This is a genomic window from Paenibacillus sp. NPDC058367, from assembly GCF_042723305.1.
GTDB lineage: Bacteria > Bacillota > Bacilli > Paenibacillales > Paenibacillaceae > Paenibacillus_AQ.
In genome coordinates, this window is record NZ_JBHXIZ010000004.1 from 403,700 (window position 1) to 461,370 (window position 57,671).

Below are 57,671 nucleotides of genomic sequence, written 5' to 3' on the forward strand. Positions count from 1 at the left end.
GATAATATTTCTTTCTTATCTTGTGGAATTGCTTTATACGTAGGTGGAGTGGTCAAGGACCCGCACGGGCTGTTCTATTCTTCCCCTGAGAAGCTTGCTGAGCTTGGCGTAAAGACCAACATGCGTCATGAAGTGACCGTTGTGGATACGAAGTCCAAAACATTGCGTGTTCGCAATTTGGTAACCGGACAGGAGTTTGACGATACCTACGATAAGCTGATTATGACTACGGGATCATGGCCGATTGTACCGAAGCTCGAAGGGATTGAGCTGGAAGGCGTCTTGCTTTGCAAGAACTATGATCATTCCAATACCATTATAGAAAAAGCTAAACAAGCGAATAAAATCACAGTCGTAGGCGCTGGATATATCGGCGTTGAGTTGGTGGAAGCCTTCCAAATGAACGGAAAGCAAGTTACGCTGATTGATGGTGAAGATCGTATTTTGAATAAATATTTGGACCCAGAGTTTACTGCGCCGATCGAACAATCCTTTAAGGATCATGGTATTAAATTAGCGCTGAATGAGAAGGTAAGTTCTTTTGCTGGTGAAGGTGGTAAAGTTACCAAGGTTATCACAAGCGAAGGGGAGCATGAGGCGGATCTTGTAATTCTCTGCATCGGCTTCCGTCCGAATACTGAGCTGTTAAAAGGTCAAGTGGATATGCTGCCAAATGGCGCAATTCTGGTCAATGATTATATGCAGACTAGTTGCCCAGATGTGTATGCCGCTGGTGACAGCTGCGCGATTCATTACAACCCTACAGGTAAGCACGCTTATATTCCACTGGCAACCAATGCCGTACGGATGGGCACTTTGGTCGCACGTAACTTAGTGAAAGAGACGATTCCTTATATGGGTACTCAAGGGACTTCGGGCATTAAGATTTATGAAGATAATATCGCTGCTACCGGTCTTACTGAAGAAGGGGCTAAGGCTGAAGGAATGGACGTAGAAACTACCATGATTATTGACAACTACCGTCCAGAATTTATGCCAACCTTCGAGCAGGTGCAATTAAAAGTGGTATTTGATCGCGCCACACGCCGCATTCTCGGAGCGCAAATCTTGTCCAAGACGGATTTGACGCAATCGATCAACACAGTATCTGTATGTATTCAAAATAAAATGACAATCGATCAGCTTGCCTTTATCGATTTCTTCTTCCAACCTCATTACAACAAGCCTTGGAACTTCCTGAATACAGTAGGACTCGAATCGCTACCGACATCAGTACCAAGCGAAGAGGCAGTAACCGTATAATTTAATTGCCTGTGAACAATAAAGTTGGGTAAACCGGAGCCATATATGGCTCCGGTTTTTTGTGATTGATGCTGGTACTATTTACCTTTAAAATAATATGGAGCCTGTTCTTACAAATGTAATTATGGATGCGCTTCGTTAAATTTGACATGTCAGTGAAAAGTTTCACTTAGTTTTTCATTAAGTGATAATTATCACGTTAATGTGTTTTATGACACGCTACAATGGTCGTAAAGGAACAAATTTTAAGTAAATAGATGAAGGGGATAGGAATCATGGCTTATAATAAACCGCAGCAGATTGCCGCAGTCACGGTCGAGAACGGCATAAAAAAGGCGCACAATCCTTTAAGCACCGTACTAATTCTGGGCTTTCTGGGAGGAGCGTTTATCGCGCTCGGATTTTTACTGGATATTCGCGTCATTGCTGGCGCACCACATGAATGGGGATCCATCGCTAACTTTATTGGGGCAGCTGTCTTCCCTGTAGGATTGATTCTAGTACTGCTTGCAGGGGGAGAATTGCTGACAGGCAATATGATGGCTGTGCCACTCGCTTTTATGGCGAAGAAGATATCCTTCTGGGAAGTTATTAAGAATCTCGTATTGATTACCCTGAGCAATCTAGCGGGAGCTTTGTTTGTAGCTTACTTTTTCGGTCACGTGGTTGGTTTAACCTCTGACGGTGTGTATTTAGAAAAATTAGTGGAGATGGCAGGACATAAGCTTGAGGCAGACTTCTTGCCGGCATTTGTTTCCGGTATCGGTTGTAACTGGCTCGTAGCTTTGGCGGTATGGCTCTCCTATGGAGCAGATAACTTCAGTGGCAAAATCCTCGGTATCTGGTTCCCAACGATGGCTTTTGTAGCTATCGGCTTCCAGCACGTTGTAGCCAACATGTTCTTAATTCCGGCAGCTATTTTTGAAGGTTATTTTTCATGGGGAGAGTACTTCAACAATTTTGTTCCAGTATGGCTAGGCAACTTGACGGGCGGTGCGATCTTTGTTGCGGCAGCTTATTGGATGGCTTACCTGCGCAAAGAGCCTGCATCTATTCAGTCCGTAGACAGCATGTCTGGCAGCGGTGTAAAAAAACACGCCTAAACCTATCTTATAGAGCACTCCTTAGAATAGTCGAGGGGTGCTTTTTGCTGTATAGACAAATAAAATCCGCCGTGATGTATCCGAGCTCGGGGGAACGAATTCGGATGCACAGCGAATTTTAAAAGGGGGAGTGTTTCTAGGCTCTATTACCCCGACTTTGTAATAACGAAACACTTCATTATTGTTTAGTCTACTTTACGGAAGACAGCGGCAACTATAAAATATAAATAGATAGTAGAAATAGGGAGGACTGCGGACGTGAAAGGTGCTACTTTTTTCTCAGCTACGTTAGAAGTTAGTCCTAAATAAGAGGTGAAGTATACTGAGACTTTATCACGATAGCACGTCAATGCGTCTGCTTGCCCTGAACCCTGTTTTGGGATAATACTGGATGGAATAATGACACATATATTACAGGGGATGTACACTACTTATGAAGTTTTTACAGAATTATCCTAAAGAGGTTAAGATATTTTTAATTGCTAGTCTTATTAATGCAACGGGTAGTGCGCTGATGTGGCCATTGGTTACAATGTATGTTTTTGATGAGCTTGGACGCAGCATGTCGGATGCCGGATTAGTGATTCTTATTCAATCAGTTGGAGGAATTGTGGGTCAACTACTCGGGGGCTCACTCTATCATAAGGTAGGCGTTAACCGGCTGATTGTTGGAGCGCTGGGCATGAATGCACTTGCTCTGTTCACTTTGCCGGCAGCAAGTAACAACTGGACGTTATTTATGGTCGCGATGGGACTGGTAGGGCTCTTTAATTCACTGTCCTTACCTGCGATTCAGGCATTTATCGGCTTTCGTTTTACGAAGCAGCGCGGAGAGCTGTTTAATGTTATTTATGTCGCTAATAATATTGGTGTAGCACTGGGTACGGCGTTAAGTGGTTTTTTGGCCGATATTTCTTATATGCTCAGCTTTGTGATGAACGGCGTAACTTCAGCGGTATTTGCGGTATTCTTTTTTGTATATCTCAAGAAAGTCGGAGGAGATTCTTCACAGGAGGTCGCAGAACACCAGAAGGCTGGTCCTGACAAACAATCTACCTGGAAGTTAATGGGGCATACACGAATTTATCTTTATATGGGTATTGCCTCGATGTTCCTACTATTAGGGAACTCTATCTGGAATACAGGGGTATCTCCGTTCATTATTTCTGAGGGCTGGCCTAAGAAGACTTATGGTTTTCTCTGGACGCTTAACGGAATTCTCATTTTTGCAGCTCAGCCGCTCGTAACAGTAATTAAACGCTGGTTCGCATCTACCTCAACGGCACAAATGACAGTAAGTGCTCTATTTTATTTGGGTGGGTATGCTGTTCTTTTATGGATGCCGACTTATTCAGGTCTAGTGCTTGGGATGGTACTCGCTACGCTTGGGGAAATGCTGATATCTCCGGCCATGCCTTCCTTTATTTCGGATCATGCAGGTCGCAGTGCTCCTTTTTATTTAGGGCTAAGTGGAGGCATGGGGGCAGTCGGTAGGGTGATTGGACCATACTTAATGGGTAGGTTATACGATAGTGGTGGCTTAGCGCCTACCGCATGGTTGGCATGTGCGATGGCACTGCTGTCCGTAGGATTCTTTATCGTTCATGCGTATATCAACCGCCGAGGAAATTCATTGGAGCGGTCAATGGGATAGTTGAGAGTTGAGCATAGTGGATTCAAATGATCTACTGTGAATTCTATAGAGGTGCAAGGCAAGGGGTGTACATCTTTATGAAACTTAGCAACAAGGATAGGTTTATAATAAGGTTCTCAGAGATTAAAGACGTGCGGGAACTGATTCATCTGGATCATATGATCTGGACGGAGAACACTAGCCCGGGGCCATTAATGTGGCGTTCCCAAGAGGATTATCTACTGAATGCTCCCCCGGGTTCGCAGCTAGTAGCGCTAAAGGATGACAAGCTATGCGGATATGTTGGGTTTGGCTGCCCTAGTCGAATGGAGAGTAACAGGCATGTGTGCGAGGTTAATATTGCTGTTCATCCGGATTATCAACGTTTAGGTATTGGCCGGCAGCTCATAGAGGCTATTAAGGAACATGCCGCAGATAACGCCATTCGTAAGCTGCGTCTACGCGTATTATCCTGTAATGAATCAGCGCTTTCTTTTTATCGTAAATGCGGGTTTGTGGAAGAGGGACGTCTGCGGGAGGAGTTTTATCTTGGCGGTCGATACGTGGATGAAATCTTTATGTGCTGCATGCTGACAGGAGGAGAAGGATATGGAGATCATCTCACTTAATGTGGGGCGGCCAGTAACAGTGGATTATCGGGGGAAACCTTTGGAGACTGGGATTTATAAAATGCCTGTAGAAGGATCAGTTCAGTTAAATACTAATGGTTTTATCGGAGATGGTCAGGCGGATCTGAAACATCACGGGGGCCCTGACAAGGCAGTTTGTGCCTACCCCATCGAGCATTATCCCTACTGGGAGCAGCAGCTTGGAAAGAAACTGGAATACTCTGCCTTCGGAGAAAATATAACAACTGCCGGCTTATTAGAGACAGATGTTTGCATTGGCGATGTGTACGAAATAGGTACCACTGTGCTGCAGGTCAGCCAGCCACGTTATCCTTGCTTCAAAATCTCACAAAAGCATGGCCCGGCAGATCTCCCGGCTCAAGTGCTGGACACTAGATATAGCGGATTTTACTTGCGTGTGCTTCGTGAAGGAAAGATCTCAACCGGAGATGCGATTGTCAAAAAAGAAAGTGGAGCTGGCGATGCGTCCGTGGCGCATGTACTACATTTAATGCAAGTGGGGCTGCAAGAGGAAGCTGCACTGGCAGCTCTTGCGGAGCTAGAAACTCTCTCCGCCGTAGTGCGGAACAAGTTTCGAAAACAGCTGGGTCTGCCGGAGAGTTAAACACTATCTACAAACCAAAATAAGCCTGGAGGCGTATGCCTTCCAGGTTTATTTCTATTTATGAGCTTATATGTGTTGCTGGCTTAGCCTAACTTAACCGAGCAGCTGCCATTCACTACGTAATAAACCGTATACGGCATGGTTGACGTAACCGTCAGGCAGTTTCTCTGACTGTCTAATCACACCTTCAAGGACAAAACCAAGCCGTTCCGGGATCGCCCGGCTGGAAACATTTCCGGTTGCGCAGCGAATTTCTACACGTTGCAGCTCCATTTCCAGTAGTGCATAGTCTACTAGAACCCGACAGGCACTGGTCATATACCCTTTACCTTCATATCCTTCACCCAGCCAGTAGCCGATTCCAACAGAACGGTTATGCCAGTCAATCTGGTGATACCCAATAACACCGGCGAGCTCACCGCGAACCCATAGTCCAGCGGTAAAAGCACCATTGTCAGTGCTTTGTTTAACCGCATTTTTGATGAAATTTAGAGTGTGGGCCTGTTCCGTAACGGCATCTACCCAAGGGAGCCATTGCCTAAGTCGTTCCCGTGAGTGCTCTACTAACGCGAACATGTGCCGAGCGTGCTCTGGCATTAGCGGCTTTAACATCAGCTCATCATCAATGACATAATTAAACAAGCGGTTGCCTCCTTTTCGGCACAAGGCCTTATGTATGATTATGGATTATTTCTTATGATTATCATGCTACTCTATCGCCCTGACAGAAGTCAAAAGGTCTAAAGACACTAAAAAATGATCCGTGCCTTGTGTCCCCTTTTATTGAACAATCTACGGTTAACGGGTATATTAGTAGGAAACATGTTTATACAAGAAGTAGTGTAACACTACAGAATGAAAGGTTGATAGCTGTGGAGAACCGTAGCACCCCCTCCAATTTTATTAAGAATGTTATTACCGAAGACCTCCGTACCGGTAAAGTAAAGGAAGTTATCACACGCTTTCCGCCGGAGCCGAACGGTTATTTACATATCGGACATGCCAAGGCGATCTGGATTAACTTTACACTGGCGGACGAGTTCGGTGGCAAGACTAACCTAAGATTTGACGACACGAATCCGGCTAAAGAGGATACGGAATATGTAAACTCGATTCAGGAAGATGTAAAGTGGCTCGGTTATGAATGGGAAGAGCTGCGTTTTGCATCTGATTATTTTGAGGAAATGTACAAACGTGCCGAATTATTAATTACAAAGGGCAAAGCCTATGTCGATGACCTCAGTGCGGATGAAATTCGTCAATTGCGTGGAACGCTGACGGAACCAGGAAAGAACAGTCCGCATCGTGATCGTAGTATCGAAGAGAATTTGGATCTGTTCCGGCGTATGCGTGCAGGCCAATTCAAGGACGGTGAGAAGGTTCTTCGCGCCAAGATTGACATGGCGTCACCGAACATTAACCTCCGTGATCCTGTAATTTATCGGATTACACATGCACATCACCATAACACAGGCGATAAATGGTGTATCTACCCAATGTATACCTTCGCGCATCCGTTAGAAGATGCTATTGAGGGGATTACTCACTCCCTTTGCTCGCTCGAATTCGAAGATCAACGTCCATTCTACGATTGGGTTGTAGAGGAATGTGAGATGCCAGCTGTCCCTCATCAATATGAATTTGGGCGTCTGAATCTGGCTCAAACGATGACTAGTAAGCGTAAGCTGAAGCTGCTTGTAGACGAAGGACATGTGGATGGTTGGGATGATCCACGGATGCCTACGATTTCTGGTCTACGCCGTAGAGGATATACGCCGGAAGCGATTCGTAAATTCGTGTATGAAGCGGGTATCTCTAAGAGTCAGGGTCTGGTGGACCTGCAAATGCTGGAGCACTTTATCCGTGAGGATCTTAAGCTAACTGTACCGCGTACTATGGCTGTGTTACGACCGCTTAAGGTTGTTATCACCAATTATCCAGAAGGTCAAACAGAATGGCTTGAAGCGGAGAATAATACAGAGAATGAGGAAATGGGCGTACGTCAAATTCCGTTCTCGCGTGAAATTTATGTTGAGCGTGATGACTTTATGGAGAATCCGCCGAACAAATATTTCCGGTTGTTCCCTGGTAATGAAGTACGTCTGAAGCATGCTTATTTCATCAAATGTAATGAGGTTATTAAGGATGAGAATGGCGAGGTAGTGGAGCTGCATTGTACGTATGATCCGGAAACGAAGAGCGGAAGTGGATTTACAGGCCGCAAGGTAAAAGGTACGTTGCACTGGGTTGAAGCTAGCCAAGCGGTTCCTGCGGAATTCCGTCTATACGAGCCTCTGATTTCTGCTGAAGAAGCGGATGAGGCTGTGGAGGTTGAAGGTTTGGATTCCTCGGTAGAGAAATCGGAGCCTAGCTTCTTAGATCAGCTTAATCCTAAGTCCATAGAAATCCTGCAAGGGTTTGTTGAACCTGCGCTTAAGGATAGCGTGGCTCAGGATAAATTCCAGTTCTTCCGTCATGGCTATTTTAATGTGGATAGCAAATATTCGGCGCCTGAACATCTCGTATTCAATCTTATCGTTTCACTGAAGAGTTCATTTCAGCCTCCTAAACAAGGCTAAACAGATAAATTAATCAAGGTAACAACAAAAAGCAGGCTCAAACGTCCCGAATAGGTACGTTTGAGCCTGCTTTTTGTTGAATTATAATGCTTCGATGTCGAAGATCTCTTCATCTTCCTCTGAAGGGGGGCGATACCCACCACGGCTAACAAAGAGCCACATGAAACCAAAGCCAAGCGTTCCAATAAGCGTCAAGAATACACCCGTCTGATACATGCTTTGTGCACCCAGATACTGATACATCCAACCTCCGAGAATACCTCCAATGAAACCGGATATCCCACTCCAGCTTAGGGTGTAGAGCGCTTGTCCGGAAGAGCGATAAGGCCGTGGAATCAGGAGCATCGTCAATTGGGTACCTACATAGAAAAAGCCGCCGAACGTTATGCAGTGTAAAATTTGAATGAACACCACTTGAAGGGCAGTAGTCGCATCAGCCATAAACCACCAACGCAGAACGAACAAACCACTGACCAATGCAAGCCAGCCGAGCAGAACGGAAATTTTACGTTTCAGGAACCGGTCACAGAGAACGAATACGCCTACCTCCAAAATGGAGGAGAGGAATACGGCAAGACCAATCATTTTTTTAGAGCCGCCCAGATCCGTAATATACAAGGATATAAATGTGGTGTTCATAGTGTTTGGAATGGATACCAGAATACCAAACACTAAAAAACACAAGAAAAAAGGATTGAAAATCAACTTAGTTAAGCCCTTATACGGCATCGGAGCTCTCATAATGGTATGGTTAATTTTAGGCAATACAAGAACGGATAGGATTGATGCACCTAGTAACGCTGTAAGCAGATAGGTCAAGATGGATACATCAGCCCAATCCAGGATAAAGCCGGCGACAATCGCAATCACTGCCCACCCTATTGAACCCCAAAGCCGGAAAGAACGGAAGCGCTGATTAGTTCCGTCAATATAGCTGAGAATCATCGTGTTGCTTTGAGCAAATAGTGGTCCTTGGAAGAAATAGAACAAAATAATGGCGTTGTAGATCGTTTCATATGTATTTGCTCGAAACATAAACTGTGAGAACACTAGCGTTCCGAATAACATTAGCAAAACGATACGCCGTATATTCTGAGAACGGTCTGTTAAGAACGCCCAAAATGGATTTGCAAATATGGATACTAGCGCTCCCATAGAGAATAAGACACCAATCTCTAATTTGTTCATCCCTACATCCAGCAGGTATAGTTGAAAGAAGCTGGTGAAGAGGACCATGGTTCCATATACAAAAAAATTGAACCATTTTAAAGACGTGATAGAAGATGGAATAACGCCTTTTCGCAAATGGTTCACTCCTTTCTCACTAAATATCTTGCATGGAGTAGAGTGGCCAATAGTAGGCCCTTCTATCACTGTAACACGTGTTGAAAAGGGATACAAACACCCTTTTTTACTTTTTTACATTATTTTGGGTTTTATTTATGTTTGAGACGATAAGCGACAAAAAATGCGTGAACGCGTGCGTAGAAGGTACAAACGCTAAGTGTAACGGGCGTTATTTTGGCCTGTGACTATTCCCGCAGGATGGGAAATCACAAGGCAGTATTGTCTGATCGGCGCGTTTAACTTCAGTTTACAATCTGCAGATAGGATGGGTGTAAGGCGAGAAAGATATTACTATGCTTTTCTCATAGAGCTATTAAGAAAAGGGGAGTCATTGTCATGAAGAAATCCGAATCCAAGCGAAAGATGGCGCTGAAGCCGTTCTTAACGTTACTAAGAGAAACCAAGCCTTCATACGGCTTATTGGCTATAGCCATTGCGTTAAGCATGATATCGACATTGGTCAGTCTGGTCATCCCGATGTTCACTAAGAACTTGGTGGATGGCTTCTCTCTGGCCTCCGTGAGCAAGCTGCAGATTGCGGGTATAGCAGCTGCGTTTATTGCGCAGACCATTGCGGGAGGGATCTCTATCTATCTGCTCAATTATGCAGGTCAGAAGATGGTTGCAGGTCTGCGGGACCGACTGTGGCGTAAATTTCTAGTTCTGCCTGTGGCTTATTATAATGACAACCGAACGGGAGAAAGTGTCAGCCGCATGACGAATGATACAGGGATCATCAAAACGCTGATTTCTGAACATCTAGCCAGCTTATTTACCGGAGTGATTTCCATTGTAGGTTCGATCTCAGTTCTGCTATTTTTAAATTGGAAAATGACACTTGTTCTATTCACTGTTCTTCCACTTTCGGCGCTGATACTAGTACCACTTGGGCGGCAGATGTACAAAATTTCCAAGGGAATGCAAGATGAGACAGCTTCTTTTACTGCTACACTTAGTGGTGTTTTATCTGAGATCCGTCTGGTCAAATCCTCAGGCGCAGAGAAAAAAGAGTACGAGGCAGGCAAGACTGGAATTATGAACCTGCTTTCCTTTGGTATTCGTGAAGGCAAGATTAGCGCGATGATCAGTCCACTCGTCTCCTTTGTTTTTATGATGCTGCTTGTGGTCATTATCGGTTATGGTGGGATGCAGGTATCTTCCGGCGTCTTGACGGCTGGAGAACTGGTCGCCTTTATTCTTTATCTTATTCAGATTATTATGCCACTTACTCAACTGACTACGTTCTTCACACAGATTCAGAAAGCTAAGGGTGCCTCAGAGCGTATTATTGAGACCTTGGCAGCAGAAGAGGAAGTATATGAGGGACAGGAAGAGGCAAATGGCACAGAAGGTCCGATCTCAGTAGAGGGATTAAGCTTTGGTTATAAAAATGGTGAGAAGGTATTGAATGATGTGAGCTTCCAGATGCTTCCTGGTCAGGTGACGGCTATTGTCGGACCGAGCGGGGGCGGTAAGACCACGTTGTTCTCGTTGCTAGAACGTTTTTACGAGCCTCAGTCAGGTCTGATTAAGCTGGGTGACAAGCCAGTGTCTACATTCTCATTGCGTTCGTGGCGGAAGCTTATAGGGTATGTCTCACAGGAAAGTCCACTGTTGGCCGGTACGATTGCTGAGAATTTAACCTATGGATTGGATCGTGACGTTAGCAGGGAGGAGATGCACGCAGCAGCAGCAATGGCTTATGCAGATGGCTTTATTGATGCACTTCCTGAAGGATATAATACGGATGTCGGCGAAAGAGGTGTGAAGCTGTCTGGTGGACAGCGGCAACGGATTGCTATTGCTAGAGCACTGCTGCGGAACCCGAAGATTCTTATGCTTGATGAAGCCACTTCCAGTTTGGATAGCCAATCAGAAGCCGTGGTGCAGAAGGCACTGTCCAATCTGATGAAGGGTCGAACTACGATTGTAATTGCGCACCGTTTGGCTACTGTTGTAAATGCAGAGCAGATTATTTTTATGGAAAAAGGTCAAATTACCGGAATGGGAAGTCATGAGGAACTACTGGAAAACCATGAGCTGTATCGTGAATTTGCCACCCAGCAGCTACAGATGAATAACCCCGAGGTTCAGGACATTGAAGAGGAGGCTCCAGTGATACATGACAAAAATACTAGTAGTGGACGACGATCCGCACATCCGCGAATTGGTAGAAGTATTTCTGAGAGCTGAAGGAATGGATGAGATCTATGGAGCTTCCGATGGACTGGAGGCTCTTCAGATTCTGGAAGGTAATAACATAGATTTAGCTATTATTGATGTGATGATGCCCAACATGGACGGCTGGGAGCTATGCCGGCGGATGCGCCAGAACTATGATTTCCCGATTTTAATGCTGACAGCCAAAGGGGAAACCTCACAAATTGTAAAAGGCTTTGAGTTGGGTAGTGATGATTATTTGGTCAAGCCATTTGAGCCGGTTGTACTTATTGCGAGAGTAAAGGCGCTGCTTAAACGATATCAGATTTCTGCCGCGCAAAGTGTGACCGTAGGCCGATTGCGTATGAATCGCAAAACCTACGAGGTCTCTTCAGAGTATGGGGAAATTACCTTGCCGCTTAAGGAATTTGAGCTGTTGTTTAAGCTGGGCAGCTATCCGGGGCAAACATTGACAAGAGACAGGCTGATCGAAGAAATTTGGGGTTATGATTTTGAAGGGAATGAGCGGACACTCGATGTGCATATCAACCGTTTGCGTGAACGGTTCAATCAGGATGACTATGGATTCGTTATTCGTACGATCCGTGGTCTAGGTTACCGGTTGGAGGCTGAGGCATGAATCGATTTAAGGAGATCATTAAGCGGATTGGGATGTCCTTTGTTTATTTCGGTGGCGTTGGGATTAGCTGGACTGCAGCTTATTTCCTAATGAACTGGATATATAGCAGGGCTGGGCGCCCCTCCTCGGATTATTTGGTCCAATTAATCAGCGTGATGGTCGGTATTGTGATCTTGTTCATGATGGCATTGGTAGTCTCCAAGCTATTTCGTGGCTGGGAACGTGTCTTTTATAGATCAATCATTGAAGGGTTAGGACGAATTGCTAAGGGTGATTTTAATGTAGTATTGGATAATAATAGGGAATACGGTGAATTTGGAGAAATTGTTGAGAGTATCAATGTAATGGCAAGTGAGCTGAGTCAGATGGAGACCATGCGCCAGGATTTTATCTCCAACGTATCGCATGAAATTCAATCTCCACTAACCTCGATTCGGGGGTTTGCTCTTGCGCTGCAGGATGAGACTCTGAATGTGGAGAGTAGGAGGCACTACCTTAATATTATTGTGGCTGAGAGTACCCGCGTATCTGGGCTCAGTGATAATTTATTGAAGCTATCAGCGCTCGAATCGGGTAATTTTCCGTTTGAAAATCAGGTTTATCGTCTGGACAAACAGCTTAGAGATACAATTCTGGCTTCTGAGCCACAGTGGCTGGAGAAAAATATAGAGGTAGAGGCCGAGCTGGAAGAAGTGAATGTAACTGCGGTAAAAGATTTAATGACCCAGGTCTGGACCAATCTTCTTCATAACAGCATTAAATTCACTCCCGGGAATGGATGTATTCATATCAAGCTTCGAACGATAGATGAGCGGGTAGAGGTGGAGATTCAAGATAGTGGGATTGGTATCTCTGAAGAAGACTTACCTCGCATCTTTGATCGCTTCTATAAGGCAGACAAAGCTAGAACAGCGAGCGGGGGCGGTAGTGGCCTGGGCCTATCACTGGTTAAGAAGATCGTTGAGCTGCATAACGGTAAAGTAACCGTGGCCAGCCGACCGGGTGAAGGAACGGCTTTTGTAGTGAGCTTGCCAATGCCAAAGAAATAAATCGGCATTGTTTATGTAAATATGAATATTTACATAAACATGCAACAAAATCCGACATGTCTTTACAATTTTCTACTATTCTAAATATAGAATCTACGAAAATCCAAAAGACATCGGAGGATTAATCATTTTGAAGAAGAGCAAAATTCGCGTTTTTCTAACTAGTTCGCTTGCCGTATTATTGTTAGCACCCAACTTTTCATTACAGACAGTTTATGGTGCTTCAGGAGAATCAGCGCCTGATATCACGTCTACTGCTTCTGAACATTCAGGGAAATGGATGACAGGTGAATACCATGCACATACGTATGAATCGAACGATGCTCAGGAGTCATTGAAAAGTGTGCTCGATGCTGCATTTGAACAAAATGGTTTTGACTGGATGGCACTGGCTGATCACCTTCGGGTATCTGACCGGGATGACGAAGGGGTGAATCTCCCTGGCGGCTCCATTCCGATGTCACAAGGTATTGTGGATTATCAGAATGAGAAAATTAAGAAGTTACAGGCAGAAGGCAAATATGCTGGAAAAATCATTTTTTCAGGCTTTGAGTGGGATATGCCCCAATACGATCATGCTGCAGTTGGGATTGTTACAGATCATCCAGGGTCCGCAGAAGCTTTGAAGGCTATTAATCAATTTGAATATTTATTTACTAATCGTGATGTAAGTATGTTCGATCCGGCAGATGTGGCTAAGTGGAGTGCGGCGGATACCAGAGCTTTTTCTACAAAAGAAGATACTCGCACAGCTATGAAATGGCTCAGTAGTCATTATCCAGATAGCTATGTACTGATCAATCACCCCTCCAGAAAAAATGGTACAAGCTCGGAGCTTAAAATAGAGGATATCCGTGACTTTAACAATATCAATCCGAATCTTGTCTTCGGCTTTGAAGGTATGCTGGGCAATCAGATGGCGAGTGACCGGGGAGAGACGCCTGAGACTTACGGAGGTACAGACGTCAAGGTTGCACAGCTTGGAGGAATGTGGGACGCACTGCTGGGTGAGGGCCGCAGATTTTGGAATTTTGCTAACTCAGATTTTCATTTCAAAACAAAAAATGATCAATTTTCCAGCGGTTACTGGCCTGGTGAGTATTCCAAGAACTATACCTGGGTGGATGGCTCCGATATTAACGCTGTCGTAGATGGCATGCGGTCAGGGAAATCATTCTCTGTTTTTGGGGATCTCATCAACGTATTAGAGTTTAACGTGTCTGGAGATGGACAAGAGGAAGAAATGGGTGGCGAACTGGACGTAAAACAAGGGGACGACCTAGAGCTTACGATCCGTTTCAAAAGTCCACAGCAAAATAATAATGGCGACGCTGTTAAGGTAGATCATATAGATTTGATCTCCGGTGAAGTCCATGGCAAGGTTGATCCAGGTACACCTGATTACACCAAAGCGACTAACGATACAACAAAAGTTTTGAAACGCTTCACAAGCGAGGACTGGACTACAGATTCCGAAGGCTACAATGTTATTAAGTATAAGGTAGAGGCAGCGGACAAGGATCGTTATTTCCGGTTAAGAGGGACTAACCTTGGAACTGATGTTGCGGGAGAAACGGTTAACGGTGAACCGCAGATTGATCCAAAAAATAATACCGTCGATAACCTGACTCGTTTCGAAGAAATCAACGCCCGTAATTATAGTGATATGTGGTTTTATTCCAATCCGATTTTTGTGGATGTGGAGTCGTACAGCGATCAGCAGGCAGTTAACGATACTATGACTGCATTAGATCTAGGAGACACAAGCGCATTAACTTCTGATCTAACGTTGCCTACCGAAGGCAAACACGGGACAAGTATTGTGTGGAAAAGCTCCAATCCGGTTCTAATGACGAATGAAGGTAAAATCACCTTCCAACCTAAGAAGGATACGAAGCTGACCTTAACAGCTACAATTCAGCGGGGATTGGCTACGGAAACGAAGTCTTTTGAAGTAACGCTAAGCGGAGATGATAGTATCACCCCATTGGCGCTTCATAGCACATTAAAGACTGAGAACGGACAAGCTTATTTAAGTGGTGACTGGACGAATCAGAGTGTTTCGGTAAGCGTGTATGCTAGCGTATATATTCCTGGTGCGGATGTATCCATTCAATTAGCGACTGATGTAAACGGAAATTTCCTGCCCTATGAAAGTGGGAAAGTGGTTGAGATTTCGGAAGAAGGCCAACATCAACTGCAATTCAAGGCAACGGATTCTTTAGAAAATAAGACAACATTGCCGCTTGCTGTGAATATCGATCGTACAGCACCTGTGATTACCCTGAAGGGGGATAGCCGTCTTAGTCTGACCCAAGGGGATGACTTCAAGGACCCGGGCGCAGACGTTACTGACAAGGTTGGGATTGCAGGCTCTATCCTGGTGACAGGAACAGTGGATGTTCAGACTCCAGGAACCTATACACTGAAGTACAATGCGACAGATTTGGCTGGCAATGCAGCTACTGAGATTGTACGCACAGTAGTTGTAACTGCGGGCACTAGCAGTGGAGAGGGGAATAATAACGGAGGAGGCAACGGACCAGTTGCAACTCCAGCTCCTACCGCGGCGCCATCTCCTACAGAGCAGCCTTCTACAACTCAGCGTGTGGAATTGGAGGTAAAAGCACAGCAGGGAGGAACGGGCACACTTAAAGACGTGGGCAGCTTTACGATTCCGGCTGGAGCGTTGTCTGGTAACAGCGAAATTGCCTTTTCGGTTATTGCTGCTGATGAGACACCAGCAATGGGCGCTCTTCAGGCTGTGAGTGCAGCAGTAGAGCTTACTAGTGACAAGGCAGGCATGCTCAATAAGCCTGTGGAACTGTCCCTCAATTACGATGTGACCAAGATTTCATCGGGGCATAAAGCAGCTATCTACTATTACAATGAGCAGCTTAAAAAGTGGATTTATGTTGGTGGTCAGAGTCAAACAGGTGGAACTATAACTGCAAGCTTAAATCAGCTTGCCAAATATGCTGTGTTTAATTATCAGGCCCCATCGATTACCGATTTGAATACTCATTGGTCCACGGCGTTTACAGACCGTCTAATCGGTATGGGCGTCATGAAAGGGTACGAGGATCATACCTTCCGTCCGAATGAGGATGTTACTCGGACACAGTTCGCTTCTATGATTGTAAGGGCGCTTGGTTTGCAATCAACAGGTAGAACAGTGAAATTCGCGGATCAAAGTGCGATTCCAGCTTGGGCTGCAGATGATGTAGCAGCGGCGGTAAATGCCGGAATCCTTCGTGGATATGATGTGAACGGCAAAATGTTCTTCGAGCCTTCAGAAAAGATTACCCGTGCCGAAATGTCAGTTATGCTCGCGAATGCTTTGAAGGCTAATGCCCATAAGCAAACGGATAAAGAGGGGAACTTCGCGGATCTTACCTCCATTCCACAATGGGCACAGGCATCTGTAAAAGCGGGGGTTGAAGCGGGTATTTTGGGTGGATTCGATGATAACACGTTCAGACCTGAGAACAATGCTACAAGAGCGGAGGCAGCAACGACGCTTTACAAGCTGCTCGAGGCTCTATATCTATAATAGTGGATGGCGAAGGCTATCCTTCAATCTCTAAATGAAACGCCGCTTTTCCCAGATGGCTTGGGGAAAGCGGCGTTTTTAATGAGACGGACTAGCCTCCAATTTGAGACATACGCCGAGCCGTCGGCGTGTGGCTTTGTGCTTTTTTCTCCAAGGCTAATGCCATTTCGTGGTTATGTGGCTTGTTACCCAGAGCTTTGCGGAATAAGGCCTGCACTGCTGCGGGATCGCTTATTAGGGGGCGGACATTGTACTCATCTTCCCAATACAGACAAGCTTTGATATGGCCATCTGCTGTTAGTCTTAGTCGATTGCAGTTATCGCAAAAGTGATCGCTTACGGGATGGATTAATCCGAACGTTCCTTGCGCTCCAATAACCCGCCGATTCTGGGAAGGGCCATTACCAGATGGCATCTCAGCTTCCTCGGTTTCCCAGCCGGCCGCAGTACAAGCTTCTATAACGGTTTCCAGCGGCAGATAGGATTGGCGCCAAGAATCAGTAGCACTTCCGATAGGCATATATTCAATAAAACGTACATTTAGTGGACTGTTCAACGTAAGGGAGATGAAGTCTTTGATCTCGTCATCATTAATCCCTTTCATCAACACAACGTTAAGCTTGATCGGCTCCAGCCCGGCAGCTTGTGCTGCCTCGATCCCCTTTAGTACCTTGGAGACCTCACCGCCGCGTGTAATCATAGAGAAGCGATCTTGCCGTAAAGAGTCCAGACTGATATTCACCCGTGACAACCCGGCTTCTTTTAGCAGCGCTGCTTTAGCTGGAAGCATTAATCCGTTCGTAGTCAGTGAAATATCGTCGATCCCCGGAATGGCGGATATCATAGTTACTAGCTTCTCCAGGTCTTTGCGTACAAGAGGTTCTCCACCTGTTAGCCGTACCTTGCGTAATCCAAGTGGTGCTAGCGATTCCACAACTGCGGTGATTTCCTCATAGCTCAGAATCTCGTCCTGCGGCTGGAATTCCATCCCTTCCGCTGGCATACAATAAATGCAACGCAGGTTGCAGCGGTCGGTAACCGAAATGCGGATGTAGTCATGTAAACGTCCAAAAGGGTCCGTCAGCGGCTCCATAGCGTTGCTCCTTTCATTTGTTGGTGTTTTGAATGCTTCCCGTCTTAAGAGGAGGCGAAGGTGTTTATACTTGTTTAGAATTTTAAAGATCGCTCGCGGGTACGTCAATGAGCAAACTATTGAACGGGTTAAACTCCCCCTATTTGAATAAGGAGGGTTGTGATTTAATTGCATAATAATGGACAAACTAAATAGAATGACAAAGCCGAAATAGACTTGCGAAAATGTGACAAAAGTACGACAAATGAAGTGATTAGTCATAGAATGCTCACGGAAAGCGTTTTTAATATCCGATATAATCTAGGTGCGGATTACTTTTACGTTCACTTTTGCGAAAACAGAAAGGATACCGGAAATTGCACGTCGATCATGCGACGGTGTGTGACCGGGAAACCCAATGAGGAGGATTTGCAAAATGACTATGCAAACTGTTCCATCGCTCGCCGTGCCGGAGGCATTTAGCCATTGGTTGGAAAGTCGGGGATTAATATATCAGCTTTTAGTGGATTTTTTGGGCAGAAAACCATCACTCTCACTTGTGGCTCAGTGGAGCCGCAATCGCAAGATGAGTGTTGCTGCAGAGATGACGGAAGGCGGACGGGAACTGAAGCGCTATCTGAGTCAGGAACCGAATAAGTTACCCCATATATGTGAGAACGAGACCCAAGAGTATAAACGGCTTATGCACGAACAGACAGTAAGCTCTTTTAAATTACGTGAAGCTGCTATTCTGGGTCGTTCTGAAGATTTCTGCAACGTGCTTGCTGATGTGTATACTTCCGCAGGAATTGTATTTAACAAATGTAATGGTGAAGCTGATGATCATATTGCTATTGAGCTGGAATTTATGGCAGTAATGCATGAGCGGATGTTGTACAATAGCTTCTCAATTAGAAGTGCTATGGATTTACTTGATATTCAGGTAGCCTTTTTGGAAGATCATTTACTGCAATGGACTCCACAGTTCTGTGAGAAGTTAAATGCAGCAACGAATAGTACGTTGTATTTGGGACTTTCCCATATGCTCGCTGAGTTTCTACCCCTTGATCTGCAGATGCTGCGTTCCTGGAGAGCTTCGCTGGAAAGCAGTGCAACAGCAATGGTATAACAACACTATAATACAGAGCCCGGCCTATAAATTAGGTCGGGTTTTTCTTGCTGTGGAAGTGTAAATAGTGATTTAAATGGAGGTCCAAGTGGAGCAAGTAAATGAAAACCTGAGTGAAGTCCCAAATGACGATCCAATTGATGGTCTAGAAGAATAGTTAGGGAATTTCTCCCTGAAATTCTGAGTTTATTGATCACAAACCTTGTAATTAAGGAAAACCTCCCTATAATTCACCTGATTTGGCGGTAAATCAGGTGAATTAGCTAAATTACAGGGAGAAATTCCCTGATTCCATTAATTTAGAGCGATTATCGAAAATTTAGAGGGGGTTTTTCCCTAATTAGTTTTAGACCCACTATCCGGCGCTAGTTGCCTATCGCGAATCACCCGGCACATTCCATAAAAAAGAAGCTGCTCCATAAGTAGTATTCACTACTTTGGAGACAGCTTCTTCATTTAGCATGTTTACTTGATTCGTATCAAGTGTTCTAGTCAATTACCTTTTTACTGCGGAATTTCATTAGGAATTCATACACGACTGGCACTACTACAAGTGTCAGTAGCGTGGAGCTGATCAAGCCGCCGATAACGGTAACGCCTAGCCCCTTGGAGATGATCCCTGCACTGTTTTCAAGTCCTGTAACCAGTGGCAGCAATGCACCAATCGTTGCAAGTGCAGTCATCAGGATTGGACGTAAACGTGTGCCGCCTGCTTCAAGCAAGGCTTGACGTGTGGTCATTCCTTCTTTTTCCTTATGAATAACGCGGTCGATGAGGACAATCGCATTCGTGACTACGATACCAATCAACATCAGTGCACCCATGAGGGAGGAGACGTTTAAGGTTTCCCCAGCGATCAGAAGGGCTACGAGTACCCCAATAATGGTGAAAGGAAGTGAGAACAGGATAGCAAATGGAGCTAATCCACCGCCAAACGTAACCACAAGCACGAAGTATACGATGGCAATAGCAGCCGCCATAGCAATACCTAATTGACCAAATGTGTCATTGATCTGCTCGGTTACACCACCGAAGCTAACCGTCACGCCATCAGGTAATTCCATAGCATCTATTTTTTCCTTCACGAGGTTTGAAGCACTATTGACGTCACTTGAAATAATCTCGGCAGTGACATCCACCTTCATTTTACCGTCCATACGAGTAATCGAGTCAGGGGAAGAGCCGTTTTCAATTTTAGCGACTTGCCCGATTGGCACGGAAATGCCTAGTGGCGAAGTCAATGTAGCCTCTTCCATTTCTTTAATACTCTTATACGTTTCTTTATCAGTTTCGATATAGACTTTGTAGTTCTTGCCATCCATTTCTACTTCTGTGAGTACTGGACGTGTACCTGCAGGAGCAAGCTTCATCGCAATTTGTCCCGCTGTAAGTCCAAGGGAGCTAAGCTTTTCTTGATCCGCTACAATCGTATATTGATCGTAAGCTTCTTTGAGACTTGTTTCGCCATCCTTGAAATTAGTGGTGTCAGCCTGTACGATCTTGGCGATCTCATCCGCTACCGGCTTAATTTGATCTAGTTCGTCTCCGAATACATTCACGGTTAACGTGCTTCCACCCATACCTCCGCTCATCATCGCGGACATATCGCCCCACACACCATCTGGGACTTCTGCGGTTAAGCCTTCGATCAACTTCTCTTTTACATTTTCGAAATCAGGAGTATTACTATCATAAACGATGAAAAAGAGTCCTGAGTTGCTGGATCCGCCCATACCCATCGGGCCGCCGCCACCAATGGAATATTGCATTTTATCTACATGCTGTTGCGCTAAAATATATTTCTCAGCTTTCAGGCCTTGTTCTTGAACTTCTTCAGTTCTTTGACCAGCCTTCGGTGAGTAGGTTAGCATAACCGTTTTATCCTCTTGGGAAGGCATAAAGCTAACGCCGATAGGCTTGATCAGGAACAAGCTGCCCGCAAGGAGCAGAACCGCTACTCCGAACGTAACGAGTTTATGGGAAAGACACCAGTTCAGAATTTTTTGGTAACCAGCAGACATTCTGTCTGGTTTCTCACTATGTGTCTTCTTACCTTTCAATCCGTTGCGGAACAGGGAGTGTGCCATTGCAGGAACCAGGGTAATCGCAACTACCAACGAAGCGAGCAGGGCGAAGACCATGGTTAAAGCGAAAGGCAAGAACAGCTCTCCAACCATACCACTTACTAGAGCAAGCGGTAAGAATACCGCGATGGTTACAATCGTAGAGGACATGATTGGTACGAACATTTCACGAGTGGCTGCACTGATTAATTCCCGGCCTTTTAGCTTCTCGCCAGATAACGAGAGTCGCCGGTATATGTTCTCTATGACGACAATCGAGTCATCGACTACCCGTCCGATGGCAACGGTCATCGCACCAAGGGTCATCATATTAAGCGTAATGTCCATTTGACGCAGACATAATACTGCGATCAGCAATGATAAAGGAATAGAGATGATAGAAATGATCGTCGAACGAATATTCCGCAGGAAGACCAAAATGATAATTACTGCGAAAAGGGCGCCAAATACAGCTTTGGACAACATTGTATTTACGGAGTCCTCAATCGGCTTACCTTGGTCAAGCAGAACTGTAAGGTCAATGCCTTTATATTGTGCTTTTAATTCTTCAGTTTTGTCCTTAACACCATTTACGACATCAACAGTGTTGGCATCGTTGGCTTTGACAATCTGGATACCGATCGATTCTTTACCATTCGTACGGGAGATCGATTCAGAATTCCCAACAACCTCAATTGTAGCAAGCTCTCCCAGCTTCACGGTTGGCAATCCCATATTTGCAGCTCCGCCAACAGCGCCTGCACCAGCAGCACTTCCAGCACCTGCATCGGCAGCGCCAGCTCCAGGAGCCCCAGCGCCAGCAGCACCAGTTGGCATTACTGGAATGGTCACATTTTTAAGATCTTCAACGGTGGTGATGTTGCCATCCACGACAACTGCCTTTTGAGCTTTGTCCATCTCGAACAGTCCTAGTGGAACACGGAGAGAAGAGCCTTGAATGATCCCTTTAACCGTATCTTCGGTCAGTCCGTATTGCTTGAGCTTCTCTTGATTGAACTTAAGCGAAACTTCTTTGACGTATTGTCCAGAGATTTGAATAGAAGCAACACCCTCAACATCTTCAAGGGCAGGGCGAATATCGTTCTCGGCAATACGGGTTAGTTCCTCGAGATCTTCTGAATCCCCATTCGATAAACTAAGGGAGACGACAGGCATTGAGCTAAGGCTAAAACGGGAAATGGAAGGCTTTTGCACATTGTCTGGCAATGAGACCTCATTCAGCGCTTCGCGAACAGCTGCTGTAGCATTATCCAGATTCGTTCCATAATCAAACTCGATTTGGATACTGGAGGCATTCTCCAGAGAAGTGGAGGTGATTGTCTTTACACCATCCACATTGCGCAGCTTTTGCTCCAACGGTTTACTGACATCATTAACGACGCCTTCTGGTGCAGCCCCCGGATAAATAGTTGTTACGCTAAGATAGGGTATACTAATATTAGGTAAGGTTTCTTGCTTCATTGTCAGTCCGCTATACAAACCGGCAAATACAATAATTATCGTCAGAAGCCAAATGGCAAATTTGTTCCTGAGCGAGAAATTAATTAAGCTTTTCATAAGTGTTGTTTCTGCTCCTCTCGGGCCATTTCTTTACGAAATAGGGCGCCATTTTGAAAATTTATAATACTCGCTATCCATGTTCTTCTCTCTCACGAACTCTTTATAGAGCAATTAACGAAATACGCATGAATGATTTGAAAAAGAGGTAACCAGCTTCCTCAATTCTTCCAATGATGTAGTGAGCTCTGAGCAGGATTGGAGGTTGGACAACATCCCCTGTATGATTGCTTTGCGTGGGTGTGGTAAGAGAACTTCGCCTTCTAGAATGTTGAGTGATTCCAGCAAATCGGCTGACTCTTCGGGTTCTATACTATCTAATTTACTGACCGCAGTCTTCATGTCCTTAATGATCTGCAGTGGATTCTTGCGCTTACTCTCCTCATTCTCCTCCATCCAGCTTGCAAGAATGGTAGAGTTGATGAGAGGAGCCTGCTTACTTTTAAGAAGACCAGCTACAATAATATCTAGTAGATTCATTAGATGATCAGCCATAACGGCAAGGGACAAGTGGGTATCCTGACGAAAAATAACCGCAATATATGACTTGATTAGTCCATGACCTACAATACATAAATCTCCGGTATAGGGGATAATGTCTTTTCCATAAAGGGTCTCCATCTTCACCTGAAACCAGCGCAAGAAGGAAGCATTGTTTCTACGCAGCCATTCCGGTACTTCAGTATCAAAACCTTTTCCGGCAACTTCCTGAATTTGACGCTGTAAGAACTCACGTAATTCGTACACATGACTCAGTAGAATTTCTATTTGATTCCTAAGCTTCTCACGCGGTGTTCTTTGGGCTTCTTGTTCTTCACGTAATAAGGGATCACGAATCATTCGGTAACAATAGAGAAAAATACTGCGTTCCAGTTCTTCTTTGGATTTGAATACTAGATACAAGCTTCCCTTCGAAATTCCGCATAATTCGGCGATCTCTTGCATGGACGTGGAAGAGGAGCCTTTCACAGCGAATAATTGCATGGCGATCTTAATAATCTGTTCCTGCTTGTCCACAGTTTTATCGCTCATTGGGGGGATAACCTCCTTTCTGACTACCCAGTTCTATAATTGACTAATCGGTCAAAATAATTATATTCGATCCATCTTGTCATTACAAATTTCAGAACAGAAGGGTTACAGTTTTGTTGTAAATAGATTTTTACACAGTAATTGTCTAGGAAGATATAGGTTCTTCATGTAATATATAAAATGTGTCATTTTGGTGTTGCTTTTATGAATAAGAAGGTAGGTACAATATGAGAAGAGGACTTCAATCTATAATTATTATTGGGGCTTTCATAGCATTTTATTATTTTGGTTTTGGTATTTTTGGGAGTACTGCTGGAACAATTATTAGTATTTTCTCCACACTGACAGTCGTTTCAATTAGCTTAGCTATTTTTATGGAGAACCGTAATCCTTCTACTACGATGTCATGGATTCTTTTGCTTGCGTTGATCCCGGTGCTCGGTTTGGTCTTTTATTTTCTATTTGGACAGAATGTATTTAAACGTCGTAAATATGATAAAAAAGCACAAAGAGATCTTATGGCCTATGAGCGGATTGAGAATGACGCTTTGCGTACGCATCAAGATTGGTCGGTCTTTGACCCCTCGCGTCAAAAACTACTATTATTATCCAAGACTCTAGCGCGTACTCCTATTTCCTTTGCTTCAGAGACGCGCATCCTTACCAATGGTGAAGAGACGTTTGGAACATTACTGCTAGAGCTGCGACAAGCGAAGCACCATATACATATGGAGTATTACATCTTCCGTGCAGATCACATTGGAACGCGTATTCAACAGATTTTGATCGCAAAGGCGCGTGCGGGTGTATCTGTCCGATTTATGTATGACGCTGTGGGTAGTTTTCAGCTTTCTAAAGCTTTTTTGAAAGAGTTGGTTGATGCTGGAGTACAAGTGGCTTCGTACGGTAATTCCACCTCCTTTTTCTCTAGCCGGGTCAATTACCGGAATCACCGAAAAATCGTCGTCATCGACGGTGATGTCGGGTTCATGGGTGGACTGAATGTGGGGGATGAATATTTAAGCCGCAGCAAAACTTATGGATTCTGGCGTGACACCCATATGTTAGTTAGAGGTGAAGCGGTACGGACAATGCAAATCATCTTCTTGCAAGATTGGATGCATACTACAGGTGAAAAAATACTGGAGCAGGATTATCTAACACCACAGCTACACTTTATGACAGGGGACGGAGCAGTACAGATCATAGCGAGTGGGCCGGACAATGAACGCCGTGCACTCAAAAATATATTTTTCTCCATGATCACCTCAGCTGAAAAATCAGTTTGGATTGCCAGCCCTTATTTCATTCCGGACGAGGATATCCTGACTGCGATACGTGTAGCGGCTATATCTGGTCTAGATGTTCGCTTGTTATTCCCTGCTAAGCCGGATAAATGGATTCCGTTTCTGGCTTCGCATTCTTATTTCCCAGCATTGCTGGAGGCTGGAGTGAAGATTTATGAATACGAGAAGGGCTTTATACACTCTAAGCTGTTAATCGTGGATGGTGAAATAGCGACTATTGGAACGGCAAACATGGACATGCGGAGCTTCCATCTTAACTTTGAGGTAAACGCATTGCTTCTTCAGACAGAGAGTGTTACACGAATCGTTGCTGATTTTGAACGGGATTTATTGTCCACCACTCAGATTGTGCATGAGACCTTTATGAATAAACGCATGGTGGTGCGTATACTGGAATCTGCCGCCAGATTAATGTCTCCACTGCTATAACTTCATTTCAGATTAAACCACCGCGGAGGGTGCTGCCTTCTCTGCGGTGGTTTTTGTTTAAAAAGTAGTAAAGCCCAGGTTAGTCTGCAGCCGGAACAGGATGTACTTGAACCAGGTCACATCGCTCTGATAGGCATCAAAAGGTAAAGTGAACGTATGACCCTCGTTATTCCATAGCCGATTAAAGTAGGCTTCCATATCTTTGAACAGCGGCTGATCTCGCTTCATAGAAATCCACAGATCATTCTCGAGATTGTAGTCATCCAGATTGCGTGTGGTGAAATTGGTGGAACCGCCAAGAACGATGGAGCTGCCGGTTTGTTTGGCGATAAAGAGCAGCTTTGGATGATATTGCTCTTTGGTTGTATTGTACCAACGAATAGAGATTTCACCGTTCGTGCGTTTGTTCAGATCCATGGCAACTGGACGGTTGGGGATCCCGATTTTATCGCGCCCGAAGGCGTTCTGATTTGGATCCAGGATTAGGTTTACCTTAGCCCCGCGTGATGTAGCCTCTACCAACGCATCCAGAATGGCATCATCAGCAAGATAAAACATCCCCATCCATACGGTATCCCCCTTCCGGGCGGACCTAATGCCTTGCAGCGCATATTTGTATACCTTTCCTTCTGTTAAATAGCGAACTTCTAGAGCTTCCGCTGATGGTAGGTTCTTTTCTTGGGTGAAATTGGGCTTATGAAGTAGCAATGGACCTGCATCTGAAAGATTGGCTGCCGCCTGCTCGGTCTGGAGAATATCGGCAATAATTGGACCTTGTACCTCCAAAGCAATATTGGAGTGGTAGGCGCTGGCATCGTGAACATTTCCAGAGGAAATTAGTGCAGTGTTCTCACTGACAATGACTTTGCGATGGTTCGCCTTCACATTCAGCAGCTTCAGATAAGATCGAGCGGTAATATCCGGTCCACCACTGGCCATAAGATTGGGGATAAAGCCCTTACCGGATTGTCCGAACCATTGAATGAAGGTGCGCCAGACGGCTGAATAGGCAGGTGTAGAATCTCGCAGGTCATTAACATCGGTCATGATGACTCGGATCCCCACCGCCTTCATTTCTTCCAGAAGATGATTGGGCGCTGAGTTGTAATTGGTATTGACCTCATCGGTGATGAAGACAATCTCCATTTCGGGATAGGTTTGCTTTTGTGAGATTAATTTATCTGTCAGCATTCGACTGACTGGAGGGAATGACTGATCTTTATGGGTATAATCATTGAACAGGAACAGGTCGATGACTAAGAACTCCCTTGACTCCTCGATGATATGTAGCATTCTCGGAAGAATTTCACTCTCCTGCTTACCTGTGTCCGTACCGTCTGGATAGGTTAGGTCATGCCAGAAGGATACATTGTTCACTTTGTATATGGGACTTTCATAGGAAATCCCAACGGGTAGAGGTTTATGTGTCTGGTATATCATGACGCCGATTAACCAGAGAATTAGAATGACGCAAGCCCATATCACTCGTTTGCGGCGTCGTGAAGAGGTGCGTTTCTTTGGAGCAAAAGCATGGGTTCTATCTTGTATCACTTGGGGCTGAACGGGTTGTTCACGATCTGATCTCATCGGAAGTTCCTCCTGAAAGTATTGCAGAGCACTTCCTTTATAATTATTGTGCTCCGGCGTGTACCAACCTATTAACACCTAGTGGGTAGAAATGAAGCATCCCTCGTATTTCACTCACTTCATATTGTAAATTCATCTGAAGGGATATGTTATAATAAGTGCAGTTTAGGAATAGGAGGAACGGAGCATGAATCATACGCCAGAAGAGGCCGGACCATATGATGCGAATAGGCAGTCTGGCGCGGATCATGGCAATGACCTACCGACTGTAGAGGTTTCAGATAAGAAGTCTTTATTGCCTGCATCAAGGACAGGTGAACGCAAAATAGAGCATGTACGCCTTTGTCTAAATGAAGAAGTTGGTGGCGTTGGTGTGACTACGGGGTTTGAACATTACCGATTTCGGCATAATGCTCTTCCAGAGCTGAATTTCGATGATATATCATTGCAGACTACGTTCCTGGAACGTGAACTTCGTACACCACTGCTGATCAGCTCGATGACAGGCGGCAGTGCTGCTACAGGAGCCATCAATGCCCGACTAGCAGAGGCAGCGCAGCGTCGTGGATGGGCGCTGGGGGTTGGTTCTGTGCGAGCGGCGGTGGAGCGCTCTGAGCTAACCGAAACCTTTTATGTACGGGACAAAGCACCTGATATACCGGTTATCGCTAATATTGGCGCCGTACAGCTGTCCTATGGTTTCGGGATTGAGGAGTGTCGCCGCGCTGTGGATATTGCTGGTGCCGATTTTCTTGTACTGCATCTCAATGGTCTTCAAGAGGTCTTTCAACCGGAAGGGAATACTGGCTTTGCTTCTTTACTATCGCAGATAGCAAAAGTATGCCGTGCACTTGAGGTTCCTGTAGGTGTAAAAGAAGTCGGCTGGGGCATTGACGGTGATACAGCAGCACATCTTTATAATGCAGGGGTAGCTTTTGTTGATGTAGCGGGTGCAGGTGGAACATCCTGGAGTCAGGTCGAGAAGTTTCGGAGTAGAGACCCTATACGGCGTGCAGCGGCTGAAGCTTTCGCAGACTGGGGCACTCCAACCGCAGATTGCATTGCAGAGGTACGTGCTGTCTCCCCGAAGGGGGCATTGATTGGCAGCGGCGGCTTGAAGCATGGTGTGGATGCGGCGAAGGCATTGGCCCTCGGTGCTGATTTAGCAGGCTTTGGACGCAATCTTTTAGGACCGGCAGTAGATTCTGAAGAGGCGCTAGATGCTGCACTGGCTCAGGTAGAGCTGGAGCTTAAGATAGCAATGTTCGGCATCGGAGCTCCCGATTTAGCAACTTTACGTGGGACTTCCCGTTTAATACGTAAATAAAAGTATATGGTAAATATAGAAGTGAGGAAGTGAAAAAGATGATGATTAAATTGGTTCATATGGATGAGTCTGCTTTTCAATTTTTCTTAGGTCAAGCTACTCGTGATTACGCTGAAGATAAGATTAAAGCCGGCGCTTGGGACCCTGAAATCGCGATGAAGCTGTCTGAGGAAGCTATAACACAGTCTTTACCTAAAGGGTTGAGCACAGATGGCGCTTATCTATATTCTATAGTAGAAATAAGTAGTGATATCCAGGTAGGATACATCTGGTTTAATGTAAGTGAAGGCCGCAGCGGCCGAGAAGCTTTCATTTATGATTTCTATGTTTTTGAACCGTATCAGAGTAAAGGCTATGGCAAGCAGGCTATGGTCGCACTCGATGAAGAAGCTCGTGAGATGAACGTCACCAAAATCGGGTTACATGTCTTCGGTCAGAACAATCGTGCATTTGAGCTCTACAAAAAAATGGGATATACCGTAACTGACATTACGATGTCTAAAGATTTGTAATACTTAACGTGGAGACCTCGAAGGAGGTCTTTTTTGTGTTGTTCTAAGAAAACCAATGTAAATAATTGTGATAAATATATTTGAATTAGGAGGAATAGAAAAATATGATTATTAAATAAATTCCTAAAAATGGATTCAGCTATATGGAATATTGGAAGGGGGATTAAGGTGAGACCAAGGTTTGTATTACCAGCGGCTTTATCTGTAGCTGCAATACTGTTACTGGTTAGTTGCAACCGTGGGGATTCGCCAGGGAAAAAGCAATCTGCGTCGGAGCAAGTTCAGGCAAGTCCGGTTGCGCCGGTAGCCTCTTCAAAGGTAGCGGAAAAACAGCCAGAAGCGGCGTTGTCTCCATTGACAGTGGAACAAAGATTAGAGGATTTTGATTATATGTGGAAGATTATTGAGGAGAACTACCCTTTCCTAGAGGTAAATAAGCGTCTAAATGGAGAGGATTGGCTTGCGAACAAAGAGGAGTACCGTAATGAAATTGCAGCAGTGAAGACAGATGATGAGTTTTTTAGACGAATGAAATTCGTACTTAGCAGGTTAAATAATGGGCATACGAATTTTTTATCTAAGGAAGAATATCCATGGTTTCTAAACGCCTATGTTCAGGCAGGTTTTGGTTATGAGCCTTGGATCAACGTGTTTCAACAGCCAAATGTGTTGGCTCGTTACAACCAGAAACCTTTAGCGGAGCAGCAAAGCTCTGATGGCATCGTTAACGATATGAATAGTGGTGAGGCAGGGAGTCAGACAGGAAAGACTTCCGGGAATGTAAAAAAGGTTATTATAGAGCCAGAGCAAATAGCGTATCTAGGCATGCGAAGCTTTGCCGGAAGTCTCATGGAGATGGATAGTTCGGAGATTCGTGATTTTTTAATAGAAGTTAAAGATTATAAGACACTAATTCTAGATATCCGCGGAAATGGCGGAGGAAACAGCAATTACTGGAGAGCTCATATTGCTCCTCTGCTGATTAATAAACCTATCGAATACAATACATACTTACTTTATACAAGAGGCAACTATGCTGAGACCTTTATGCAGGCACGTCAGATCACAAGGGGGCAGCAGCCTATTACCAACATCAAAGACGAACAGTTGCCTAATTTACCATCGGAAGCATTAAAAATGTTCAAGACATATAGTAAAAATACAGATGTAGTAATCCCTCAAGAATCCGTTGGTTTTAAAGGAAAGATCTATTTGCTGGTAGATAGCTCTGTGTATTCAGCGTCGGAAGGTTTTGCAGCATTTGCAAAAGGCACCGGGTTTGCGACGGTTGTTGGTGGCAGAACAGGTGGGGACGGACTAGGGATGGATCCACTTGTCGTTGCATTGCCTAATAGCGGTTATGTATTCAGATTTTCCTTTGAGATGGGACTTAACTCTGATGGAAGCTGCAACGAGGAAGTGAAGACAGTCCCTGATGTGGAGGTTGATCCAGATACTTCTAAGCCCCTATTGGATCAGCCGGCGGTGCAAAAAGTATTGGAACTTGCCAAATCCTATTGAAATGGGTTCGCTTGGATAAGGCTGGATTGACACAACTGTAAGACATCCGGTGTTGCTGGAGAATATGTTCTAATATATAATGGTTTAGATCGTATTACTTATTCGGATGATCAATTTAGCTGAAAATAGGAGTTGTCATATAAATGGCTTTGAAAGCGGGAATCGTCGGTCTTCCTAACGTAGGAAAATCCACATTGTTTAATGCAATAACGCAAGCGGGAGCAGAATCCGCAAACTACCCTTTTTGCACGATTGACCCTAACGTTGGTGTCGTTGAAGTTCCGGACGAACGTCTTGATAAACTGACTGAGCTGGTACAACCTAACAAGACTGTACCTACTGCTTTTGAATTTGTTGATATCGCTGGTCTTGTGCGCGGTGCGAGTAAAGGTGAGGGACTAGGCAACAAGTTCCTAGCTCATATTCGCGAAGTAGACGCTATCGTTCATGTCGTTCGTTGTTTTGAAGATGAGAACGTTACCCACGTGGATGGAAAAGTAAATCCGATCAGCGACATTCAGACCATTAATTTGGAACTGATTCTTGCTGACATTGAGAGCATTGAGAAGCGGATTGAGCGTTCCCGTAAGAACATCAAAGGCGGCGACAAGAAATACGCTCAAGAAGTTGAACTGCTTGAACGCGTCAAAGAAGTGCTCTACGAAGATAAACCTGCACGTAGTATAGAATTGTCCGATGACGAGAAGGTTATTATCCGTGATCTTCATTTGTTAACATTGAAGCCTGTGCTGTATGCAGCGAATGTAAGTGAAGAAGAAGTAGCAAGTGCTGAGAATAATCCTTATGTGCAGCAAGTACGTGAATTTGCAGCAACTGAAGGTGCTGAAGTTGTTCCGATCAGTGCTAAAGTAGAAGCTGAAATTGCCGAGCTTGAGGGCGAAGATAAAGCGATGTTCCTAGAAGAACTTGGGCTAGAAGAATCTGGTCTGAACCGCTTGATCAAAGCGGCTTACAAACTTCTAGGCTTGTATACGTATTTCACGGCAGGCGTTCAGGAAGTTCGTGCGTGGACCATTCGTAAGGGAACTAAAGCACCCGGAGCTGCTGGTGTAATTCACACAGATTTTGAACGTGGATTTATCCGTGCTGAGGTAGTGGCTTACGCAGATCTTTTGGCAGCAGGCTCAATGAATGGTGCCAAAGAACGTGGTCAACTGCGTCTAGAAGGTAAAGAGTATTTGGTGCAGGACGGCGACGTTATGCATTTCCGTTTCAACGTTTAAGAGGACTGAAGCATACTAATGATAAGAGGGTCATCTCAGTCGGTAGAGGGTATCTACTGCTGGGATGATCCTTTTTTTAAAATATAAGACATTTATTAAGGGATTTACGCGTACAGAACTGTAGCCATTTCACAATATCTTTGGTATAATATAAAGTCGTATATCTAATTTTATGACATATGTTTTAATCGCTTTATTTGCGAATTTGAAATTGAACTAGGAGAGGTGAATTCCCTTGTTGGACCGATTGCAATCCCTGGCGGACCGCTATGAGAAGCTCAGTGAACTGCTTTGTGATCCGGATGTTGCAAACGACAGTAAGAAACTGAGGGATTATTCCAAAGAACAATCAGACCTACAGCCTGCATTTGAGGCGTATACTGAATATAAGAGTGTAATGGAAGAGCTTGAAGCTGCTAAGCAGATGCAAGGCGAAAAGCTTGATGATGAGATGAAGGAAATGGTCAAGATGGAAATTGACGACCTTTCCAAACGTCAGGTAGAGCTGGAAGAGCAAATCCGTGTATTGCTACTGCCTAAAGACCCGAATGATGATAAGAACGTAATCGTCGAAATTCGTGGTGCAGCGGGTGGAGATGAAGCTGCATTGTTTGCTTCCGACCTTTATCGGATGTACACCCGGTTTGCAGATTCACAAGGCTGGCGCGTGGAGCTAATGGATGTCAACGCGAGCGATCTTGGTGGATTTAAAGAGGTAATCTTCCTTATTAACGGCCGCGGTGCATACAGTAAGTTGAAATACGAAAGTGGTGCGCATCGCGTACAACGTATCCCAGCGACTGAATCCGGTGGACGTATTCATACCTCTACTTCTACAGTATCGGTGATGCCGGAAGCTGAAGCATTTGAGATTGAAATCCATGATAAAGATATTCGTGTGGATACCTTCTGTTCAAGTGGTGCAGGCGGACAGTCTGTAAATACGACCAAGTCTGCAGTACGTGTAACCCATGTACCTACGGGCATCGTTGCTACCTGTCAGGACGGTAAGTCACAGAACTCCAATAAGGAAAAGGCGCTTCAAGTGCTTCGTGCCCGTATCTCCGATATGAAGCGGCAGGAAGAAGAAGCAAAGTATGCTGGTGAACGGAAGAGCAAAGTAGGTACGGGTGATCGTAGTGAGCGTATCCGGACGTATAACTTCCCGCAGAGCCGGGTTACAGATCATCGCATTGGCTTGACACTGCACCGTCTGGAGCAGGTTATGAACGGAGAAATCACTGAAATTATTTCGGCTCTTTCAATTGCTGAACAAGCTGATTTGATGGATAGTATGGACAATGGATAATAATGCTTTGAACGATGGCGTATTTGTCATGTCGGAAGTGAAAAGCATCCGGGAAGCCTTTGTGGAGGCTTCTTCTTTTTTGAGCCAGAGCGGTTGTAATGAACCGCAGCGTAGTGCGCAATTACTGCTGGAGCATGCGCTTGGCTTATCCGGGGCAGCGTATTATATGGCGCTGGCGGATTCTTTTCCGGCTGCGGTCAAGGAACAGTGGGAGGCGGGAGTTACCCGCCGGAGTAAGGGTGAGCCGGTGCAGTATATCATCGGCGAGCAAGAGTTCTACGGGCGTCCTTTTGAAGTGACGCCTGATGTGCTTATTCCACGGCCGGAGACGGAGCTGCTCGTCGAGGCGATTTTACGGTACGGCGCGGAGCTTTGGCCGGACGGCACGGTTGCGCCGAGTGAAGCGGCGCAGGAAGAAGGCGCTGCTTCGTTAGCAGCAGCGCAAGATCGTGCGGGCGGCGCGGAAGGTGGACGCGCCGTACGGCCGCTGACCGCCGTCGATATCGGCGCCGGCAGCGGAGCGATTTCCGTCACGCTGGCGGCGGAAGCGCCGGCGTGGCGGGTCTGCGCCGGCGACATTTCGCCGGCGGCCCTAGCTGTGGCGAAGCGCAATGCGAAGCGCTCCGGCACAGCTGTGGACTTTCGGCTCGGCGATCTGCTCGAGCCGTTCGCGGGGATGGAGACGGATATTCTCGTCTCCAACCCGCCGTACATTCCCGGCGAGGATATCGCCGGGCTACAGCGTGAGGTGCGCGACCATGAGCCGCGCACTGCGCTGGATGGCGGAGCGGACGGGCTGGACCCGTACCGCCGCATGATGGAGCAGCTGGCGCTGCTCCCGGCACCGCCGCGCCTGATCGGCTTTGAACTCGGCTTCGGACAAGCCGAGCAGGTAGCCTCGCTACTTGAAGCGGCGGGTCATTGGAAAGAGATCATCACCATTAATGATCTAGCTGGAATTCCACGTCATGTGCTAGGTATAGCACGATAATACTGCATGCTGTGCAGGGGACTCCTGTTGATCGGGGAGTGAAATTGTATTTTCAACCCGACTTCCTTTACAATAGAATTTAACCGGACTTCTTGGTGAAACATAAAAGAAAGCCCAGATTTAGAGTAGGGAGGCAGAACGTGCTTCAGAAGATTAAAAAAATTGATGGTGCTATCGTAGTCGTTCTGTTATTGCTCATGACTGTCAGCATCTTCGCCATATATAGTGTGACTCATGGAAGAGAAAAGCTGGACGGACATCATATCCGTATGATGATGTATTATGCAATTGGCTTTATTGCTTTTATTGGAATGACCTTTTTAGATTACAGAATTTTAGTGAAATACGCGTTATATATTTATTTGTTTGGGATAGGGATCCTGGTCCTCGTCAGCTTTTTGGGCGAGACCAAGAATAATGCCCAAGGCTGGTTGTCCCTCCCTGGAGGACTGAGCCTTCAGCCTGCCGAGCTATTCAAGCTAATATTGATTCTATTTCTGGCAGCGATGCTTGTTCGTAAGAATAAGAGTAAACTCTTGTTTTGGCGGGATGTTGTGCCGCTCGGCCTCTTAACCTTATTTCCGTTTCTTATTGTCCTTACACAGAATGACCTTGGGAATGCCTTGTCTTACATCGTGATTCTTGCAGGTCTGTTGTGGATTGGAAATATTAAGTACACTCACGCATTAATCGCGCTGGTGATTGTAGCAAGCTCTGCGATTGCCGGAATTATGAGTTATATCCATTATCATGACGAAATTAAAACGTTTCTTAACGATATTGGCCGTTCGCACTGGATTGAACGTTTCGACCCATGGCTTGTTCCGGATAAAGCGACAGCGAAAGCTCTTTATCATACCAAAAACGCCAAGCTCGCGATTGCCTCAGGTGGGATGAGTGGAGAAGGCTATATGAACGGTAGCTCTGTTCAGACGGATCGGGTGCCTTATACGTATTCAGACTCTATCTTTGTGCAGATTGCCGAGGAATTTGGCTTTGTAGGTTCTGCATTTGTGCTGCTACTGTATTTTATCCTTATTCACCGAATGATTCTGATTGCGCTGGAAGCCAGAGATCGAGCAGGTCCGTTTCTGATCGTCGGCATTGTCGCGATGATGCTGTATCAGATTTTTGAGAATATCGGCGCTTTTATTGGTCTGATGCCTTTGACAGGTATCACATTGCCATTCATCAGCTTCGGAGGTACCTCCCTGCTTATTAACATGGCCAGCATTGGGCTGGTAATGAGTGTGCGTCTGCATGGTCAAGATGTAGAGGAAGATTTGCCTAAGCCTACTCCTTATGCAGCGGCCAAACAGGTTTAATCACTGAATCAAAAGATAACCGTCAGAAACTCATCTTTTAAGGATGGGAACTGGCGGTTTTTTATTTTGGGAAGTGAATCTCTGATATCGGGTGTATTACATAAATTTGGAATTGTGGCCTTGAATGCTCTACAATAGAAAGGAGAGACTTTCCTCAGGTGAGGGTGGTTGGAACCTTAATAGAGTAAGGGGTTTGCGTATGCTTAAAAAGCTCAAGAAGATCGATAGCGTGATTCTTATTGTTCTAGTTATGCTGATGGTGATTAGTATTCTTTCGATATACAGCGTGACTAATGGTAGATTAGTTCAGAAACTAGATGGGTTCCATCTACAAATGCTTAAATACTACATTGTAGGGTTTGTAGCGTTTTTTGTGCTTACCTTCGTGGACTATAGGATATTTGTTAAATATGCTCTTTATATTTACATCTTGGGTATTGGTCTGCTAGTGTCGGTTAGTTTTTTTGGTAAGGTAAAGAACGGTGCGCAATTAGGGCTAGAGATAGGTGGACTTAGCTTTCAACCTGCGGAGCTTTTTAAGTTGATATTGATTCTTTTACTCGCGTCCATACTGGTCCGTAAACAAGGAGCCACGCTAACCTTCTGGAAGGGAGTCGTTCCGCTGGCGCTTCTTACATTGCTCCCTTTTGCCATAGTTATTGTACAGAATGATCTCGGAAATGCGCTAAGCTACATCGTAATATTAATCGGTCTTCTATGGATCGGGAATATCAAAATTTCACATGCACTCATCGGATTACTAATCGTTGGCGGATTGGGTCTTGCAGGAATTCTGAGCTATATTCACTATCATGATGAAGCGGTATATTTTTTTGAAGAGACCCTTGGCAGGAAGCATTTAGTGGATCGTTTTGATCCTTGGCTCGTACCTGATTTGGCTTCAGATGATGCAAGCTATCACACGAAAAATGCTAAAGTGGCTATTGCCTCCGGAGGGATGAGCGGCGAGGGGTACATGCAAGGAAGCTCTGTGCAGAGTAACCGTGTTCCATATACCTATTCGGATGCCATATTCGTACAGGTTGCGGAGGAGTTTGGGTTCGTAGGTTCAGCGCTGCTGTTGTTACTCTTTTTTATTCTTCTTCACCGGATGATACTGATTGCTCTAGAGAGTAGGGAGCGTAGTGGTCCGTTTTTGATTATTGGAATTACGGCAATGCTGCTATATCAAATCTTAGAGAATATTGGAGCTTTTATCGGCCTAATGCCGCTTACGGGAATTACACTTCCGTTCATCAGTTATGGAGGCACATCTCTTTTAATTAATATGGCCTGCATGGGGATTGTAATGAGTGTGCATCTTTATGGTCGGGATGTTGAAGATGATTTGCAGTTGCCTAAGGCGCTTGCTGTAAAATTATAGATTTAATAGATTCATAGGTTTGCAGTCTCTCATCTCTGGACATACTACTAGCATGAGAGTTAAGAGGAGAGGGGCTGCGACAAATGAACGATAATCATATGGATAAAAGAGATTCCTTACGTGTAACTTTTAAGTATACTGCCATTTTAATTTGTTTTTTTATGATCGTTATCATGGCCTGGGAAGGTCAAAAAACCGATGCAGCAGTAGCTGAAGTATCGATTCCACAGGATTCTATCCGGCTGCGTATTCTGGCGAATTCGGACGGAACACAAGATCAACTAGTGAAACGGCAAATCCGCGATTCAATCGTGGAGCAAATGAACCAGTGGGTAATTGCACTTGAGGACCCGCAGAGTTTAGAGCAGGCACGCGCTTTAATTAGAACTCATCTACCAGAGCTTAATGCACTGGTTGGATCGGAGCTAGAGAAACGTGGCATTCAATATTCTTATAAAGTTGAGCTGGGTGTAGTTCCTTTTCCGACCAAATTATACGGTGGAACAGTCTATCCGGCCGGAGAATACGAGGCTGTGCGGGTTACGTTGGGCGAAGGAAAGGGTCAGAACTGGTGGTGTGTACTGTTTCCGCCGCTGTGCTTTATCGATGCGGGCTCCGGAGATGCAGCAGCGCCTGCTGCTAACAAAGGGGCGAAGACCGTCTCGGCTGCCGGGGCAGATAGCGGAGTTAAGGCGCAACCAGCAGTAGGAACAGCTGTACAAGCAGATTCTTCGGCGAAGGATGTTGCGGCAGCGGATTCCGCAGAGCCAGAGGTGCGGTTCTTCGTTTGGGAACTGCTGCAAAACCTTTGGAACTGGATTAGCGGATTATGGTCGTAATGCTGATGTTAGCCCTTTGGTTTTGTGGAAATGGTCTATAGTTTTGAATCTAGATATGTTACTATTTCATAAGCAGATCGACTGCGGCGCCTTCATTGGGGCCGCTTTTTGGTAAGATTAGAGTTAATGAACCTCCAGAGTATTTATCCTAAGATTGCAAGAAAAGCTATTGTTCAATATATATCCTGTAGAAAGCCTGTGATGAGAATGAATGAACCACACGACCCTTTATTCGCCGTTCAGCGGCGGAGTGGAAATAGAAATGAGACTGTATATTGGGTACTGGATTTGCTGGAAGATGCAGAATCGGATTCCGATGTGCTTCAGCCAAGTGAGGAGAATAAGTTAGCCATCGTGGAGGCGGCAGCCATGCTTCGTGAAGGTGGAACGGTCGCTTTTCCAACCGAAACGGTCTATGGACTTGGTGCGGATGCAAGGAATACTGCGGCAGTTGAGGCTGTTTTTGCGGCAAAAGGGCGACCGTCTGACAATCCCCTAATCGTGCATATTGCTGATCCAAGTGCTTTGGACGAGCTGGTTACAGAAGTGCATCCTACGGCTGCGGTATTGATGGATGCTTATTGGCCTGGACCGCTGACAGTTGTGCTTCCTGTTCGTGAGGGTGTTTTGTCACCCTGTGTAACGGCAGGACTGGACACGGTAGGTGTTCGTATGCCTGATCATCCGGTAGCTTTGGCGCTGATCAGTGCAGCGGGCTGTCCCGTTGCGGCACCTAGTGCTAACCGTTCCGGTCGTCCGAGTCCGACCTTAGCTTCACATGTGATGGAAGACTTGGCCGGATACATTGGCGGTGTACTTGATGGCGGCGCCGCCGGAGTTGGACTGGAGTCAACTGTGGTGCAGGTGCAGCCTGATGGAAAGGTTGCCGTGCTTCGCCCTGGTGGGATTACTTTGGAGCAGTTAGCTGCTGTAGTGGGAGCAGAAGCTATTGCTGCTGAGCCAGCTGTGGTTAAAGAATTTGGAACTTCCGCAGCAGCGGAAGCTCCAGTAGCCACTGCACCGAAGGAGCGCCACGGTGCAGAAGCTGTTTCCGACAGCTCGGCGCCACGCGCGCCGGGCATGAAATACACGCACTACGCGCCGCGCGGCTGGCTCGGTGTGGTGAGCGGATCTTCTCCGCAACGTGTTGCGGATGAAGCCGCGAGTCTACTTCAGGCGGCACAGCTGAACGGCGAAGTGACGGGCTTACTCCTCTTTGAGGAGCATAAGCCCCTCTATCCCGCCGATCCTGCCGCCTGCGTTCTTTCCCTCGGCTCGTTATCCTCGCCGGAGGAAGGGGCACGCTCCCTATATGCCGCGCTGCGGCGCTTCGATGAAGCGGGAGCGACTTACATCTTGGCCGAGGCTTGTCCGCATACGGGCCTCGGCGTAGCTATTATGAACCGGCTTATGAAGGCAGCCGGTGGTTCCGTCATTGACGCCGGATAGCTACGGCGAACTTTCTATCCGGCTATAGTGCAGGTTCTTCGAATCTGAAATCTCTTATGAAGTCATGATTACCCCCTTGTCCGCATATCGTTGTTGTACAAGATATTTCGGACTTGGGGGGTTAAGCATGGGCATAGGAGATGTATATGCCGGTTGGGGGCAGACAGTTACTATTGCTATAATGGCGATTGCATTAGGGATGGATGCCTTTTCGCTCGGAGTAGGGATCGGGATGAAGGGGATTCGTCTGCTGCATATTCTGCAAATGAGTGTGCTCATTGCTTTTTTTCATATGCTGATGCCTCTTCTAGGTTTATTAACTGGAAGTTATGTCGGACATTTGCTAGGTCAAGTAACAACTTATGCCGCAGGAGGGCTACTTGTGCTGTTAGGCGGACACATGGTGTATAACTCCTTTCGTCCGGAAGTGGTAGGTACGCGAGCTATGAATCACCGAACCTTATGGGGAATGCTGCTTCTATCACTCAGTGTAAGTGTGGATTCTTTTTCCGTTGGGGTATCCTTAGGGATGTTTGTGAATGGTGTGCTTCTGACTATACTAGCTTTTGGTGCCTGTGGAGGTCTGATGTCAATTATCGGCTTGCTTCTTGGGCGGCATGTCAGTCGTGGACTCGGAGAATATGGGGAAGCATTGGGCGGGGCTATTTTATTGGGGTTTGGCTTGCTATTCATCTTTTGATACAATAACGGCATTACAATATTTTAATTTCATGGGGGTGCAAAAGCATGCTGCATATTTTATTCGTCTGCACCGGTAATACATGCCGTAGTCCTATGGCTGAGGGGCTTTTGCGAAAGCTTGCGAAGGAACGTGGAATCGACCTGGAAGTGCGGTCTGCAGGTGTATCTGCCATTTCTGGTACTTCTATATCGAGACATGCTGCAGCTATTTTGCAGGAAGAAGGCATTCATGATCATTTAGAGTCGTCGCAATTAACGGGGCAATCCGTCGCTTGGGCCGATCTTGTGCTTACCTTAACCAGTGGACATAAGCAGCATTTGCTACAGTATTTTCCGGATGCCGTAACAAAAACATATACATTGAAGGAATACGTGCATAATGAAGAAGCTGTGACTGAGGATATTAAAGAATTGGACAGCCTTTATGCAGATGCTGAGTTAAGCATAGCTCTAGGTGGTGAACCCAACGCAACGGATCTACAACGAATGATTGAAATCCGCCAGCGTATCCCAAGCTTTGATATTTCTGATCCATTCGGGGGTACGCGTGAAGATTATGAGCTTACTGCTGCTGAGATTCGCACTTCGTTGTTTAGTTTATTAGATAAACTGGAATCCTTACGCCATTTGTAAATGGTTGATTTTCAGTCCGCTTTGCTTTAAGATAAAAGTACAACTAATCGGTTCCGATGTAACTGGCGACAAATGTGGATCAAACCACGATGGAGCATCGGAATAAACGGCCGGTCGCCTGGGCAAAAGAGCAAATCCGCAGCTACCTGCGGACTGCTCTTTTTTGTTTAAATGAAGCTTGTTTGAAGCTTGAGGAGGTAGGGTGATGGACAAAGTTGTGGAGTTATCTTTAACTGAAGCTACTGTCACTGTGTTAAGGGAGTTGGCGGAAGCTGGTAACCTTGGATCTGGTAAAATTGTTGTCCTAGGAGTTAGCACAAGTGAGGTCGCTGGTGTCCGTATTGGAACCGGTGGTGCGCTTGAAGTCGCACAGCAACTGCTTGAAGGGGCTCGTTTGGTCGCAGCGGAAAAAGGATTTCATCTCGTTTATCAGTGCTGTGAGCATCTGAATCGTGCGCTTGTAATGGAACGCTCATTGCTAGAGTCGCTTGGGCTAAGTGAAGTTTCAGCTGTACCTATACCGGGTGCTGGCGGTTCGATGGCTGCGGCTGCCTATCGCTCTATGAAAGATCCTGTTCTGGCGGAAACGATAGAAGCACATGCTGGCTTAGACATTGGTGAGACTCTTATAGGTATGCATTTGCGCCGCGTGGCAGTTCCTTTTCGACCGACCTTACGGTACATTGGAGCAGCTAGAGTGAACGCGGCATGGACCAGACCTCCGCTTATTGGCGGCGAACGTGCGGTTTACCGTACTCTTGAACAGAGTGGTTCACAGGTTTGTGATTGATGAACTTAGATTTATGTTTTTGCAGAAACGTAGACCTAAAGCTTTTTCGTGGCGGGCAAATCGTTTCTATTTAAATACAACATATCTACACACACTAGGGAGGAAATAAGAACATGGAACAATTACGTAAGAGTGACCCGGCAGTACTGGAAGCAATGGAACTGGAACTGAAACGTCAGCGTGCCAACATTGAGCTTATTGCCTCAGAGAATATCGTTAGCGAAGCCGTAATGGAAGCCATGGGCTCAGTGCTTACGAACAAATATGCAGAAGGCTATCCAGGCAAACGGTATTATGGTGGCTGTGAAGATGTGGATATCGTTGAGAATCTGGCTCGTGATCGTGCAAAAGAATTGTTCGGTGCGGAACATGTCAACGTACAGCCTCACTCTGGAGCACAAGCGAATATGGCTGTATATCTCGCTGCACTTAACCCGGGCGACACGGTTCTTGGCATGAACTTGGCGCATGGCGGACATTTAACGCATGGTAGTCCAGTAAATGCTTCTGGATTACTCTATAACTTCGTAGCTTATGGTGTACAAGAAGATACTTTCCTAATTGATTATGACGAAGTGCGCAAAGCAGCCTTCAAGCACCGTCCTAAGTTGATTGTTGCTGGTGCAAGTGCGTATCCGCGCATTATTGATTTCGAAAAGCTTGGTGCTATCGCCAATGATGTCGGCGCGTTGTTTATGGTAGATATGGCCCATATCGCAGGGCTTGTTGCTGCTGGTCTTCATCCGAGCCCGGTTCCTCATGCTCATTTCGTTACAACTACAACACATAAGACTTTACGCGGTCCCCGCGGAGGTATGATTATGTGCAGACAGCCATGGGCAGCTGCTATCGATAAAGCCGTATTCCCGGGTTCCCAAGGTGGACCGCTGATGCATGTCATTGCTTCAAAAGCAGTCGCATTCGGCGAAGCTTTGCTGCCATCCTTTAAGACTTATGCTGAGAATGTAGTGAAGAATGCAAATGTTCTCGCAGAAACACTGATTAGCGAAGGGGTTAACATTGTATCCGGTGGTACAGATAACCACTTGATGTTGCTTGATACACGTAACCTGAATATTACCGGAAAAGATGCGGAAAAAGTACTAGATTCCATCGGAATCACTGTGAATAAAAACGCAATTCCATTTGATCCTACAAGTCCTTTCGTAACAAGTGGAATTCGTATTGGTACACCTGCGGTTACTTCCCGTGGTATGGACGAGCAAGCTATGGTGGTTATTGGCCGCATTATAGCTAATGTTCTGAAGAATCCGAAGGATGAAGTGAAATTAGCTGAGGCAGCTCGTCAAGTTGCTGATTTGACGGATCAGTACCCACTTTATCCAGAACTGAAGTACTAGTTCTTACTCGTATTCATTAATAAATTCACCTCCACCGAGTCCTGATTTTAGGGTTTGGTGGAGGTTTTTTGTTGTTTATTGTTCACAATATTACATGGGTGAATTGATGGAAAAACATGAAATCAATCATGAAAGTTCATGGAACTTTCATAAACAATAGTGAAAAAAATGTGAATAGTATGAAAAGTGCAAATTTGCACAACCTAATCTAGGTTTTATTCCTGAAAAGGCAACGGAATTACCAATCCTTACCTTTATAAGCGAAGGAAAACACAAGGGTAGGGGTTCAATATGGGTACATGTGCCTTTCTAGGTGAAATGCGGCGATGGGAATGCTATAATAGACAGGATTTAGCCATAGAGAAGCAAAAGCGCTTTCTAGGGTTATAGACACGACTTACAATTACCGGAGGGACAGGAAATGGGAAAATTGGTGATTTGCGATCATCCTTTAATTCAACACAAACTAACATTTATTCGCGACGTAAGAACAAACACGAAGGATTTCAGAGAGCATGTTGACGAAGTTGCCACATTGATGGCTTATGAGATAACACGTGATATTCCTCTAGAAACCATTACAGTACAAACACCGGTCACTGAAACGGAAAGTAAAGTGATTTCTGGAAGAATGCTTGGGCTTATCCCTATTCTTCGTGCTGGTCTGGGTATGCTTGAGGGCGTTCTGAAGCTTCTTCCTGCTGCTAAAGTAGGACATGTTGGCTTATTCCGTGATCCGGACACGCTTCAACCGGTTGAGTATTACATCAAGCTTCCTACAGATGTACAGGAACGTGAGCTGATCGTAATTGATCCAATGCTAGCTACGGGGGGATCTGCGATTGCTGCTATTACCTCGCTGAAGAAGCGTGGCTGTACACAAATTAAAATGATGAACCTGATTGCAGCTCCAGAAGGTGTTGCTGCGGTTCAAGAGGCTCACCCAGATGTTGATATTTATGTGGCTGCGCTTGACGATCATTTGAATGAGCATGGATATATCGTTCCGGGACTTGGCGATGCTGGAGATCGTTTGTACGGAACTAAGTAAATAGTAATTCGTAATAGGATATAAGAAATTTGTTTATTTTTTGATGAGAGGGTAGGGGTTATGTCCAAAATTAAAGTGATGACTATTTTCGGAGTGCGCCCCGAGGCGATCAAGATGGCTCCTCTAGTTCTTGAACTGAAGAAGCATCCTGAGCACATCGAGTCAATTGTATGTGTAACAGCACAGCACAGGGAGTTGCTCGATCAAGTGTTGGAAGTGTTCAATATCACTCCTGATTACGATCTGGATGTGATGAAGGATCGTCAGACGCTTAATGAGATTACTATTCGAGTACTTGAAGGCCTGGAACCTGTACTCAGAGAGGTTAAACCTGATCTCGTATTGGTGCACGGGGACACATTAACGACGTTCCTTGCAAGCTATGCCTCTTTCCTGCAGCAAATTCAGGTTGGGCACGTAGAAGCAGGACTTCGGACATGGAACAAATTGTCTCCGTATCCTGAAGAAATGAACCGTCAGCTTACAGGTGTATTAGCAGACCTGCATTTCGCTCCAACGGATTGGTCAGCTAGTAATCTGAGACATGAGAACAAAAAAGAATCAAGTATTTATATCACAGGCAACACTGTAACCGATGTGTTTCAATATACCGTACAGCCTGATTACCGGCATCCTGTTTTGGATTTTGCTTCAGGAAAAAAACTTATTTTGATGACTGCTCACCGTAGAGAATCGCAAGGTGAACCGCATCGGAATATCTTCCGGGCTGTCAAAAGAATCGCTGATGAATTCGAAGATGTAGCCATTGTTTATCCTGTGCATCCGAGTCCTGCCGTTAAGGAACCTGCACATGAAATTTTGGGTGGACATCCAAGAATTAAGCTGATTGATCCGCTGGATGTCGTGGATTTGCATAATTTTTATCCGCATACCCACTTGATATTGACCGATTCTGGCGGTTTACAAGAGGAAGCTCCTTCATACGGAGTACCAGTACTTGTGCTTCGTGATACGACGGAGCGTCCTGAAGGGATAGACGCTGGAACGCTAGAACTTGTGGGCACGGACGAGGAGAAGGTGTATGCACGGACACATGCTCTTTTGACTGATAATGAGCTCTATCAGTCGATGAGTCGGGCCGCCAACCCGTACGGAGATGGCAAAGCCTCCCAACGAATTGTCAATGCGATTTTGCACCATTTTGGTGTAAATAAGGAGCGTCCTGAAGAGTTTCACAGAATGTTCACAAAAAATAAATAATTTCATTTAAAGTAATATCTGATCTGATTAAAATCAACATACAGTGAAACTGTACGGTTTATATGGTTTTGGAACATTTTGCTGTGATTATTTTCATGTTTTCAAGGGTTTTTGGGCAATGTTCAATGAATTGACAAAGACTCCAGAAATTCAGTAAAATTAGTTGGGATTGTAGCCATGAAAGAACAAAATAGCAGGGACAGCTTGTTACAGACCGCGCTTATCATTGGAAGTGCAGGCACTATACTCGCCGCTTACATTGTTATTGGTTTTTTTGCGGCAAGGTGGCTGAAAGACTTGATGGAGGGGCCAAAATATTGGCTCGCTATTGGCACTATAACCGGAATGATTCTGGGAATTGTGAACGTCGTCCTGTTAATTAAAAAATTTTTGGGGGAGCAGAATGGATAATATGACTCCCATGATCAATACCGTCACTAGAGTTACGCTCGTCCTTATGGCAGGACTCTTAATGGGCTGGGCGCTTCATCATGAGACCAGGGATTTTACACTGGGCATGACTCTGGGTCTGGTGGCGGGATTGGTAAACTTTCGTTATCTGGCCGTCAAGGTTCGACGGGTAACGCAGTCGATTGCGAGCAACGAAGGGAATGCCTTCAGCCTCGGTTTTGTTACACGGATTAGCTTCGCAATTTTGGTCACCATGTTCGCGGTCAAGATTGAGCATTTCTCCCTGGTAGCAACTGTTTCAGGCGTATTCATTCCTCAGCTTCTCGCCATTCCTGCGGGGATATATCTGAGTGTGAAGAACAAACTTTAACCAGATTAAAGAGAAAGGGGGATGATACTATGCATGAGATGCCGAAAATCTTTGTCGGGGGAATACCGATAGATATATCAGCCGTATTGATGCTTCTGATCAGTTGTACAGTAGTATTTGTGCTGGTGATGCTGTCGGTTCGTAAGCTTTCGGTTGAGAATCCATCTAAGCTTCAGAATTTTATGGAATGGGTTGTTGAATTTGTAGAGGGTGTCATAAGCAGTGCCATGGACCTGAAGAAAGGAAAACCTTACATATCTTTGGGGCTAACGTTGATTCTGTTTATCTTTGTTTCCAACCTTCTTGGATTGCCTTTCTCAGTTGTAACTGAAGCACACGGACCTGTAACTGTGTTTGGCCATGTGATTGAAGCAACCAGGAACTTGGCGCATGGTGATCATGTTGAGATCTTATGGTACAAGTCGCCGACTGCTGACATTAATATCACTGCAGGATTGGCAATTATTGTGTTTATACTGATGAACTTCCTGGGCATTAAGCTCAACGGCAAGCATTATTTCAAACACTATATTGAGCCGTTTCCAATCTTTTTGCCACTGAACATTATCGAGAACCTGGCAAAACCAGTAGCGCTGGCTATTCGTCTATTTGCTAACATTTTTGCCGGAGAAGTACTGATTACAGTCATTTTGAAGCTGGGGATTCTCAGTATTCCGTTCCTGGCTGTATGGCAAGGCTTCAGTATTTTCGTCGGGGCACTACAAGCGTTTATCTTTACGATTCTGACGATGGTTTATATCGCACAGATGACGATTCACGAAGAAGAAGCACATTAATGAACTGCTGCGAAGGGAACGGTTATTGTCTAATTTTCTTTCGCGGGAGATATCTTATATCATTAAACACATTATGAACCGAAATTAAAGGAGGATATTTACAAATGGAATTTTTAGCAGCAGCAATAGCGGTTGGATTGGGTGCACTTGGCGCAGGTCTTGGTAACGGTATGATCGTTAGTAGAACAGTTGAGTCCATCGCTCGTCAACCAGAAGCTCGTAACGCGCTTCAAACAACAATGTTTATCGGTGTAGGTATCGTCGAAGTTATTCCGTTGGCAGCAACAGTTATCGCATTCCTGATCATGTTTTCTTAATAAACCGTATTTACGGTTTGGCGGGGACGGCCGATGCCATCCGCGCCTTACTTTTGTATACGTCCGCATGACGCGGTAACGGAAGGGAGTGACCTCAGTGGAAATTGTTTGGACAAACATCGTATTTTCAATTGTAGCCTTTGGGATTCTATATTTCTTGCTCAGTAAGTATGCGTTCAGCAAACTGTTCGCAGTTATGGAGAAACGCCGTGAGCTGGTAATGCAGCAAATGGATGAAGCTGCGAAGACTAGAGAGCAAGCGGTCGCGTATGTGGAAGAGCAGAAGCAGGCGCTGAACAGTGCACGCCAGGAAGCTCAACAGATTATTCAACAATCGCAAATTACTAGTAATCAACAGGTAGAACAAGCTTTGGCGCAAGCTAAAGTTGAAGCTGCACGCGTCAAAGAAGAGGCCGTGCGCGATATCGAGAACGAGAAGAATAAAGCAGTGGAAGAGTTGCGCAGCGAAATTGGAACGGCATCTGTTCGTATTGCTTCTAAACTTCTTAAGAAAGAAGTTAGTGCTAGCAGTGAGCAGGAGCAGCTTGTGAACCAATACCTCAATGAGGTAGGAGGCCGATCATGAGCCGCGATACGGTAGTTGCCAAGCGCTACGCTAAAGCATTGTACAGTGCAGCGGTAGAGAAGGGGATTACCCTTGAAGTAGAAGAACAGCTCAAGGCAGTGGTCGAAGTATTACATTTAGACCAAGAGGTACAGCGGTTTATTCTTGCACCACGTATCTCGGAGTCCGACAAGCTGAAAGTGCTGCGCACAGCACTTCAAGATAAGCTCTCTCCTATTGTAATGAACATTGTAGAACTGTTAGTAGAGCGAGGCAGAACCGATATTTTTGCCGAACTGCTGGATACGTATATCAAGATTGAAGGAGACGCTCTTGGCATTGGTGATGCTAAGGTATACTCCGTTTATTCTTTAAGTGAAGAAGAACAAGCGGCTGTAGCTGCAGAATTCGGCCAGCTCGTAAACCGTAAAATTCGGGTTACGAATGTGGTCGATCCAAGCCTGCTGGGAGGACTGAAGGTTTATATCGGCGATACGCTGTATGACGGAAGTCTTTCTAGTAAATTGGAACGTCTCGAGAAATCCTTTAATGATAAGCATAGAAGATAGGGGTGAGGATATTGGGCATCAGACCTGAAGAGATCAGCACTTTGATCAAAAGTCAAATTGAGCAATATAAAGCCGATATCGAAGTTGCCGAAGTGGGCACCGTCATTCAAGTCGGAGACGGTATCGCTCGTGTCTACGGTCTGGAAAACGCAATGGCAGGCGAGTTGCTAGAGTTCTCCAACGGTGTAGTGGGCATGGCGCTCAATCTGGAAGAAAGCAACGTCGGTGTTGTTATTCTGGGTGAGTACAAGGAAATTCGTGAAGGCGATCAAGTAAAACGTACTGGACAAATCATGCAAGTTCCAGTTGGAGAGGCCCTTCTGGGTCGTGTTGTTAACGCACTCGGTATGCCGCTTGACGGTAAAGGCCCAATCCAAACGACGGAGTTCCGTCCGGTTGAGAATAACGCTCCTGGTGTTATCGACCGTAAATCGGTTCATGAGCCAATGCAAACTGGCCTTAAAGCGATTGATGCGATGGTACCAATTGGTCGTGGACAACGCGAACTTATCATTGGTGACCGGCAAACAGGTAAGACTGCAATCGCAATCGATGCGATTATCAACCAAAAAGGCAACGGAATGAAATGTATTTATGTTGCCATTGGACAAAAACAATCCACAGTAGCACAGGTTGTAGAAACTCTCCGCCGTCATGGCGCGTTGGAATATACAATCGTTGTAACTGCTTCGGCTTCAGAGCCATCCCCGCTGTTGTATATTGCTCCATACGCAGGTTGCGCAATGGGCGAGTACTTTATGTACAAGGGCGAACACGTACTGATCATTTATGATGACCTTTCAAAACAAGCTTCGGCTTATCGCGAATTGTCCTTGCTGCTTCGTCGTCCACCGGGTCGTGAAGCGTTCCCTGGTGACGTGTTCTACTTGCACTCCCGTCTTTTGGAACGTGCGGCTAAGCTTAGTGATGAGCTTGGTGGTGGTTCATTAACCGCGCTTCCGTTCATCGAAACACAAGCATCTGACGTATCGGCTTATATTCCTACGAACGTAATCTCGATTACAGATGGTCAAATCTTCCTTGAATCCGATCTGTTCTACTCTGGTCAACGTCCGGCGATCAACGTCGGTATCTCCGTTTCCCGTGTAGGGGGCTCCGCTCAGATTAAAGCGATGAAGAAGGTAGCTGGCTCGCTCCGTTTGGATCTTGCTCAATATCGTGAACTTCAAGCTTTCTCACAGTTTGGCTCAGATCTTGATAAATCTACGCTTGCTCGTCTGAATCGCGGAGCACGTATGATGGAAGTTCTGAAACAAGGTGTAAATCAGCCGTTGTCTGTTGAGCACCAAGTGCTTAGCTTGTACACAGCTGTAAAGGGATACTTGGATGATATTCCTGTTAAAGACGTAAAACGTTTTGAAAAGGAATTCCTTGCTTACATGGACAGCAGTGCTGCTGAAGTTGCTCAATCCATCAGAGATACCAAGGATTTGACAGCAGATAACGAAGCCGCTCTTAAAGCAGCGATTGATAAATTTAAAAGAGGCTTTGCTACTAGCTAATCGTACTTAAACGAATCTTACTAAGTGAGCTTTGGCTCTGCCGAAGCTCAGGCTATTACTTATAAAGTAGGCTTTGAATTCGTCAAAGCTAAGAAGATGCTTACGAAGTTAGCTTTGACTTCGTCAAAGCTTTAAGGTGGTGAAATCATGGCAAGAAGCATGCGTGATATTAAACGTCAAATTAAGAGTGTTCAAAACACAAGACAGATCACAAAAGCGATGGAAATGGTAGCCGCCTCCAAGCTGAGAAAAGCCCAGGAGAAGGCAATTGCCGCCCGTCCTTATGCTGAGAAGCTGAAAGAGGTTGTATCGAGCATTGCTGCCGGTACAGAAGGCGTTCAGCATCCCATGCTGGTCAGTCGCCCTGTGAAAAAAACTGGTTATCTTATCGTGACCTCTGATAGAGGGCTTGCGGGAGGATACAACGCTAATATTTTACGTAAGGTGACGATGCTCATCGCGGAACGACATAAATCCAAAGATGAGTACGCCTTGTTCGTTATCGGTCGTAAAGGCCGTGACTTCTTACGCCGCCGTGAATATCCGATTGTACAGGAAGTTACTGAGCTATCGGATGCGCCGAAATTTGCTGACATTAAGTCTATTGCTAATTCGGCAGTACAACAGTTTGTAGATGGTACGTATGATGAGTTGTACGTTTGCTACAACCAATTCGTCAATGCGATTACCCAGATCCCAACCGTTGATCGACTGTTGCCTATGGAAGGCGTAGGAAATCATGAGCATCATGAAGCGACTGCAAATTACGAATATGAACCTTCACCAGAAGGCGTACTCGAAGTACTACTTCCGAAATACGCCGAAACTTTGATTTATAGCGCAATTCTGGATGGCAAGGCCAGTGAGCTGGGTGCGAAAATGACAGCGATGGGCAGTGCAACAAAGAACGCGTCGAAAATGATCGGAGAACTTACCCTTACGTACAACCGTGCCCGTCAGGCGGCAATTACGCAGGAAATTACCGAGATCGTGGCCGGAGCGAACGCTCAGTCTTAAAAATACAAGAACAGTTAAGCAACGTGCTTGACTTGCCTTGTATTTTACGAGAAACAGTGCCGCATGGAGCGATACATAGTATCGCCCGCTTCTGGAGTATGGCTCCTTAAGAACGGCACTGCAGTTCTTCTTAAAATATAAGAAAGTATAGGTTTTACACTATACAAAATGCTTATATTTCTACGAGAAACGGTTGTCATCTTTATAAGACGACAGCGTCGTTTCTTCTTGATGTAACAGCTTTCGAGGAGGGAAATGAAGATGAACAAAGGACGCGTTGTAAGCATTATGGGTCCGGTTGTCGATATTGAATTTGAACGCGGCCAATTGCCCGAGATATTCAACGCTATCAAAATTGAAACCGTCTTGGACAATGGTCGCCAGATTAACCTAACACTTGAGGTTTCCAATCACTTGGGAGACAATTTGGTACGTTGTATCGCGATGTCTTCTACAGATGGTCTGGTTCGCGGACTGGATGCGATTGACCAAGGTGGTCCTATTTCGGTTCCTGTAGGGGAAGCGACATTAGGCCGGGTATTTAACGTACTTGGAAATCCAATTGATAACGCTGGTGAAGTTGTTGCTGAAATAAAGAACCCGATTCACCGTTTGGCTCCGACATTTGATGAATTGTCGACACAAGCCGAAATTTTGGAAACGGGTATTAAAGTTATCGACTTGCTTGCACCTTACGCTAAAGGCGGTAAAGTTGGTCTGTTCGGCGGTGCCGGTGTAGGTAAAACAGTAACGATTCAAGAATTGATTAATAACATTGCCCAAGAACACGGCGGTATTTCCGTATTCGCGGGTGTGGGTGAACGTACTCGTGAAGGTAATGACCTTTATCACGAAATGACGGACTCCGGCGTTATTAAGAAAACAGCAATGGTGTTCGGACAAATGAATGAGCCCCCAGGCGCGCGTCTGCGCGTAGCTTTGACCGGTCTTACTATGGCGGAATATTTCCGTGATGTAGAAGGTCGCGATACGCTGCTCTTTATCGATAATATATTCCGCTTTACCCAAGCGGGTTCCGAAGTATCCGCTCTTCTCGGACGTATGCCGTCCGCGGTAGGTTACCAACCAACCCTGGCTACTGAAATGGGTCAGTTGCAAGAGCGTATCACTTCTACCAAAAAAGGCTCCGTTACTTCCATTCAAGCAATCTACGTACCAGCGGATGACTACACTGACCCTGCTCCGGCAACGGCGTTTGCTCACTTGGATGCAACAACTAACCTTGAGCGTAAGATTTCCGAGAAGGGGATTTTTCCAGCGGTTGATCCACTGGCTTCCAGCTCGCGTCTGCTAGCTCCTGAAATTGTTGGTGAAGAGCATTACAATGTGGCACAAGGTGTTAAACAATTGCTGCAACGTTATACCGAACTTCAAGACATCATTGCCATCTTGGGTATGGATGAATTGAGTGAGGATGATAAGGTTATCGTAGCTCGTGCTCGTAAAGTTGAGCGGTTCCTGTCACAGCCTTTCCACGTAGCTGAACAGTTTACCGGCTTCAAGGGTAAATACGTGCCAATCAAAGAAACTGTACGTAGCTTTAAGGAAATCCTGGATGGTAAGCATGATGATCTTCCAGAAGCAGCGTTCCTTTTTGTGGGTACAATCGAAGAAGCGGTTGAAAAAGCGAAATCGATGTAACACTGAGCTTAGTGAATGCCGAAGCGAGCTTTACTTCGTGAAGCTAAGTGTATGCTTTCGATGAGAGCTTTACTTCGTAAAGCTTTAAGGAGGAATGGAAGTGAATACCTTTTTGTTGGAAATTGTCACGCCGGAGCATCTCGTCTATTCTAAACAAGTGAATAGCTTGACAGTACGGGGAGTCGAAGGCGAGTTGGGTATTTTGCCGGGACACATTCCGCTTGTGACTCCACTTCAGGTTGCTCCGTTATCCGTCAAATCGGACGGTGTTACGATCTCCATCGCCGTTCATGGCGGTTTCGTTGAAGTGCATAAGGACAAAGTAACAGTGCTGGCCGAAAGTGCTGAGCTGCCAACGGATATTGATGTTGAACGCGCCGAGGCTGCTAGAGAACGCGCTCAGCGCCGTCTCCAGACTCGTAGCAAACAAGATGATATCGATCACCGCCGTGCGGAGTTGGCGCTGCAACGCGCTGTTACACGGATTAAAGTGTCCACTGGTAAAGGACAACAGTAGGATATAAGCGGTCAAGCTCTAAGCTTGACTGCTTTTTTTTAAATATAAGAGAGTATAAGTTTTACACTATACTTTCTGTCTTATATTTCTCGCATAAACGCTTGCCGTCCTTATAAGGACGCCGCTGAAGGCGTTTAAGCTTGTTATAGTAATCTATGTAGTAAAGGTTAAGATTTCTTCATTTTTTTGGATATTGGCATTGAATTGTTTAAAAATTTGTAAAAGTACTGGATTCTTTTGCCCTGCGCAAGTATGATATAAGAGTCGATTTCCGAGTAATACGAACACGGAGGGTTAGCATGGGGGATATATTGTCCAATGGATGGTCTAGTGCCGCTGGAACCAGCAGCATGATCTCAATGATTGTTTCTTTGCTCAGTGTTGTATTATCTTGGTGGGCATTGCAGAACCTTAAGCTGGATTTGGTCATAAGATATCCCAAGAGTCCTCAAGGAAGGCTGCTGCACTTGCTTTTGGCTATTGTACTTGGTCGTTTAGTTGCAGGATTCTTTTTGGATTACCTTAGCTGGAGTGGGATGATCCGCTATATGTTTTAGGAATATGTAGTTTGGTTATAAGTGTCATAGGTCGCAATGGTCAAAAAGTGTCGAATAATAAGGTTTTATTATGTCAACACTGAACTTTAAGGAACATGCCCGGCTGAATGGGCGTATTGATGGAGTATGCGAATTTTTTTGCAATTACTTTTAATCTAAAAAAATAATTTAAGAAATAATGGACGCGGAGGGAAACCGAAAATGAGCAAATTTATCGTCCGCGGTGGCAACAGATTGACCGGGAGCGTGAAAGTTAGCGGCGCAAAAAATTCCGTATTACCGATCATAGCCGCCTCTCTATTGGCAGAAGAAGGAGTAAGCGTCATTGTGGACGCACCTCCGCTTGATGATGTAATGACGATTTCAAAAATGTTGGAATCTCTGGGTGCAGGGGTTACATATCAAAACGATATTATCCAGGTGGATGCTACAAACATCACTTCCTGTGAAGCACCTTATGAATGGGTACGGAAAATGCGGGCATCTTTTTTAGTCATGGGTCCTCTGTTATCACGGCTTGGTCATACAAGAATTTCTTTGCCTGGTGGCTGCGCCATTGGCACACGACCGATTGATCAGCATTTGAAAGGATTTGAAGCGCTTGGTGCGGAGATTAGTCTCGGCCAGGGCTACATTGAAGCGAAAAGTAACGGTCGCCTGCGCGGAGCCAAAGTGTATTTGGATGTAGCTAGCGTGGGTGCGACCGAAAATATAATGATGGCAGCGGCACTCGCCGAAGGCGTGACCGTGATTGAGAATGCGGCTAAGGAGCCTGAAATTGTCGACCTGGCCAATTATTTGAATGGTATGGGCGGAATCGTTCGCGGTGCGGGTACAGGTGTTATCCGTATTGAAGGCGTAGAACGTCTGCATGGCGTTAAACATCATGTGATTCCTGACCGTATTGAAGCTGGTACCTATATGGCTGCCGCAGCAATTACAGGTGGGGACGTATATGTGGAAGGCGCAATCGCTGATCACTTGGGACCTGTTATTGCTAAGATGGAAGAGATGGGTGTGACCATTATTCCTGATGAGAATGGGGTTCGTGTAATTAGTGACAAACCTCTTAAAGCTGTTGATTTGAAGACTTTGCCGTATCCAGGCTTTCCAACGGATATGCAGTCACAGATGATGGCATTATTGCTGCGCTCTGAAGGAACTAGTGTCGTTACAGAAACTGTATTCGAGAACCGGTTCATGCATGTGGATGAATTCCACAACATGAATGCTGAGATTAAGATCGAAGGTCGCTCAGCAATCGTTACAGGTAATGCACAATTGGTCGGAGCCAAGGTTTGTGCTACGGATTTACGTGCGGGAGCTGCGCTTATTTTGGCAGGTCTTGTTGCTGAAGGCACTACTGAGGTAAGCGGAACTCATCATATCGACCGTGGATATGTACATTTGGCTGAGAAGCTGTCTGGACTAGGTGCGGAAATATGGCGCATCTCCATGGAAGACACAGCCGCGCAAACGGTGAAGGACGAAACTCTTAAACCAGAAGTAACCAAGAGCGAATCAAGCAAAAGCGATGAGGTCAAACCTCGCTTTCAGGTTCAAGCAACTTGGGTATAATATCAGTGATTAGGTGAGAACAGGCTGCAATGATGCAGCCTGTTCTTTTTTTAAATATAAGAGTTTATATGTTCTACGCTATAAATTATCCTTATATTTCTTGCATAAACGCTTACCGTCCTTATAGGGACACCGAACGCGTTTTGCTTGTATTATTAGAAAGTAAATCTGAATCCTCATCTAATGGGGATTTTTTCGTTTGTAATTTTTTAACACGGGGCATAGTGATAGATGCGAGAAAGCTACTCTCTTTCTCTCAAATATTGTTCTAGTAGTTACTGTAAATTCATATCTATAAGAATCAACAGCGACTCACGGAAGGAGCCATAGAGATGAAAGATTTCCGCTACTTGCGACGTAACAAGTCAACGCGCTGGCACACGCGTTCCCTTGCTCCCCGGCTCAGGCGCCTCGGTCCCGCCGCCTGGCTCGCAGCGCCTATCCTGGCGGCGCTGCTGATTCCACTGGCGGTTGTACCGCTGCACCGGGGACAACCGGCGCCTCCGGCCTTGCCGACGGTAACGGCCTCACCAGCCGCACCAGCGGGGCCGGAGGCGGCTGCGCAGGAAGCGCCGCAGCCGAAGGTCTCCGTCTATTTGTCGCGTAGCGGACAAATAGAGACGTTGCCGCTGGAGGAATACGTCAGCGGCGTGCTTGCGGCCGAGATGCCGGCCAGCTTTGAGCTTGAAGCTCTCAAAGCGCAGGCCGTAGCGGCCCGCACCTTTATCCTTCGCCGCCTGCTGGCTGGCGACAGAAGCGGCGTGCCCGTTCCGGGGGCGGATGTAACAGATACGGTGAGCCATCAGGCTTACGTATCTAAGGACACGCTGGAACGGAAGTGGAAGCTCGGCGGAAGAAGCGCCGACCTCGCAAAGCTTCAGCGCGCGGTCCTTGAGACGCGCGGTATCATTATGACCTATAAAGGGCAGCCGATTACGGCCTCCTTTTTCGCCTCCAGTGGAGGATATACCGAGAACTCGGAAGAATACTGGAATGCAGCGATTCCCTATCTGCGCAGTGTAACTAGTCCTTGGGAGAAAGAGATCACCCCAAACTATGCGGTGACATCTACATTCACCATCTCGGAAATACTTACTAGACTTGGGCTAAACGACAGAGTAATCCCTGCTTCAAAAAATACTACCCAATCAGGCATGACAAAAAATATCTCTACTTCCTCTGAATTGCCGGTAGAAGTGTTGTCTCTCACCACCGGACATCGGGTTAAGGAAATCTCTATTGGAGGTACTGTTTTTACTGGAAGAGAAGTGCGAGAAAAGCTAGGGTTACGTTCCAGCCAATTCAGTTGGGGGCGAAAAGGGAATAAAATCTATATAACTACCTTCGGAAATGGGCATGGTGTGGGAATGAGTCAGTGGGGAGCTAATGGGATGGCGAAGGAAGGCGGAACGGCTACTCAAATTCTCAAACACTATTACAGTGGTATCTCTTTTACGCAAATCTCAACTCTTCTGAAAAAATAACTTGAAAGATACGTATAAAAGATAGAAGCCCGGTAACACTGGTTACTGAGGTGATAACCATATGAATGAACAAGACAAAAACAAAACAAACCATGATGAATCTCTCAAAAAATCGCAGGGAGATTCAGGTGCTAAACCTTCTTCATGGAGCAAGATGTTATCTAAACGTTGGGTGTTCCCAGCAGTCTACACGGCGGCAGCGGCAATTATACTAACTTTGGTGTGGGTCTATCAGGATGCCGGCCAAAAACCGCTGGACACCGCCGCCACATCACAGCAAGTAGGAGCTTCGACTAACGAAGCTGGTACTGCAAACAGTAATCCAGATGCCCTTGAAGTTCTTGCTTCAGCGGAAAGCTTGGTTTGGCCAGTAGCCAATCCAGGTGAAGTAGAAGTGGTCAAACCGTATTATGATGAGAATGGTACAGAAGACAATCACGTTGCCGCAATGGTGCAGTATAACGACAAATTTATTCCTAATGTCGGTATCGATCTTGCCCGTGAAGACAACAATACGTTCGACGTCAAAGCAGCGCTTAGCGGTGAAGTTACTAGAGTGGACGATGTTGCAGTGTTAGGTAAGGTCATTGAGATTACCCATCAAGGTAATATGAAGACCGTCTACCAAAGTCTTGGCGAAACGAAAGTGAAACAAGGCGATGTTGTGAAGCAAGGAGATACGCTTGCAACCGCAGGTCGCAGTGAAATCGAGAAGGACCTTGGCAATCATGTACACTTTGAAGTGTATAAGGACGGCAAAGTAGTTAATCCATCAGAGTTACTGCCAGGGCGATAAGAATATTTACTGCAGGGGGCTAATGCCCCCTGTTTTTATGTGAAAAAGGCTTTTCGTAAGCAGCATGCTTATAAAGAGCCTTATTTTTCTATGAGAAACGGTTATTGTCTTTGATGAACCAACGACGTTCCGTCTTGCTAATAACAAGGCTTCTTGGGTTGTCCATTAAATAAAATGAGCCCTCCCAGGCTTGTCATGTCTTGAAAGCGCGAATATATAAGCCCGCCCCTCATATAATGTACCAAACTATCCACAGTTGGGAGGCGGGAGCGTGCACGATTACATCAAGGAACGTACGATCAAAATCGGACGCTGCATCGTGGAAACCAGGCATACGGTCCGGACCATAGCCAAGGAATTTGGCGTTTCAAAAAGCACGGTGCACAAAGACTTGACGGAGCGTCTGCCAGAGATCAACCCTGATCTGGCCGATCAGGTGAAGCACATTCTTGAATATCACAAATCCATCCGACATCTTCGGGGGGGAGAAGCCACAAAAATTAAATATAAAAAAACGACGGGGAAAAAACGTGAGGTTGCTGTAGCATCAAAGCCATAAGATTTTCGGAAATTTAAGGAAATATTCAGCTTTAAAACATTGTGTAGTTCCCCTAAAGTATGTTATTTTTAAATTTAGTACTAACTGCTGTTTTTTCAATTAAAATAACACTTTGGGGGCTCTTTCATTATGTTTAGCAAGGATATCGGAATCGACCTCGGCACGGCCAATGTGCTCATACATGTTAAGGGAAGGGGAGTCGTTCTGGATGAACCTTCCGTGGTCACACTTGAAAGTGATACGAAGAGAGTCCTTGCGGTGGGAGAACAGGCACGTCGCATGGTTGGACGTACACCCGGAAATATAACAACTATCCGTCCTTTACGGGATGGTGTCATTGCAGATTTTGAAGTCACGGAAATGATGCTGAAGTATTTTATCGACCGTGTTGGCGGTCGCACCTGGTATTCACGGCCTCGCATTCTGATATGCGCCCCTACAAATATTACATCTGTGGAACAAAAGTCCATTCGGGAAGCGGCAGAACGCAGCGGGGCTAAGGAAGTATTTAT

50 protein-coding genes and 1 riboswitch (2 of these 51 running past the window's edge) are annotated in these 57,671 nt (G+C 45.6%); of the genes, 44 read left to right on the top strand and 6 right to left on the bottom strand.

From position 1 onward, the window contains the following. The 5 genes from ACFWMP_RS22450 to ACFWMP_RS22470 form a co-directional block, all read left to right on the top strand. A protein-coding gene (locus ACFWMP_RS22450; protein ID WP_379424734.1) for an FAD-dependent oxidoreductase crosses the window boundary here: on the top strand, positions 1-1,263 show its 3' portion. It extends 102 nt beyond the left edge of the window; only the last 1,263 of its 1,365 coding nucleotides appear in the window; the start codon falls outside the window, past its left edge; its stop codon occupies positions 1,261-1,263. Between the two features lie 275 nt (positions 1,264-1,538). Further along, positions 1,539-2,366 carry a formate/nitrite transporter family protein gene (locus tag ACFWMP_RS22455; RefSeq protein ID WP_042131410.1) on the top strand — a complete coding sequence of 276 codons (828 nt, stop codon included), beginning with the start codon at positions 1,539-1,541 and terminating at the stop codon, positions 2,364-2,366. Between the two features lie 433 nt (positions 2,367-2,799). Beyond that, positions 2,800-4,020 (top strand): MFS transporter, encoded by a 1,221-nt coding sequence (locus ACFWMP_RS22460; protein WP_042192532.1) that lies wholly within the window; start codon positions 2,800-2,802, stop codon positions 4,018-4,020. Between the two features lie 77 nt (positions 4,021-4,097). Next, positions 4,098-4,628, top strand: a complete 531-nt coding sequence (locus ACFWMP_RS22465) for a GNAT family N-acetyltransferase (RefSeq protein WP_042192530.1) — start codon at positions 4,098-4,100, stop codon at positions 4,626-4,628. Continuing rightward, entirely contained in the window at positions 4,609-5,253 is a 645-nt protein-coding gene (locus ACFWMP_RS22470; protein ID WP_379424735.1) for an MOSC domain-containing protein, read from the top strand. The genes ACFWMP_RS22465 and ACFWMP_RS22470 overlap by 20 nt, the downstream gene beginning before the upstream one ends. 93 nt (positions 5,254-5,346) lie before the next feature. Here the strand turns inward: ACFWMP_RS22470 and ACFWMP_RS22475 are convergent, their stop codons facing one another. After that, a complete protein-coding gene (locus tag ACFWMP_RS22475) occupies positions 5,347-5,895 on the bottom strand; it encodes a GNAT family N-acetyltransferase (protein WP_379424736.1) in 549 nt (182 codons plus the stop codon). 230 nt (positions 5,896-6,125) lie between these two features. On the opposite strand from ACFWMP_RS22475, the gene ACFWMP_RS22480 reads away from it, so the two are divergent. Continuing rightward, a complete protein-coding gene (locus ACFWMP_RS22480; protein WP_379424737.1) occupies positions 6,126-7,832 on the top strand; it encodes a glutamine--tRNA ligase/YqeY domain fusion protein in 1,707 nt (568 codons plus the stop codon). Positions 7,833-7,913: 81 nt separating this feature from the next. Here ACFWMP_RS22480 and ACFWMP_RS22485 read toward each other — a convergent pair whose 3' ends face one another. Beyond that, a complete protein-coding gene (locus ACFWMP_RS22485; RefSeq protein ID WP_379424738.1) occupies positions 7,914-9,146 on the bottom strand; it encodes an MFS transporter in 1,233 nt (410 codons plus the stop codon). Positions 9,147-9,515: 369 nt separating this feature from the next. Here ACFWMP_RS22485 and ACFWMP_RS22490 point away from each other — a divergent pair, with 369 nt between their 5' ends. From ACFWMP_RS22490 to ACFWMP_RS22505, 4 genes are all read left to right on the top strand, one after another. Next, positions 9,516-11,372: an ABC transporter ATP-binding protein gene (locus ACFWMP_RS22490; RefSeq protein WP_379424739.1), complete on the top strand. Its 1,857-nt coding sequence runs from the start codon at positions 9,516-9,518 to the stop codon at positions 11,370-11,372. Next, on the top strand, positions 11,302-11,979 hold the full coding sequence (locus ACFWMP_RS22495; protein ID WP_042192517.1) for a response regulator transcription factor: 678 nt from the start codon (positions 11,302-11,304) through the stop codon (positions 11,977-11,979). The genes ACFWMP_RS22490 and ACFWMP_RS22495 overlap by 71 nt, the downstream gene beginning before the upstream one ends. Next, positions 11,976-13,028, top strand: a complete 1,053-nt coding sequence (locus tag ACFWMP_RS22500) for a sensor histidine kinase (RefSeq protein WP_042192515.1) — start codon at positions 11,976-11,978, stop codon at positions 13,026-13,028. Before ACFWMP_RS22495 ends, ACFWMP_RS22500 begins: the two co-directional genes overlap by 4 nt. A 130-nt stretch (positions 13,029-13,158) precedes the next feature. After that, positions 13,159-16,581 carry an S-layer homology domain-containing protein gene (locus tag ACFWMP_RS22505; RefSeq protein WP_379424740.1) on the top strand — a complete coding sequence of 1,141 codons (3,423 nt, stop codon included), beginning with the start codon at positions 13,159-13,161 and terminating at the stop codon, positions 16,579-16,581. Positions 16,582-16,672: 91 nt separating this feature from the next. Here ACFWMP_RS22505 and moaA read toward each other — a convergent pair whose 3' ends face one another. Next, complete coding sequence (gene moaA, locus ACFWMP_RS22510; protein ID WP_076285640.1) at positions 16,673-17,674, bottom strand: GTP 3',8-cyclase MoaA; 1,002 nt, start codon at positions 17,672-17,674, stop codon at positions 16,673-16,675. A 415-nt stretch (positions 17,675-18,089) separates the two neighbouring features. On the opposite strand from moaA, the gene ACFWMP_RS22515 reads away from it, so the two are divergent. Further along, on the top strand, positions 18,090-18,782 hold the full coding sequence (locus ACFWMP_RS22515; RefSeq protein ID WP_379424741.1) for a TorD/DmsD family molecular chaperone: 693 nt from the start codon (positions 18,090-18,092) through the stop codon (positions 18,780-18,782). Between the two features lie 488 nt (positions 18,783-19,270). Here ACFWMP_RS22515 and ACFWMP_RS22520 read toward each other — a convergent pair whose 3' ends face one another. Both ACFWMP_RS22520 and ACFWMP_RS22525 read right to left on the bottom strand, forming a co-directional pair. Continuing rightward, positions 19,271-22,423 carry an efflux RND transporter permease subunit gene (locus tag ACFWMP_RS22520; protein ID WP_379424742.1) on the bottom strand — a complete coding sequence of 1,051 codons (3,153 nt, stop codon included), beginning with the start codon at positions 22,421-22,423 and terminating at the stop codon, positions 19,271-19,273. A gap of 114 nt (positions 22,424-22,537) precedes the next feature. Beyond that, complete coding sequence (locus ACFWMP_RS22525) at positions 22,538-23,455, bottom strand: TetR/AcrR family transcriptional regulator (RefSeq protein ID WP_339243804.1); 918 nt, start codon at positions 23,453-23,455, stop codon at positions 22,538-22,540. 227 nt (positions 23,456-23,682) lie between these two features. Between ACFWMP_RS22525 and cls the strand changes: the two genes are divergently transcribed. Continuing rightward, positions 23,683-25,191: a cardiolipin synthase gene (gene cls / locus ACFWMP_RS22530; RefSeq protein WP_042192502.1), complete on the top strand. Its 1,509-nt coding sequence runs from the start codon at positions 23,683-23,685 to the stop codon at positions 25,189-25,191. 57 nt (positions 25,192-25,248) lie between these two features. Here the strand turns inward: cls and ACFWMP_RS22535 are convergent, their stop codons facing one another. Next, positions 25,249-26,778 (bottom strand): phospholipase D family protein, encoded by a 1,530-nt coding sequence (locus ACFWMP_RS22535; protein WP_379424743.1) that lies wholly within the window; start codon positions 26,776-26,778, stop codon positions 25,249-25,251. A 187-nt stretch (positions 26,779-26,965) separates the two neighbouring features. On the opposite strand from ACFWMP_RS22535, the gene fni reads away from it, so the two are divergent. The 32 genes from fni to mreB form a co-directional block, all read left to right on the top strand. Next, positions 26,966-28,105 (top strand): type 2 isopentenyl-diphosphate Delta-isomerase, encoded by a 1,140-nt coding sequence (gene fni, locus ACFWMP_RS22540; RefSeq protein WP_341059278.1) that lies wholly within the window; start codon positions 26,966-26,968, stop codon positions 28,103-28,105. A gap of 38 nt (positions 28,106-28,143) precedes the next feature. Further along, entirely contained in the window at positions 28,144-28,617 is a 474-nt protein-coding gene (locus ACFWMP_RS22545) for a GNAT family N-acetyltransferase (protein ID WP_231573354.1), read from the top strand. 168 nt (positions 28,618-28,785) lie between these two features. Beyond that, positions 28,786-30,138, top strand: a complete 1,353-nt coding sequence (locus tag ACFWMP_RS22550) for a S41 family peptidase (RefSeq protein ID WP_379424744.1) — start codon at positions 28,786-28,788, stop codon at positions 30,136-30,138. Between the two features lie 143 nt (positions 30,139-30,281). After that, a complete protein-coding gene (ychF, locus tag ACFWMP_RS22555; RefSeq protein ID WP_060625988.1) occupies positions 30,282-31,382 on the top strand; it encodes a redox-regulated ATPase YchF in 1,101 nt (366 codons plus the stop codon). A gap of 235 nt (positions 31,383-31,617) precedes the next feature. Next, positions 31,618-32,691 carry a peptide chain release factor 1 gene (gene prfA, locus ACFWMP_RS22560; RefSeq protein ID WP_042192496.1) on the top strand — a complete coding sequence of 358 codons (1,074 nt, stop codon included), beginning with the start codon at positions 31,618-31,620 and terminating at the stop codon, positions 32,689-32,691. After that, a complete protein-coding gene (gene prmC / locus ACFWMP_RS22565; RefSeq protein WP_379424745.1) occupies positions 32,684-33,682 on the top strand; it encodes a peptide chain release factor N(5)-glutamine methyltransferase in 999 nt (332 codons plus the stop codon). Before prfA ends, prmC begins: the two co-directional genes overlap by 8 nt. Positions 33,683-33,822: 140 nt before the next feature. Continuing rightward, a complete protein-coding gene (locus tag ACFWMP_RS22570; protein ID WP_042192492.1) occupies positions 33,823-35,007 on the top strand; it encodes an FtsW/RodA/SpoVE family cell cycle protein in 1,185 nt (394 codons plus the stop codon). Positions 35,008-35,206: 199 nt separating this feature from the next. Further along, positions 35,207-36,391 (top strand): FtsW/RodA/SpoVE family cell cycle protein, encoded by a 1,185-nt coding sequence (locus tag ACFWMP_RS22575; protein ID WP_042192490.1) that lies wholly within the window; start codon positions 35,207-35,209, stop codon positions 36,389-36,391. Positions 36,392-36,474: 83 nt separating this feature from the next. Beyond that, positions 36,475-37,230: a stage II sporulation protein R gene (gene spoIIR / locus ACFWMP_RS22580; RefSeq protein ID WP_379424746.1), complete on the top strand. Its 756-nt coding sequence runs from the start codon at positions 36,475-36,477 to the stop codon at positions 37,228-37,230. Between the two features lie 207 nt (positions 37,231-37,437). Continuing rightward, a complete protein-coding gene (locus tag ACFWMP_RS22585) occupies positions 37,438-38,679 on the top strand; it encodes an L-threonylcarbamoyladenylate synthase (RefSeq protein WP_042194638.1) in 1,242 nt (413 codons plus the stop codon). Between the two features lie 127 nt (positions 38,680-38,806). Then, entirely contained in the window at positions 38,807-39,379 is a 573-nt protein-coding gene (locus tag ACFWMP_RS22590) for a manganese efflux pump MntP (protein ID WP_042192488.1), read from the top strand. A 47-nt stretch (positions 39,380-39,426) separates the two neighbouring features. Continuing rightward, positions 39,427-40,014, top strand: a complete 588-nt coding sequence (locus ACFWMP_RS22595) for a low molecular weight protein arginine phosphatase (RefSeq protein WP_042192486.1) — start codon at positions 39,427-39,429, stop codon at positions 40,012-40,014. 48 nt (positions 40,015-40,062) lie between these two features. Beyond that, positions 40,063-40,145, top strand: a riboswitch (ZMP/ZTP riboswitch). Between the two features lie 74 nt (positions 40,146-40,219). Continuing rightward, positions 40,220-40,804 (top strand): TIGR01440 family protein, encoded by a 585-nt coding sequence (locus ACFWMP_RS22600; protein WP_042192484.1) that lies wholly within the window; start codon positions 40,220-40,222, stop codon positions 40,802-40,804. Between the two features lie 113 nt (positions 40,805-40,917). Beyond that, the gene (locus tag ACFWMP_RS22605) at positions 40,918-42,165 is read left to right on the top strand and encodes a serine hydroxymethyltransferase (RefSeq protein WP_042192482.1); all 1,248 of its coding nucleotides are present in this window, start codon (positions 40,918-40,920) and stop codon (positions 42,163-42,165) included. A 421-nt stretch (positions 42,166-42,586) separates the two neighbouring features. Continuing rightward, positions 42,587-43,216, top strand: coding sequence for a uracil phosphoribosyltransferase (upp, locus tag ACFWMP_RS22610; RefSeq protein WP_042131376.1), 630 nt, complete (start codon positions 42,587-42,589; stop codon positions 43,214-43,216). Positions 43,217-43,276: 60 nt separating this feature from the next. Continuing rightward, positions 43,277-44,437, top strand: a complete 1,161-nt coding sequence (wecB, locus tag ACFWMP_RS22615; RefSeq protein WP_042192480.1) for a non-hydrolyzing UDP-N-acetylglucosamine 2-epimerase — start codon at positions 43,277-43,279, stop codon at positions 44,435-44,437. Positions 44,438-44,614: 177 nt separating this feature from the next. Next, a complete protein-coding gene (locus tag ACFWMP_RS22620) occupies positions 44,615-44,848 on the top strand; it encodes an AtpZ/AtpI family protein (RefSeq protein WP_042192476.1) in 234 nt (77 codons plus the stop codon). Beyond that, positions 44,841-45,218 carry an ATP synthase subunit I gene (locus tag ACFWMP_RS22625; RefSeq protein WP_042192473.1) on the top strand — a complete coding sequence of 126 codons (378 nt, stop codon included), beginning with the start codon at positions 44,841-44,843 and terminating at the stop codon, positions 45,216-45,218. The genes ACFWMP_RS22620 and ACFWMP_RS22625 overlap by 8 nt, the downstream gene beginning before the upstream one ends. A 29-nt stretch (positions 45,219-45,247) precedes the next feature. Further along, a complete protein-coding gene (atpB, locus tag ACFWMP_RS22630; protein ID WP_042192471.1) occupies positions 45,248-46,015 on the top strand; it encodes a F0F1 ATP synthase subunit A in 768 nt (255 codons plus the stop codon). A gap of 104 nt (positions 46,016-46,119) precedes the next feature. Then, entirely contained in the window at positions 46,120-46,332 is a 213-nt protein-coding gene (gene atpE, locus ACFWMP_RS22635; protein ID WP_039877624.1) for a F0F1 ATP synthase subunit C, read from the top strand. Between the two features lie 97 nt (positions 46,333-46,429). Next, positions 46,430-46,918, top strand: a complete 489-nt coding sequence (gene atpF / locus ACFWMP_RS22640; protein ID WP_042131371.1) for a F0F1 ATP synthase subunit B — start codon at positions 46,430-46,432, stop codon at positions 46,916-46,918. Next, on the top strand, positions 46,915-47,466 hold the full coding sequence (locus ACFWMP_RS22645; RefSeq protein WP_042192468.1) for a F0F1 ATP synthase subunit delta: 552 nt from the start codon (positions 46,915-46,917) through the stop codon (positions 47,464-47,466). The genes atpF and ACFWMP_RS22645 overlap by 4 nt, the downstream gene beginning before the upstream one ends. Before the next feature lie 11 nt (positions 47,467-47,477). Next, positions 47,478-48,989 (top strand): F0F1 ATP synthase subunit alpha, encoded by a 1,512-nt coding sequence (gene atpA, locus ACFWMP_RS22650; RefSeq protein WP_042131369.1) that lies wholly within the window; start codon positions 47,478-47,480, stop codon positions 48,987-48,989. Positions 48,990-49,136: 147 nt separating this feature from the next. Further along, positions 49,137-50,006 (top strand): ATP synthase F1 subunit gamma, encoded by an 870-nt coding sequence (gene atpG, locus ACFWMP_RS22655; RefSeq protein ID WP_042131368.1) that lies wholly within the window; start codon positions 49,137-49,139, stop codon positions 50,004-50,006. A 261-nt stretch (positions 50,007-50,267) separates the two neighbouring features. After that, a complete protein-coding gene (gene atpD, locus ACFWMP_RS22660; RefSeq protein ID WP_042192466.1) occupies positions 50,268-51,668 on the top strand; it encodes a F0F1 ATP synthase subunit beta in 1,401 nt (466 codons plus the stop codon). Positions 51,669-51,768: 100 nt separating this feature from the next. After that, entirely contained in the window at positions 51,769-52,185 is a 417-nt protein-coding gene (locus ACFWMP_RS22665; protein ID WP_042131365.1) for a F0F1 ATP synthase subunit epsilon, read from the top strand. 299 nt (positions 52,186-52,484) lie between these two features. Continuing rightward, complete coding sequence (locus ACFWMP_RS22670; protein ID WP_042131364.1) at positions 52,485-52,742, top strand: DUF1146 family protein; 258 nt, start codon at positions 52,485-52,487, stop codon at positions 52,740-52,742. 201 nt (positions 52,743-52,943) lie between these two features. Further along, positions 52,944-54,320 carry a UDP-N-acetylglucosamine 1-carboxyvinyltransferase gene (gene murA / locus ACFWMP_RS22675; protein ID WP_379424747.1) on the top strand — a complete coding sequence of 459 codons (1,377 nt, stop codon included), beginning with the start codon at positions 52,944-52,946 and terminating at the stop codon, positions 54,318-54,320. Positions 54,321-54,829: 509 nt separating this feature from the next. After that, positions 54,830-55,804: a stage II sporulation protein D gene (spoIID, locus tag ACFWMP_RS22680; protein WP_339243783.1), complete on the top strand. Its 975-nt coding sequence runs from the start codon at positions 54,830-54,832 to the stop codon at positions 55,802-55,804. Between the two features lie 61 nt (positions 55,805-55,865). Next, entirely contained in the window at positions 55,866-56,600 is a 735-nt protein-coding gene (locus ACFWMP_RS22685; RefSeq protein WP_042192459.1) for a M23 family metallopeptidase, read from the top strand. A gap of 271 nt (positions 56,601-56,871) precedes the next feature. After that, positions 56,872-57,159, top strand: a complete 288-nt coding sequence (spoIIID, locus tag ACFWMP_RS22690; RefSeq protein ID WP_019915029.1) for a sporulation transcriptional regulator SpoIIID — start codon at positions 56,872-56,874, stop codon at positions 57,157-57,159. A gap of 129 nt (positions 57,160-57,288) precedes the next feature. After that, a protein-coding gene (gene mreB / locus ACFWMP_RS22695) for a rod shape-determining protein (protein WP_042192456.1) crosses the window boundary here: on the top strand, positions 57,289-57,671 show its start. It continues 616 nt past the right edge of the window; 383 of the gene's 999 nt are visible here — the first part of the coding sequence; its start codon is at positions 57,289-57,291; the stop codon falls past the right edge of the window.

Bases quoted from the DNA above. Each gene is read 5' to 3' on its own strand.
- moaA (WP_076285640.1), bottom strand. From the start codon at position 17,674: ATGGAGCCGCTGACGGACCCTTTTGGACGTTTACATGACTACATCCGC.
- ACFWMP_RS22545 (WP_231573354.1), top strand. From the start codon at position 28,144: ATGATGATTAAATTGGTTCATATGGATGAGTCTGCTTTTCAATTTTTC.
- ACFWMP_RS22490 (WP_379424739.1), top strand. From the start codon at position 9,516: ATGAAGAAATCCGAATCCAAGCGAAAGATGGCGCTGAAGCCGTTCTTA.
- atpD (WP_042192466.1), top strand. From the start codon at position 50,268: ATGAACAAAGGACGCGTTGTAAGCATTATGGGTCCGGTTGTCGATATT.
- ACFWMP_RS22575 (WP_042192490.1), top strand. From the start codon at position 35,207: ATGCTTAAAAAGCTCAAGAAGATCGATAGCGTGATTCTTATTGTTCTA.
- ACFWMP_RS22495 (WP_042192517.1), top strand. From the start codon at position 11,302: ATGACAAAAATACTAGTAGTGGACGACGATCCGCACATCCGCGAATTG.
- ACFWMP_RS22685 (WP_042192459.1), top strand. From the start codon at position 55,866: ATGAATGAACAAGACAAAAACAAAACAAACCATGATGAATCTCTCAAA.
- spoIIR (WP_379424746.1), top strand. From the start codon at position 36,475: ATGAACGATAATCATATGGATAAAAGAGATTCCTTACGTGTAACTTTT.
- ACFWMP_RS22460 (WP_042192532.1), top strand. From the start codon at position 2,800: ATGAAGTTTTTACAGAATTATCCTAAAGAGGTTAAGATATTTTTAATT.
- ACFWMP_RS22520 (WP_379424742.1), bottom strand. From the start codon at position 22,423: ATGAAAAGCTTAATTAATTTCTCGCTCAGGAACAAATTTGCCATTTGG.
- ACFWMP_RS22645 (WP_042192468.1), top strand. From the start codon at position 46,915: ATGAGCCGCGATACGGTAGTTGCCAAGCGCTACGCTAAAGCATTGTAC.
- ychF (WP_060625988.1), top strand. From the start codon at position 30,282: ATGGCTTTGAAAGCGGGAATCGTCGGTCTTCCTAACGTAGGAAAATCC.
- ACFWMP_RS22500 (WP_042192515.1), top strand. From the start codon at position 11,976: ATGAATCGATTTAAGGAGATCATTAAGCGGATTGGGATGTCCTTTGTT.
- ACFWMP_RS22605 (WP_042192482.1), top strand. From the start codon at position 40,918: ATGGAACAATTACGTAAGAGTGACCCGGCAGTACTGGAAGCAATGGAA.
- ACFWMP_RS22620 (WP_042192476.1), top strand. From the start codon at position 44,615: ATGAAAGAACAAAATAGCAGGGACAGCTTGTTACAGACCGCGCTTATC.
- wecB (WP_042192480.1), top strand. From the start codon at position 43,277: ATGTCCAAAATTAAAGTGATGACTATTTTCGGAGTGCGCCCCGAGGCG.
- ACFWMP_RS22625 (WP_042192473.1), top strand. From the start codon at position 44,841: ATGGATAATATGACTCCCATGATCAATACCGTCACTAGAGTTACGCTC.
- prmC (WP_379424745.1), top strand. From the start codon at position 32,684: ATGGATAATAATGCTTTGAACGATGGCGTATTTGTCATGTCGGAAGTG.
- atpG (WP_042131368.1), top strand. From the start codon at position 49,137: ATGGCAAGAAGCATGCGTGATATTAAACGTCAAATTAAGAGTGTTCAA.
- ACFWMP_RS22670 (WP_042131364.1), top strand. From the start codon at position 52,485: ATGGGGGATATATTGTCCAATGGATGGTCTAGTGCCGCTGGAACCAGC.
- ACFWMP_RS22595 (WP_042192486.1), top strand. From the start codon at position 39,427: ATGCTGCATATTTTATTCGTCTGCACCGGTAATACATGCCGTAGTCCT.
- ACFWMP_RS22600 (WP_042192484.1), top strand. From the start codon at position 40,220: ATGGACAAAGTTGTGGAGTTATCTTTAACTGAAGCTACTGTCACTGTG.
- ACFWMP_RS22455 (WP_042131410.1), top strand. From the start codon at position 1,539: ATGGCTTATAATAAACCGCAGCAGATTGCCGCAGTCACGGTCGAGAAC.
- ACFWMP_RS22585 (WP_042194638.1), top strand. From the start codon at position 37,438: ATGAATGAACCACACGACCCTTTATTCGCCGTTCAGCGGCGGAGTGGA.
- ACFWMP_RS22470 (WP_379424735.1), top strand. From the start codon at position 4,609: ATGGAGATCATCTCACTTAATGTGGGGCGGCCAGTAACAGTGGATTAT.
- ACFWMP_RS22535 (WP_379424743.1), bottom strand. From the start codon at position 26,778: ATGAGATCAGATCGTGAACAACCCGTTCAGCCCCAAGTGATACAAGAT.
- ACFWMP_RS22525 (WP_339243804.1), bottom strand. From the start codon at position 23,455: ATGAGCGATAAAACTGTGGACAAGCAGGAACAGATTATTAAGATCGCC.
- ACFWMP_RS22515 (WP_379424741.1), top strand. From the start codon at position 18,090: ATGACTATGCAAACTGTTCCATCGCTCGCCGTGCCGGAGGCATTTAGC.
- atpB (WP_042192471.1), top strand. From the start codon at position 45,248: ATGCATGAGATGCCGAAAATCTTTGTCGGGGGAATACCGATAGATATA.
- atpE (WP_039877624.1), top strand. From the start codon at position 46,120: ATGGAATTTTTAGCAGCAGCAATAGCGGTTGGATTGGGTGCACTTGGC.
- fni (WP_341059278.1), top strand. From the start codon at position 26,966: ATGAATCATACGCCAGAAGAGGCCGGACCATATGATGCGAATAGGCAG.
- murA (WP_379424747.1), top strand. From the start codon at position 52,944: ATGAGCAAATTTATCGTCCGCGGTGGCAACAGATTGACCGGGAGCGTG.
- ACFWMP_RS22590 (WP_042192488.1), top strand. From the start codon at position 38,807: ATGGGCATAGGAGATGTATATGCCGGTTGGGGGCAGACAGTTACTATT.
- ACFWMP_RS22465 (WP_042192530.1), top strand. From the start codon at position 4,098: ATGAAACTTAGCAACAAGGATAGGTTTATAATAAGGTTCTCAGAGATT.
- upp (WP_042131376.1), top strand. From the start codon at position 42,587: ATGGGAAAATTGGTGATTTGCGATCATCCTTTAATTCAACACAAACTA.
- cls (WP_042192502.1), top strand. From the start codon at position 23,683: ATGAGAAGAGGACTTCAATCTATAATTATTATTGGGGCTTTCATAGCA.